Consider the following 57671-nt stretch of genomic DNA (forward strand, 5'->3'; position numbering starts at 1 on the left):
GTGGTTCCGTCTATCTTCGGTTGACGACCCGTCCGCTCGAACAGATGCAGCGCCGCGAGGATGCGGCCTTCCGCCAGGGCGTGATCGACGGTGCCTACTGGCTGCGCGAACCGCGACCGAACACCCAGCTGGTGCTGGCCTATCAAGGTTGCGTCGCCCCCGAGGTGCTGATGGCGGCGGGGCGACTTGCGGAACGTCACCGCGATGTCGCGGTGCTGGCGGTGACGTCCGCCGACCGGCTCAACGCCGGCTGGACTGCGGCACAGCGTGCCCGTCGTCATGGCCACCACAGCGCCGAAAGCCACATCGAGGCGCTGCTGGCGCCGCTATCCGATACCTGCGAAATCATTACCGTGACGGATGGTCATCCCGCCACGCTCGGCTGGTTTGGATCGGTGCATGGCCACCGGTCCGTCTCACTCGGCGTCGAGCATTTCGGGCAGACGGGCACGATCGCCGACCTCTATGCGCATTTCGGCATCGATACGGACTCGATCATCGAGGCGGCGGAGTCGATCGCTCTCGGTCGCAATCGACGCAAGTTCAGGCAGGCGGGATAGGCTCGTGACGCGCTGAGTGGACGTGCGACATGCCCCTTTTTGCCACGTTGTCGCGTTGTTTAACTGGGCCTAATATTCATATCCGGGTTGGGGGGGCGCGGCGTTTGTGCGGTTCCGTCTAAATCGGAAACGCTCTAGGCCCCAAGGTTCGTCGGGCGCGCTTAGTGCGCTGCCGTAAATTCCCGGGTAATCTGCGCCAAAGTCAGCTTGCCAAACTCGTCGTTGAGCACCGTTTCCGCCGCCAAGAACGCTTTTGACAGATGCGCGTTGACGGCCCGCTCAACGGGGCATCCTGCATGATCGGCGGCCAGCCCCAGCGAAAAGACGGATTTGTCGTTGAGCGCCTTGTGGACATCGAGAACGGATATTTCTTCCGCGCCGCGGGTCAGCAGCCAGCCGCCACCAGGCCCGCCTTCCGAGCCGACGATACCATGCCGTTTGAGTGCCGCCATCGTGCGACGGACCACCACCGGGTTGGTGGAGAGCATCAAGCCGATCGTCTGCGACGTTTCGGTGCCGCCGAGCAGATGCATGTGAACGAGCACATGCAGCATTCTTGAAAGGCGGTTGTCCTGTGGCATCGACCACTCCTATGTGTAACTTAATTTGTTATGAATTATTGACCTGTCGATGTTCGTAACATATTGTGTTGCGCATAGGAATGAAGCGGACAAGGGCACGGGTTGTGATTTCTGTAGCGATATCGTTTCGTTCGAAGCCCGATCGCGGAACTGTTTGGAGAAGAGATGCAGGAGCGCCTCGTAGACGCGAATGGAATTCGTTTGAACTTCCTGGAGGCGGGCGAAGGGCCGACGGTCTTGTTGTGCCATGGCTTTCCGGAAACCGCTTATGCGTGGCGACAGCAGGTTGCCGCCCTCGCCGCCGCCGGATTTCATGCCATCGCGCCGGATATGCGCGGCTATGGCAAGAGCAGCCGCCCTGACGAGGTCGATCAATACACGCTCTTCCATCTCGTCGGCGACATGGTCGGGCTGCTCGATACGCTCGGCGTCGAGAACGCGATCATTGTCGGCAATGACTGGGGCGCGAGCGTCGCATGGCAGGCGGCGCTGCTGCGACCTGACCGCTTCACTGGCGTCGTGGCCATCGGCGTGCCGATGATGTCGCAACCGCCGGTCCCACCGACGCAGATTTTCCCGAAAACCGCGGATGCACTGCTCTATGCGCTCTATTTTCAAGAGCCAGGTGTCGCCGAAGCCGAGTTCGAACGGGATGTGGCGTTGACGCTGCGCAAACTGATGTTTGCCGCGTCCGGCGAGGCCGGACCGCGCGACGACGAGAAGACGCCAAATCCCTTCGGCATGGTGTCGAAACGCGACGGTTTGCTGGCCAGCCTTCCTGTCCCCGCAAAGCTTCCGGACTGGATCGGCGATTCAGAGTTCGAGAATTTCGTGCACGCTTTCCGGCAAAGCGGCTTTTCCGGAGGGCTGAACTACTACCGCAATCTTGATCGGAATTGGGCACTGCAATCCTGCCTGAAGGGAAAGCTCGTCGACGTTCCGGCAGTATATCTGATGGGGGAACGCGATACCGGATTGGCCATTCCCGGCATGCGCGCGATCATCGCCGAGATGCCGCGACTGGTGCCAAAGCTGGTGGATACCATCTTCCTACCCGACTGTGGGCACTGGGTGCCGCAGGAGCGGCCCGATGATGTCAGCACTGCCATCATACGGTTCGTTCAGGGATTGTAACGGAACCAAGAGCCAGCCGTTACCCTCGTCTGCCAGTGCGGCGTCGCCGACAAAACCTAAGCCGGTAGAAGCGCGCCGAAAAAGCCACGGCATCGAAGCTGCCTTGGTCGGCAATCTGGGCGGGGAAACACAGGGGAACCGCATCAGCGCCCGTACTTCCGCATGACCTCGAGAAGCGGTTCATGTCTGATGGCTTCGATCTTGAACCGGTCATGGACGGTGCCGCCTGAATCTTCCGCTGCGATCATGGCGTTGACCACCGCCTCTTCGACGGTGTCGACCGTTGCCAGATAGACCGGATCGAGCATTTCGTCATTGACGATCTCAAGCGCGAGGCGCGGCGGAGCGCGGTGCGCCATCGGCTGCGGGTTGGCGGTCGAAAACGCCAGGAAGATGTCGCCGGAATTGTTGCCGCCGGGCGTGCCGTTGCGGCCGATGCCGATCGAGGCGCGACGGGCGAGGCGTTGCAACTGATGCGGGGCCATCGGCAGATCGGTGGCGATCACGACGATGATCGACCCGCGCTCCTGCATCTGGCTCTGCGGCGTGCAGTCGCGCATGTGTTCGCCGACCGGTACGCCGCAGATTGTCAGCCAGTCCCGCTGGCCATGGTTTGCCTGCACCAGCGTGCCGATCGTGTAATCACACCCGCCAAACTCGACGATCCGCGATGCGGTGCCGGTGCCGCCCTTGAACCCATAGGCGATCATGCCGGTTCCGCCGCCGCAATTCCCCTCCTCAACAGGTCCGCCGCCGGCGGCGTCGAGCGCTGCCCGGACCTCGGCTTCGCCGATGGGCTGGCCGTTGATGTCGTTCAACACACCGTCATAGGTCTCTGCGACCACCGGCATGATCCAGAGAAAATCGTCGCTGTCATAGGTGGAGGCATAGCGCTCCAGCATCCACTTGATCGTGGCGTGATGGGTCATGCCGACCGCATGGGTGTTGGTGATCATCACCGGGCCGAGGAAAAAGCCGCCATCCTCGATCCAATGAGTGCCGGTCATTTCGCCGTTGCCGTTGAAGCGATGCACGCCCGCATAAACCGGGACGGGCACGGCCGAGCCCGCATGCGGCAGGATGGCGGTGACCCCGGTTCTGACCGGGCGCTTGCGGCCCGGTCGCGGCACGTCTTCTGAGATAGTGTGGAAGCCGACGGCAATCCCCGCGACGTCAGTGATGGCGTTGAAGGGGCCGGTCCGGCCCGTGAATGGCAAGCCGAGGTCCCGGGCGCGCGTTTGAGAGACGGTTTTGCGTTTGTTGTCCATGATCATTTCTGCCGGGAGCGGAGGTAGAGGCCGAGAGAGGCGACGACGAAGGAGAAGGTCAGCATCATCACCGCGATCGCATTGATCTCCGGTTTGATGCCGCGTCGAAGCATGGCGAAGATGAACATCGGCAGCGTGGTCACATCGACGCCGGCGATGAAATAGGTGATCACCAGATCGTCCATCGAGATGATGAAGGCGAGCAGCGCGCCGCCGACGATGCCGGGCAGGAGCTGTGGCAGCACCACCCGTCGAAAGGTCGTCCATTCGTCGGCGCCGAGGTCGGCCGAGGCGTTTTCGAGTGTTCTGTCCATGCCGGCCAGCCGCGCTGAGACAACGATGAAGACATAGGAAATCAGGAAAGTGCACTGGCCGATGACGATCGTCGTCAGGCCGAGGCTGATCCCCGAATTGACGAAGAAGATCAAAAGCGCGATGCCGAGCACGATGTCGGGCATCAGCATCGGCATGAACATGATCACCCGGTAGAAGCGCTGGCCGAGAAAGTCGAAACGGTAGAGGCCGATTGCGATTGCCGTGCCGAAGACGGTGGCGATCAGTGTCGTGGAGGTGGCGATGACGAGGCTGTTCCACACCGCCTGAATAAGCTGGCCGGTCGATTCGATATAGAGCGCGTTCTCGGAGATCGTCGTCTTGAAGCCGAGCACCTGGGCGTACCATTCGGTGGTGAAGCCGGTCCAGGTCATCATGTTGACCGGGTTGGCGTTGAACGAATAGACGGCGATCACCACCAGCGGGATGTAGATGAAGGCGAAGAAGAGGGCGGTGTAGGCGAGCAGGCTTCCGCGGAAGAGGGATTGAGCGATCTTCATGGGGGACCTCAGCGAGCAAGTGCTGCGTCGGTGCCGCGGCGGCTAGACGCGAGCACATAGACGAGCAGCAGCACCAGCATCACGCTCATGACCATCATCGCCAGCGCCGAGCCGAACGGCCAGTTGCGGGCGGCCAGGAACTGCTGCTCGATGAGATTGCCGAGCATCATCACCTTGGCGCCGCCGAGAATGGCCGGGACGACGAAATTGCCGAGCGCCGGAATGAAGACGATGATCGCGCCGCCGGCAATGCCGGGAGCCGTCAGCGGTAGGATAATGCGCCAGAATGTGCGGATAGGCCCGGCGCCGAGATCGAGCGAGGCACGCACCAGCGTCCAGTCCAGCTTCTCGACGCTGGCATAAACAGGCATGAACATGAACGGGATGAAGACATAGACCATGCCGAGGATGATCGCGCCGTCCGTATAGATCAGGTCCAGCGGCCGGGCGATCAGTCCCGTCGACAGCAGCATCTCGTTGACGAGGCCGGTCTGGCGCAGGATCAGCACCCAGACAAACAGCCGCACGATCAGGCTGGTGAAGAAGGGCAAGGTGATGAGGAACAGGCAGAAGTTCTTCCATCGCTCTGACAGGCGGGCGATGCAGAAGGCTGCGGGATAGCAGACCAGCAAAGCGGCAATGACGGTGAGTGCGGCGATCTTCACCGAGCGGATGAAGATGGCGATATAAACAGGATCGAAATCCTCGAACATCGGATCTGCAAAGCCGAGGATGCGGCCGAAATTGTGCGGGTAGAAGGTCCATTCCACGCCACCGTAGAGGCCTGGCGCCAGAAAGCTCGTGACCATCATGATGGCGAGCGGACCGAGAAAGAAGACGGCGAGGAACAGGGAAACGGGACCGAGCAGGACGGCGAGCTGGACGCGGCGGCGAATGGCGATCGACATGTCACGCCTCCGCGCAAGGGTGAATGAGGTGTACGGCTGCCGGGTCATAGGCGAGCCGGGCGCGGCGCGTCCGCTCGATGTCGCCGATCAGGCTGCGACGGCCGGCGGGGATCTCGGCGACGATCTTTCTGCCCGCCTGTGTGCGGCCGAACAGCTCGAACGTCGAGCCGACGAAGACGATGGCTTCCAGGTCGATGTCGAGACAGGGAAAGGGCTCGGCTTCATCGGCGAGGAAGAACTGCTCGGGCCGGATCAGCGCCGTCGCTGCACCCGATGCCGCTGACGGCGTTCGCCGATGGCGGATTTCCGTGCCGTCGCTGGTCATCAACCGATCGCCATCGATCCGGCCGTCGAAGAGATTGCTTGCACCGATGAAGGTGGCGACGAAACTGTTGACCGGATGGTCGTAGATCGCGCGTGGCGTATCGAGTTGCTGGATGCGCCCACCGGAAAGAACCGCAACGCGGTCCGACATGGTGAGAGCCTCCTGCTGATCGTGCGTTACGAAGATGAAGGAGATGCCGAGCTCGTGCTGCAGTGTCTTCAGCTCGATCTGCATGGCCTGGCGCAGGTTCTTGTCGAGGGCCGACAGCGGCTCGTCGAGCAAAAGCAACTTCGGACGCGCGATGATGGCGCGGGCAAGAGCCACGCGTTGCTGCTGGCCGCCGGAAAGCTGGCGCGGGCGCCGGCCCTCCATGCCCTCAAGGCCCACCATCTTCAGCGCGGCTGCCACCTGGTCGCGGCGCTTGGCCCTTGCGACGCCGGCGACCTCCAGCGCATAGGCTGTGTTTTCGCCGACGGTCATATGCGGGAAGAGCGCGTAGTTCTGGAAGACGGTGTTGACGGGGCGGCGATAGGGTGGCCTGTCGGTCATGTCCTCCGCGTCGATCAGGATGCGTCCGCCGTCGAGCTCGACGAAGCCGCTGATCGCCTGCAGCAACGTGGTCTTGCCGCATCCGGATGGTCCGAGAAGCGTGAGGAACTCGTTGCGCCGCACCTGAAGATCGATGGCATCAAGCGCTGTCACGCTCCCGCCTTCCGGAGTGGCGAAGGCTTTACTCGCCCCCTCCAGCCGGACAATGGAATCCTGCATCTGTCATTCCCCAAAATGTTATTTAAATAACGCTTGTGCGTTTTGGATATATGGATACCATTTACTCATCGGTGTCAACGGCCGCAGAAGCCGGAGCCGGCAAGGACCAGGGAACGGTCCGATCCTGGGGGCGCAAGTCCCCACGAACCATCAGAGGAGACTATCTATGACGAAAGCAAGCCGCGTCGTCCGGGCGACCAGGGCCAAACTCTTCGGCCCCGCACGGGCCGCCGCATTCTCGCTGTCCGCCTTGATCGCCATGACCGGCCTCGGCCATGCCGCCGAGCTCAACATCTACAACTGGGGCGAATACATCAATCCGGCGGTCCTGAAGAAGTTCGAGGAGGAGACCCAGATCAAGGTCAACCTCTCCACCTATTCCTCCAACGAGGAGATGCTGGCGAAGATCCAGGGCGGCGCGACCGGCTATGACGTCGTCTTTCCGTCGGTGCACATGCAGGACATCATGTCCAAGCTCGACCTTCTGGAGAAGACCGACATCAATGCCTATGAAGGTTTCAAGAACATCGACCCGGCGTTCCTGAGGGCAAAGAGCGACCCCAAGGGCGAGTTTTGCCTGCCCTACGCCTTCGGAACCGTCGGCATCGTCTACAACCGCAAGGTCCTGGGCAAGGACGTCGTCGGCTGGAAGGACCTGATTGCGACCGTCAAGGAAAAGGGGCTGAAGTTCACCCTGCTCGACGACATGCGCGAGGTTCTGGCCGTGGGCTTGATCCTCAACGGCCACAAGGTCAACTCGACCGACCCCGCCGAGCTGCAGCAGGCGGCCGATACGATCATCGCGATGAAACCTGACGTCGCTGCCTTCACCTACGATACCCGGCCGATGGTGCAGTCCGGCGACGTCGCCGCCGGTCATTTCTTCGTCGGCGCGATGGTCGACGTCTTTGCCAACCAGAAGGACCTTGGCTACGTGATCCCCGAGGAAGGCGCGACCATGTACCAGGAGGATATCTGCGTCCTGAAGACCGCGCCGAACAAGGATAACGCCATTAAGTTCCTGCAGTTCTACACCCGTCCGGAAGTGGCAGCACTCAACGTCTCCCAGCAGACCAACGGCACCGCCAACGTGCCGGCGCGGCAATTGACCCCCGACCAGATCAAGAATAGCAAGGAGATCAATCCGACGCCCGAAACGATGCAAAGGCTCCAGATCTTCGAGGACCTGGGCTCCGGCGTGCGCCAGCTCGATCGTGTCTGGACCAAGGTGAAGACGGCGCAGTAAAGGCGGCAAAGATCGGCAATTCCGCCCGCCTGCAGCAAGTTGAAAGCGTTACAGCGCGCGCGGCGCTGTCAGCGGGCGGAAGTATCTCCGGGGAGGGGACGTGGCACAACGAATCCTGAAGCTCGTGCAGAGCGAGGAACTCAGGCGGTCGAAATCCGACAAGCTGATTGCCCATTACATCGAGCGCAATCTGGCGGAAATCCCGTTCGAAACGGCAAAGTCGATCGCCAGTCGTCTCGAACTGTCGCCGATGACCGTCGGGCGCTACCTCCGGCGCATGGGCTTCGACGGCCTCGACCAGTTGAAGCACGAACTGCGGCGCGGCAGCTCCAATCCGGCCTGGCAGGTGAAAGGACCGGTCGACCGGCTGCGCGAAGACATTCGCGAGGGCAAGCTGCTTGCAGGCTTGATCCAGGAGCAGATCAACAATCTCGGAATGGTCTACGAGCTGACCACCTCGCCGGAATGGCAGCAGGCGATCGATGCGCTGATTGGCGCCAGCGAAGTCTATGTCGCCGCCTATCAGAACGTGCGCGGCATCGCCCAGTATTTTGCCAGCCAGCTCTCCTATACCCGCCCGCGGGTGCAGTTCGTCGACGGTCTGAACGGCACCTATTCGGAACTGCTCGACGGTTCGGTGGAAGGCCGCGTGCTTTTCCTGCACGATGTGCGCCGCTTTGCGGCCAAGGCGAAGCCGCTCGCAATGGAAGCGCGCCGGGCCGGCGTCAAGGTCATCCTCTATACCGACGAATATTGCCCCTGGGCAGCAGAGGTGTCGGATATCTGCCTTGTGGTCCCGGGCTCGCATGGCCCCCTGTGGGATGGTGCTGCCACGACTATTGCCGTCATGGACCTGATGCTCAGCAACATCATCGTCGTCCTGGGTGACGAGGTCAGCGAACGGGTCGGCATGCTGACGCGGCTGCAGGATGTGTTCGGCGATTTCGAGGCCTGAACGGTGCGAAGGGGTGGCTTGTTGACGCCGTCGTCAGTGATGTTCCTGCTTCCCGCGAGGTTTTCAGTGCTGGCCGCCATCGCGTGTTGAAGCGACCAGCAGGTGACCGTTTTTAGGCATCTCGGGCGCTGGCGGCATGTGCCAGCGCCCGAGACCTTGAACGCCTTCCCGCGACAAGCGGCAGCACGGCCATCGCGATCGCGAGAACCCAGAGGATGAGCGAGATCTTGCTCTGGAACAGGATGGCGATATCGCCGCCGCTGAAATGGCAAGCGCATTGCGCAGGTTCACTTCCATGACCTACCTACCAAGAACGGCGCCCGGAGCATTTTCACTGAAGGCATGACGGTGCCAATGCCTTTGCGGACCTTTGCAAAGATTTTTCGGGATTGCGTCCGGCCCTGTCGGAAGCGGCAGTCCGGTGTCATTTTTGGTCCGAAATTCGCCTTATATTGTCGGGAAACCCCCGAAAATCGACTGTTTCTCAAGTGCCGCTCCTTGCTTTGCAGGCTCTTGCAAAGATTCTTGCGGGCGTTGCCTTGACTGCAAGTTGATTTGCTTGAACGATGCGTCATGCAAAGAAACTTGTAGAGCGCCATGACACTCATTGATCGCATAAAGGCACAATCGAAAAGGCTGACCGAGGCCGATCAAAAGCTGATCGCCACGATGCTCGACAACCGGGCGGAGGCTGCCTTTCTGTCCGGCCCGCAGCTGTCGCAGCGGGCCAGTGTTCATGAGGCGACGGTCACCCGTCTGGCGCAGAAATTGGGTTACCGCGGCTTTCCGGATCTGCGCGCACAGCTGCAGCGCGAGGTGCTTGATGATCAGGATGCCGCGACCCGCATGCGCCGCTCGGTCGCCAAGGTCGAGCACGGCGATTATCTGACCGATCTGATTGCCGCAGAGATTTCAGCCCTGGAAACGCTCGCGCGCTCGGTGCCGCAAAGTGATGTGGACCTGGCTGCCGACATGATCTTCGAAGGGCGCCGGGTGTTCGTATTCGGCCAGGGGCATGCGCAGTCCGTCGCCGGCTTCCTGCAGCGCCGCCTCGACCGGTTCGGCATGACGACGATCGCGCTCACCGGCCGCGGCCGGGACATCGCCGAGCGCATGGTCAGCATGGACAAGAGCGACGTCGTCATTGCGCTCGCCTTTCGCAAGCAGCCGCAAAGCTATGCGCCGCTGGTGCAGCATGCCCGGCGCGTCGGCGCGCGAACGATTTTGATTTCGGACCTTGCCGGCCCGCTGATGGAGCCGGTTGCGGATCTGATGCTGGCGGCGCCGCGGGGGCGTTCGGGAAGCGAGTTTCAGACTCCGACCATCCCGTTTGCCATCGTCAACGGCATCGTCCTGACGATCGCCGGCAGGCATGAGCGTGAGGTGATCGGCAGGCTGGAGAAACTGTCGGAGCTGTTCAACGACTTCGATTGACTGGGGAAAATGGAGGAGGAAACCATGTTGAAGCGACTGATGAAGTCCGCACTTGCGGCCTGTGTCGTGCTGCCCACGGCAGCAATGGCGACAGATCTGGATAGCATGACGCCCGAACAACTGCTGCCGCTTGCGCAGAAGGAAGGCAGCGTCACCGTCTTTTCGTTGTCGAGCCGGATCGCCAAGATCGAGAAAGCCTTCGAGGAGGCCTATCCGGGCGTCGACCTGATCGGCCTCGACATGAGCTCGACAAAGCAGATCGCGCGTCTGGAGGCAGAGCAGCAGGCAGGCGTTCATGCGGTCGACGTGCTCTATATCGCCGACACGCCCGTCGTCTTCAGCAAGCTTCTCGAAGCCAAGCGCATCGTCAACTATGTGCCGCCGCGCGTCGCCGCCCAGATCGACGATCGCTACAAGGGGCCGCTGCTCACCCAGCGTCTTTCGACCAAGGTGCTGATGTACAACGAGAAAGCCTTTCCCGGGGGTTCACCGGTTACCAACCTGTGGCAGCTGACCCAGCCGGAGTGGCAGGGCAAGGTGCTGATGGTCGATCCGAGCCAGCGCGGCGAACTGCTCGACCTCCTGACGGAGATTGCGCTCCATCCGGATGAGATGGCCGCGGCCTACAAGGCGCAGTTCGGCAAGGACATTGCCGTTGATGCCGATCTTCAGGGCGCCGGCGAGCAGTTCATCAAGGACCTCTTTGCCAACGACCTGATCCTCGTCCCCAATAGCGACGTGCTCAACAAGTCCGTCGGCGATGCCACTGCCAAGAACCCTCCCGTCGGCTTCGGCACCTATTCGGACCGGCGTGACAATGAGAAGGAAGGCTGGGCACTGCAAGTCGCCAACAATGTCGAGCCCGCCAACGGCATCCTGTTTCCGGCCGTTCTGACGATTGCCGAAAAGGCGCCGCATCCGGCCGCCGCCCGGTTGCTGATCGACTTCATGTTCGGCGACGACACGCCGACGGGAGGTGCCGGCTTCGAGCCGTTCAACGTTCCCGGCGACTATGCCACGCGCACGACCATCGCCCACCATCCGGACTCCGTCAAACTCGGCGAGCTGAAGGCCTGGACCATCGACCCGGCAAAGACCGCCGCTGCCCGTGGGCGCGTCTCCGATCTCATCATCACGCTTCAGTAACGGGCTTATTGCCGGCGCAACTTAGGCTGCGCCGGCAAATGCCGAGGTTCGCAAATGACATTCATATCGACCTTCGCGCCATCGGGCGGTCGCCGGCTGCTCCGATCAGGCTTCGTCATGCCGGCAATCCTCGTTGCCATCGTCGCCATCCTGGTGGTGGCGCCGCTTGTGCGCATCCTTCTGTCGACGCTCACCCCTGCAGGCATCGGGGCCTGGCAGGCGGTGCTCTTCAGCCCGCTGTCCTTCAATCTTTGGTGGCGCCCCCTGGTCAACACCATGGTCCTCGGCTTCGGGGTCGCCAGCGGCTGTCTTATCCTCGGCGGGTTTCTGGCCTGGCTGGTGGTCCTGACCGACGTGCCGGGACGTCGCCTGCTCGGACTGATGGGGACCTTGCCCTACATGATCCCGAGCTTCGCCGCGGCGCTTGCCTGGGGGACGCTGTTTCGAAACTCACGGCTCGGCGGCTCCGCCGGCTTCTTCGAAACCAATGGCCTTGCCATTCCCGACTGGCTCGCCTGGGGGCTGGTGCCGACCGCGATCGTGCTGATCGCCCACTATTATTCGCTGGCCTATACGATTATCGCAGCGGCCCTGAGTTCGGTCGGCGCCGATCTCGTTGAAGCCGGTCAGATGGCTGGTGCGAAGCGTCCGCGTATCTTCTTCGGCATCATCCTGCCCGTCGTCACGCCGGCGCTGATCGCTGCCGCTTCGCTTACCTTCGCCGGCGCCGTTGCCAATTTCGCCGCACCTGCGCTCCTGGGATTGCCGGTGCGCATGCAGACGCTTTCGACCCGCCTCTTCGGCATGATCGAAACCGGCCAGAACGAGCGCGGCTTCGTGCTTGCGCTGTTGCTGATCGCCGTTTCCGCACTGTTCCTGTGGATATCGGACCGCATCGTCTCCGGCCGCAAGGCCTTCATCACGGTCACCGGCAAGGGCGGACGCACGAAACGGTTTCCCCTTGGCGCCTGGCGCTGGCCGCTCTTTGCCGTCGCCGTGCTCGTCGGTCTTCTGACCACGGTGACGCCGGTCCTGGTGCTTGCGGCCTCAAGCCTTGCGCCTCAAAGCGGGGCCCTGTTTTCGAACTGGACGCTGCATTTCTGGATCGGCGAAGGTGGCGGCGAAATTGCCCAGGGGCAGGCGGGCATCTTCCGCAATCCCGTGCTGATCGACGCGATCTGGAATACCATCCGCCTCGGCCTTGTCGTCGCGCTGACGACGATGCTGCTTGGCCTCGCGCTCGCCTATACCATCGTCCAGCGCCGCGGCAGTCTGCTCGCCACGATCCTCAGCCAGCTTGCCTTCATTCCGCTTCTGGTGCCGAGCATTGCCTTTGCGGCCGCCTATATCGCCCTCTTCGGTGCGCCGATTGGTCCGCTGCCTTCGCTTTACGGCACCTTCGCGTTGCTGGTGATCGCGGCCTCTGCCCACAATCTGCCCTTTGCCGTGCAGTCCGGCCGCTCGGTTCTCGGTCAGATCTCCGCCGATATCGAGGAAAGCGCGCGGCTGACCGGGGCCGGCCTGCTCCGGCGGCTGTTTGCGATCATCTTCCCGCTGGCGATCCGCGGCCTGTTTGCCGGTGCGATCCTCGTCTTCGTCAAGATGGTGCGCGATCTCTCGCTGGTCGTGCTGCTATTTACCGCGACGTCGCCCGTACTCAGCATGGTCGCCTATCGTTATGCCGCCGAGGGCTTCATGCAGTTCGCCAACGCCATCACCCTCGTCATCCTTATTGTCTGCCTTGCGGCCTCGTTTCTGGCCCACGCCCTCCAGAACCGCGTCCAGAAATGGAAAGAGTCATGAACGCCTTAGCAACCGGCGCTGCGGACGCCATAGAGATCCGCAACCTCGTCAAACGATTTGGCGCCTTCACGGCGGTCAAGGATGTCAACATCTCGGTCCCGGCCGGCTCGTTCCTGGTACTCGTCGGCCCCTCCGGCTGCGGCAAGTCGACATTGCTGCGCATGCTGGCGGGCCTGGAAGGCCCGAGCGAAGGCGAGATCGCCTTTGTCGGCCAGACGGTCTCCAGTGGTGCGGGAGGCGTCATCGCCGACGCCGGCCGCCGCAACGCCGGCCTCGTCTTCCAGAGCTACGCCCTTTGGCCGCATATGACCGTCGCCGGCAACATTGCCTGGCCGTTGAAGGTCGCGCGATGGCCGCGCGAAAGACGCGACCGCCGCGTCAAGGAGGTGCTTGCCCTACTTGGCATTGGTGCCCTTGCCGAACGTTATCCAGCGGAAATCTCCGGCGGCCAGCAGCAGCGAGTGGCAATCGCCCGCACGATCGCGCCCGAACCCAGCATCCTGCTGTTCGACGAGCCGCTGTCGAACCTCGATGCCAAGCTGCGCATCGAGATGCGCAGCGAATTGATGCGCATCCACCGGGCAACGGGCGCCACGTCTGTTTATGTCACCCACGATCAGGTGGAGGCGATGACCATGGCTACGCATGTGGCCGTGCTCAACAATGGTCGTGTCGAGCAGTTCGGCAAGCCGATCGAGTTGCTGCGCAACCCGGCAACGACCTTCGTCGCCACCTTTCTCGGCACGCCGCCGGCCAACCTCTTACCGGCGCGCCGGGTGGGAGAGACTTTCGTGTTCAATGAAACGCCACTGGTGTCGGGCTCGATCGCCGCTGGCCATCCAGAGGTGCAGCTTCTCTATCGGGCCGAGGACGTCTGCGTCGGCGCGGTGCCGGACAAACCGTCGGTCACCGCGCGGTTTGCCGAGGCAGCACCGATCGCCGGACGCACGATGGTCACCGCCATGCTCGGCGATCTGCGCATCACCGGCATGGCGGAGGGTTACTTCAGCGGAATGCCCGGGGACGCCGTCACACTGTCATTCATCAGGACCCCTGACGCTGTCTTTGCCGTCAGCGGAGAAAGGATAAATCAATGAGGCTGATCCTCATGCGCCATGGCGAAACCGAGTGGAACGCCGAACAACGGCTGCAGGGCCAGGACAACTCGCTGCTGTCTGAACGCGGCGTTGCCCAGGTCCGGCGTTTCCGCCCCTATGCCAAGGCGCTGCAGCCCGCCCGTATCATCGCATCGGATCTCGGCCGGACGCGGCAGACCGTTGCGCTGATCGGACATCCGGACGCGCCGTCCGACGAGCGGTTTCGCGAGCTCGACATGGGCGAATGGACGGGGCGTCGCAAGCCGGAGCTGATCGCCGAACGTCCGGGGGACTACACCGCCTGGCGCGCCGGCACCTTCACGCCCGCCAATGCCGAAACCTGGATCGCCTTTCGCAATCGCGTTGCTGACGGGGTTCGTGACTGGATGTCGCGCACGGATGGCGACCTGCTGGTGGTCGCCCATGGCGGGGTCATTCGCGCAGCCTGCCACGAGTTTCTGGACCTGCCGCCCTCGCGCGTCGTTCCGGTTACCCCCGGCACGGCAACCATCCTGAATTTTCCCATGCCGGACCGATCTGCAGCCCAGCTCGAAGGCTACAACATCGGATCTGTCGCTCCCGACATTTCCGTCGCCGATTGATCGCTTCGAGCGGAAGGACCTTGCTGGACATGAATTCCGGAACGTTTGTCATTGTGGAGCTGCTCGGCGGCGTCGCGCTCCTGCTCTGGGGTGTGCGGATGGTTAGAACCGGCGTCATGCGGGGATGGGGCGATCGGCTGCAGCGGTTCGTCGAACAGCGCCTGTCCAACCGGCTGACAGCATTCGGTGGCGGCATCGCCGCCACCGCTGTTCTCGGCAGCGCCACGGCCATGGCCCTCATTATCGCTGGCCTGGCTGGTGCCGGTGCGATCGGGGCGACGACGGGCCTTGCGGTTCTCCTCGGTGCCGATATCGGCTCGGCGCTCGTATCCGGCCTTTTCGCATCGGGCTCATCGCTGGCAACGACGCTGGCGCCGCTTTTCCTGTTTGCCGGCTATCTCACCTTCGGAGCGTCGAACGAGTTTCGCCCGCGAAACGCCGGCCGCATCATGATGGGGCTCGGCCTCATGTTGCTGGCACTGAAGGTCATCGTTTCGGCGACCGCTCCGCTGCGCGAGGCGACGCTGTTTCACGACGTTCTCGCCGCGATCGCCAACGAGCCGGTGCTCGGTTTCCTCGTCGGCGCCGGTCTCGCCTGGTTCTGCCATTCGACGCTCGCGGTCATCTTGTTAATCGCTTCGCTGCTGACCAATGGCAGTCTGGAAGTGGCCGGCGCCGTGCCCCTGATCCTCGGCGTCAATTTCGGCGGCGGCCTGCCGGCCGTCAGCGCGACCCTCGACCAGCCATCTGTCGCCCGAAGGCTCCCAGTCGCCAATCTGCTTTGCCGCGGCCTTCTGGCAATCGCGCTGCTGCCGTTGGCGCGACAGATCGTCGATGCTGCCGCCGGTGTGCCGCTGGACCCCTTGCATGTCGCGGTCGGACTCCATGCGGCGTTCAACTTGACGGTCGCCGCCGTGTTCCTGCCGATCTCCCCTGTCGTCGTGCGCTTCGTCGACCGGTTGATCCCCAATGCTTCGGCCGCCGATGATCCCTTGGCCACACCGCGCTATCTCGACAGCGCTTCGTTGACGACGCCGGCCGTCGCGCTTTCCAATGCCACGATCGAGACGATCCGGATGAGCGAACTGCTGGAGCGCATGTTCAAGATGTCGCTCACGGCGTTGTCGTCCAGTCGGTTGGAGACATTGAAGGAGGTCAACGCCATCGATTTCAAGCTCGGCACCTACATGGGGTCGGTCCATGCCTATCTCGGCCGGCTGGCCCAGGGCGAACTGTCGGGTGGCGATACGCGCCGCGCTTTTGAGATCATGCTTTTTGCCAGCAATCTCGAACATGCGGGTGATGTGATCAAGCTCAACCTCGCCGACCGCATCCGGGCAAAGATCAAGCAGGACATCCAGTTGGCGCCGAGCCAGCGCGAGGCCCTCGATATGCTCTGCGACGAGGTCGCGGTGTCATTACGCCTTGTGCCGGTGGTTCTTTCGTCGCGCGACGTCGGCGCTGCCGCCCGCCTGGCATCCCAGAAAGATCGCTTCCGCGCGCTCGAGGAGCGCGCGATCAATGAGCATCTCGGCCGGGAAGGCATGGAAAAGGGCGTCAGTCTTAGAAGCAATGCTCTGTTCATCGATCTTATTGGTGACCTGCACCGGATCAATTCGCACATAGCGGCCGCGGCTTACCCGCTGATCCAGGCGGCCGGCCTGTTGAACACCACCCGTCTTCGCACGTCTGCCCTCAGCGAGCGGCTGGCGTGAAAGTCGCCCCGGGCGCTTTCAATGGCGGGAGGTTCGACCCGGGAGCGGCGCCGGTCACTTTATCGGTCGTGGCGCCGTTCGGCCCGGAGCCGGAAAATATGGTAGCTCGTCAGTGCAGCGCCGAAGGCATCACGAACACGGACATGCCATCCTGCTCGACGGCGCTGAGAAATTCGGCGAGCGCTGCGGCATCCGTTGCGAAGAGATCCTCCCAGCGTGTCGACATGCCCTGGGTATCGATGACTTCCAGCGCCCACTCGTTGCCGTCCTCGATCCGGGAGATTTCGACGGTCACAGTGATGCTGTCGCGGGAGAACTCCTGCGAGAGCGGGGACAGGACGATTTTCGGTTCTTCGTTCATGGGGCACCTTTCGCTGTGATGCGGAGACGGTTGGACCGATTTGTCGAACCGACTGCCTAGCTACGCCATTGCTGTTAAAGCAATCAAGGCCGTCGTCGGGTTGGGCAAGAAGCTACCCGATCTGCCCTGTTCGAACGCAAGCAGTTCAATCATCGCGTCGTGCGGGATCCGGCACCCGTGACCGCCTGTGTCTAAATGCGAACGCTCGCAGCCTAAAAAGAAATCCACTCGCCCGCGTCACGGGAAGCATTGCTGGATCGTCAAAACGATATGGAGCCTGAACGCGCTGTCCGGCACGCCGACCCACAACGTCGGCGATCCTCCATACGGCGTTTCCACGGCTTCGTCGTGCAACAACGGAAAGCAAAAAATGTCGTCTACAACTACAAAATCGCCTATTCGCCTTTTCAATCCTCCTGGGCTTTATGATGCATCGGTCAATGGTTACTCCCATGTCGGCCTGGTCCCGGCGGGCGTGCGGCTGGTCTTTGTCGCCGGCCAGGGAGGCGAGGACGTGCAAGGGGCTCTCGATCCGGATTTCCGACTGCAGGTCCGCCAGGCGCTCGCCAATCTGCGCACCGCGCTTGGTGCCGCGGGCGCTGATACAAGCGACATCGTCAAGCTGACGGTGCTGATCGTCGACCACTCCGAAGAACGGTTGCATATCTTCGGCGCTGAAATGGAAGCGGCGCTGGGTGAGGGCGCAAAACCCACATGCACACTGATCCCGGTGCCGCGGTTGGCGCTTGACGGGATGCTGTTCGAGATCGAGGCTGTTGCCGCGCTCGGCTAACCGGAACCATCGCGGGCGCCGTGAGTGGCGCCCGTTCGACCCTTCCGGGCCGAGATCTTGCCGCTTGGCGGTCCGCTCACAGGTTTTCCCGGGTTAAATCCGGCCCGCTCGCCACAGGTTGTTGACAGTGGGGGAAAGTGATGGCGCGATAGGCGCTCGGTCTTCCCTTTCGCCAAAAGTTCCGGGAGAAGGGCTGATGGCATTGCAATACGACATGTTTGTTTCGTCCGATCCGGACGAGAAGGGCGCACGCTCCAAGCGCGCGTCCTCACGCGCGGCTGCCGGCATGAGCGCCGGCGCCATGGTCGATCATCTGGAGGCGACGGGTCGCTACCGCGTTCTGCAAAAGCTGGAGCCGCGCCCCGTCGTGGCCGCGCCGCGCGCCGAGTTTCCGCTCGTCGGCGTCATCCTCGACACCGAGACCACCGGCCTCAACCATCGCAAGGACGAGATCATCGAGATCGGCGTCATTGCGTTCACCTTTGACGCTCACGGGGCCATCGGCGACGTGATCGACGTCTATGGCGGTCTGCGGCAGCCGAGCGGCTCCATTCCAGCCGAGATCACGCGCATCACCGGCATTACCGACGAAATGGTCGCCGGCGAAACCATCGATGTTGCCCGGCTTCAGGCGATCATTGAGCGCGCCGATCTGATCATCGCCCACAATGCCGGGTTCGACCGGCCGTTTTGCGAAGCTTTTTCGCCGATCTTCGAGAAGAAGGCCTGGGCCTGCTCGGTCTCCGAGATCGGCTGGAGCGACCGCGGCTTCGAGGGCACGAAGCTCGGCTACCTCATCGGCCAGGCGGGATATTTCCACGACGGCCACCGCGCCGTCGACGATTGTTTTGCCCTGCTCGAGGTGATTGCGGGCCCAGCCCATGATACGCAAGAGACACCTTTTGCCGAGCTCTACGCGGCAAGCCAGCGATCACGCGTTCGCCTCTATGCGGAAAACAGCCCCTTCGAAATGAAGGACCACCTGAAGGGCCGCGGCTATCGCTGGTCCGACGGCAGCGATGGGCGCCCAAAATCCTGGTGGATCGAGATCGGCGAAGAGGGGCTGGACGAGGAGCTGCGCTACCTCAGAACCGAAATCTATCGCTGGAACGAGGCCGATCCGCCGACGGTGCGGCTGACAGCCTTCGACCGCTTCAAGGCGCGCTGAGCCGCTTGACCGGCGCTCCACGCATGGCTGGTCTGCGAAGTCAGATCTACGAAATCGGTAGGTTTCTTCTATAGTCAACTCATCGAAGCGATGCATCTCCTCCCGCAGGACTTCGAGTGTGCAAGCGCTTTCTCCTCCTCCCAACGAGCGCTTGCCGGAATGGCGACACTCCTCCTCCCGGTTGCCATTCAATCCCTTTAAAAGCCTGCCGCACCTCCTCCCGCGGCAGGCTTTTTCTTTTGGCATGGCCTGATCGTCAGAAAGAAAGCTCCAGCTGCGGGCGGGCTTCTTCCTCATTGCCGTTGAGCGACGACAGCGTGACCCCAAGCAGGCGCACGCCGCGCTTGAACGGGTGGACCGATGCCAGCAGCGAAACGGCCACCTCAAGCATCTCGGACGCTCCTGCAACTGGTGCGCCGAGCGTCTTGCTGCGTGTCGCCTGGGTAAAGTCCGAGTACTTCACCTTGACGGTCACCGTCTTGCCGCTCATGCCCTGCGCCTCGCAGTATCGCCAGACCTTGTCGGCCAATGGCAGCAACTCGGCACATGCCGGTTCGAACTCGAAAATATCCTCGACGAATGTGTCTTCCGCACCAACCGATTTGCGCACCCGGTCGGGCTGCACCCGTCGCTCGTCAATGCCGCGGGCGATGCCGTAGAAGTACGGGCCGGATTTGCCGAAATGCTCCTGCAGGAAGGCCAGGGTCTGTTGCCGCAGGTCGAAGCCGGTTTCGATGCCCAGCCGCTTCATCCGCTCGGCCGTCGCCGGCCCGACGCCATGGAACTTTTTCACCGGAAGCGCCTCGACGAATGCCGGTCCGTTCTTGGGCGTGATGACGAACAGCCCGTCCGGCTTTCGCTGGTCGCTCGCCATCTTGGCGAGGAACTTGTTGTAGCTGACGCCGGCCGAGGCCGTCAGGTTCGTCGTTGCCTTGATCTTCGCGCGGATCTCCTCGGCGATCTCGGTCGCGATCTCCATGCCCTTCAGATTGTCGGTCACGTCGAGATAGGCCTCATCGAGCGACAGGGGTTCGATGACAGGCGTATATTCGGCAAAAATCTCGCGGATCTGCTGCGACACGGCGCGATAGACGTCGAAGCGCGGCTTGACGAAGATGAGATCGGGGCATTTTCGCTTCGCAGTGACGGATGGCATGGCGGAATGGACGCCGAACTTGCGTGCCTCGTAACTTGCGGCGGCAACGACACCTCGCGCAGCCGCGCCGCCGACAGCCACCGGCTTGCCGCGCAGCTCCGGATTGTCGCGCTGTTCGACCGAAGCATAGAAGGCGTCCATATCGATATGGATGATCTTGCGCTGCCGCTGCGTTCCCGACGCATCGGCTGTAGTCTGTCTTCCGATCACGGTGTCGCTAGGCTCGGCCACGTGCCGCTCCTTACTTCCACATGGTCCGCATGCGCGCGCCGACATCGATGCGGATCTGCCTGGCGCTGCGCTCGGACGCTGAGGCGCTGACCACCGGCCAGGATGCCGTCTCGAAGAACTGCAGGAGCGTTGCCGGAATGAACCGCGTGCGCGAGGCGTAGACGTGGCGATCGCCCTGCGCATGCTGGCCGCTCGTGAAGAACCGCTGTGGGGTGATCAGCGTCAGGCTGTCCTTTGCCCGTGTCATGCCGACGTAGAGCAGCCGCCGTTCCTCTTCGATCTCGTGCGTGGTGCCGACGCCAAGATCGGAGGGGATGCAGCCGTCGACGACATTGAGCATGAAGACCGAGCGCCATTCCTGCCCCTTGGCCGAATGGATCGTCGAAAGGATCAGATAGTCCTCATCAAGCAGCGGCACGCCGGCCTGGTCGCTGGTCGCATCAGGCGGATCGAGCGTCAGTTCGGTGAGGAAGCGTTCGCGGCTCGGATAGCCGCCGGCGATCTGCTCCAGTTGCAGGAGGTCGGCCTTTCTGGTGTCGGCATCCTCGTGGATGCGGTCGAGATGCGGCTCGTACCATTCGCGTGCCTGGGCAATTTCATCCGGCCAGCCGCCTGCCTGTTTGCGTAGCCCCTCGATCAGGGTGACGAAATCCCGCCAGTTGTCGCCGGAACGCGGCGGGGCGGGGATCTCCCCGAGGGCTGCCAGAGGTTCCGGGGCGGCGGCGATCGCGTCAAGGATCTTGCCGGCCGTCTGCGGGCCGACACCGGGGATCATGTGCAGCAGGCGAAAGCCGGCGACCCGGTCCCGCGGGTTTTGCGCAAACCTGAGTACCGCCAGCATGTCCTTGACATGGGCGCTGTCGAGAAACTTCAGCCCGCCGAATTTCACGAAGGGGATATTGCGCCGGGTCAGCTCCACCTCGAGCGGCCCGCTGTGGTTCGATGAGCGAAACAGCACCGCCTGCTGCTTCAGCGTCATGCCTATTTCCCGGTTCTCCAGAACCTTCTCGACGATATAGCGTGCCTGGTCGGCCTCATCGGCGACCGCCAGCAGCTTGGGCCTTTCCGCAGACTGCCGCTCGGTCCAGAGGTTCTTGGTGAAGCGTTCCCGGGCGAGATCGATGACGCCGTTGGCGGCGGCAAGGATCGTCTGGGTGGAGCGATAGTTTCGATCAAGCGTGATGACGTCGGCCGGAGGGGTGAACTCGCCCGGAAAATCCAGGATGTTGCGCACTGTCGCTGCCCGGAACGAATAGATCGACTGGGCATCGTCGCCCACGACCGTCAGGCCCCTGCCGCCTGGCTTCAACGCCATCAGCACGGATGATTGAAAACGGTTGGTATCCTGATATTCGTCGACCAGCACATGGTCGAAACGGTTGCCGATGTCCTCGGCCAGTTCCGGCTCGCTGACGGTCTGCGCCCAGTAGAGCAGCAGGTCGTCGTAATCGAGCACGTTCTGCGTCTGCTTTGCCTCGACATAACAGGAAAACAGCTGCTTCAACTGCTCCTCCCAACCTCCGACCCAGGGATAATGCGCGCGCAAGACCTCGCTCAGCGGCGTCTCGGAGTTGACGGCACGAGAATAGATCGACAGGCAGGTGCCCTTGGTCGGGAACCGGGTCTCGGTCTTCGAGAGGCCGAGCTCATGCCGGACAAGGTTCATCAGGTCGGCACTGTCTTCCCGGTCATGGATCGTGAAATCGACATTCAATCCGATCTGCTCGGCATAGATGCGCAGCAGGCGCGCTCCGATGCCGTGGAATGTTCCGGCCCAGGTGAGCGCGTCGGTGGCAACAGTGGCGTTTGCCCCAAGTACCTGGGCGCAGATGCGCTCGACCCGTCGCGCCATTTCGTTGGCGGCGCGGCGTGAAAACGTCATCAGCAGGATGCGGCGGGGGTCGGCGCCGTTGACGATGAGGTGGGCAACACGATGGGCGAGCGTATTCGTTTTGCCCGACCCGGCGCCGGCGATGATCAGGAGTGGCCCTGCAATCGTTTCGCCCGGTGCGGTTACGCCAAATTCGACGGCATCGCGCTGTCGATCATTCAATTTTTCCAGATAGGCCGCCGCCACGCCGAAGTCCCCGGTAAGTTCCTGCCGATTCTACCCCTTGCGCCCAGCGCCGGCACCGATTGCCCGGCCCTGCGGGCGACGCCGAGGCATCCCCGCGCTCGATATGAGAGATTCACGACGGGGAACGAATTAGGAACATATCAGCCGGGGATCACATTGCAAAGGCCCGGTTGGCAATGGCTGAAATGCCCATCGGTTTCCGGTCGCAAAATGCCGGGCTAGCGTTACCGCAATCAATCCCGCCGGTGGCGACTACCGAAGCGTCACGTTTGCGGCTATCTCTGTGGGCGAAATATCGCCCATCAAGCGCATCCCAAACGAGCCCGCCCACCCCGTGACATCAAACGATCTACAAGCCGACGATCCGTCTTCTGACACGCCGCCCTCCGACGCGCCGACCGCGCGCATGCTGTCTTGGGCGCGCAATTCGGCGGTCTATCGCCTCGAACGACAGATGATGACGGAGAAACAGTTGTTCGACGCCATCACCCGGAAGGCACGACAGAAGTTCGAGGATATCAGCCAGCAGCAGCTCAAGGCCGTTGCCGAGTTCGCGGTCAAGTTCGCCTATGATCTGAATGCCCTGAACGACGCGGATTATGCGCAGCTCAGCACGCAGTCGGCGGTGCGCAGCGGGAAGTCGAAACGGGCGATTGCGCAGAAGCTTTCGGCGAAGGGCATCGACAGGGAAACCGCCGCCGTGGCGCTGGAGGAGACCGACGATCTGTTTGCTGCCGTGGTCTTTGCTCGCAAGCGCGCTTTCGGCCCCTTCCGCCGCGGCGAGCTCGACGACAAGCGCAAGGCCAAGGAGCTGTCCGCATTCGCTCGCAACGGTTTCGGGTTCGAGATAGGCAGAAAAGTGTTCGAGATGAGCTCGGAGCAGGCCGAGAGTGTGCTGCGGAAGGACGCTTTCACCTAAAGCGCGTCGCGATTTCCAGGGTTCGCTTGCTGCGCTTTAAGCTCTTGTTTTTGTGCATGTCGTCATCGCAAAACCGCTGCGCACTTTTGCGCGGTTCGCCTTTTCAAGTCGCAGGAATAGAAATTCTCCCGCCCGATTTTCTCGGACGTCGTGTTTCGTATGAGTGCGTCCTGGGGAAAGCAGGAGGCACGGTCAATGAACGACGGTTGATCATGCTCTGATGCGCGGGTTGGTTACCGCCGGACCTGATGCGTCGCGGAGCGTCCTCAGTCTAGTTGGCAGCGTCGGAATTAAACCGGCTGATAGTCGAAACGAGGGTTCTCCTGCCGTGACCGTGCCCCCAGCCTTGCCCAGGTGCACATGGCTTTCTGATCGGCTCTTCTCCTCCTCGCTAATCTACACTTTGGCGGCGTTCAACGCGGTGAGACCTGGCAGGCAATCGCCCAGACGAAGCCCGATAGTTCGCGCGCGATCGCCGTGGTTACGGTCGTGGCCGGCTTTCCGGCCCTGGTGAGCTTGCGGTAGCGGCCGCAGAGCCGCTCCTGCGCTTTCCACGCCGTGTCGCGGATCGTTTTTGGGAGCTGCTCCTGGCGCAGCAATTGTTCGCGGCTCACCCTTGCGGGAAACCGGTAGCTCCAGGCCGCCTCGATCAACATGCGACGTGCAGTTCCGTTCCCCGCTTTTGTAATTCCGCCCTGGCGTCGAGTGCCGCCGCTCGAATGCTCCGATGGTACGAGCCCCAGATAGGCCATCAGCTGACGCGGATTGGCAAAGCGACTGATATCACCCAATTCGGCAATCATCGTTGCTGCGGTCACCAGAGCCATGCCGCGCAGTGATTGCAGTGCATGGACGACCGGGGCCAATGACCAATCGCTCAACATCATCTCGATTTGCTTCGTCAGCCGATCGCGCCGGTCCGTCCGTAGCAGCCTCGACCGTCGCGATATGATCCTCAAGCACAATGTGGTGGGCCGGTTGCGCGAAGCGAAGACCGGCCAGCCAGCGGCGGTGCATCTGCGTCCAGGCTGGACGGCCATAATGGCAGCCATGGCGCAGGAGGAATCCGCTGAGCTGCTGGCGCGCCTGTCGCAGGCTGCGCACGGCAGCCAGGCGTGCCCGCACCAGATCGCGCATCGCCTCATGGGCGGGATCGGGGATCCAGACGGCGCTCAGTTCACCAGCGCGATGAAGCCTTGCCAAATTGTTGGCATCCCGGCGGTCCGTCTTGATGCGATCGCCTGGCTTTCGAGGGATCAAAGACGGGGCCACGACTACGCAGTGATGGCCAGCGGCAGACAGTTGCCGCTGAATGCCGTAGCCGCAAGGTCCGGCTTCGTAGCAAAACTTCAGCGTCCGGCCCGACTGCGAAAGCTTGGCCAGCATGCGGGCCAAGGCCGTTGGTGTGTTGACGATCTGGCCAAACGCGCGCACGTCACCGCGCTTACCGCCTTCAGCAAGCGCGACCGAAATCGTTTCCTTGTGAACATCCAATCCGACATATGTGGTAGTCTCTTCCATGGCCCGTCTCCTATGCATGAGGCTCTGTGCGAGGATAACTCACGCAACCCTCGATACCTGCATATTGTGAGACGGGTCACCCAGTCCCCAGGCGAACATTTAGTCTAGGCTGAACGCGACTTGCCGCTTCCGTCTGCCGTCAAGTTGACTCCCCGCTCGCGCCCGACCGGGTGAATTTTGCAACACTCAGTTGGCGGCGAGCGACTGGCGAGGATCATCCACCAAAGAGATTGGCTTTGACCACATTTCGGTCACGAATGGGACCAACAGCCACAACTCTCTCCTCGCATACATCCAACCCGGAATAAAAAAGTGTCTTTTCAATTGTCCCGCCGATCACTGCTTGCAGTGGTCGCAAGCTCTATTTTGAGCGCCTGCACACAGGTCCCCAAGCCCGGTCTCGAGCCAAATGCCGCCGACAAGACCAGCAAGGGCGTCATCACCCCGCCAGAGAAGGCCCCGATCGAGCTTGAGCGCAAGGATGAGCCGGCGCCGAAGCTCGATTACGCCCAGATCTACGGTCCGGTAAAGGACGAGGGCTATGATGTTCCGGGGGTGCAGTTCGATGCGATAAAGCCGGAATTCCTGCGGCAGGAGGTCGCCTATGCGACCAACGAGCCGGCCTATTCGATCGTCGTCGATACGCAGAAGATGTTCCTCTACTGGGTGCTGCCCGGCGGCAAGGCGATCCGCTATGGCGTCGGTCTTGGCGCACAGGGACGCGCCTGGAAGGGCAGGGCGGTCGTGCACTGGAAGCGCAAGTGGCCGCGTTGGACGGTGCCGGACGACATGGTCGCGCGCCAGCCGCACCTGAAGAAATATGGCATCGAGGCGGGCGGCATGGATCCGGGCCTCAGCAATCCGCTCGGCGCGCGGGCGATGTATATCTTCCAGGATGGCCAGGATACGCTCTACCGGATCCATGGGTCGCCGCAGTGGCGCTCGATCGGCAAGAACGCTTCGGCCGGCTGCGTGCGGATGCTGCAACAGGACGCGATCGATCTCTATAATCGCGTCCGGGGAAAGACGCCGCTGCTCGTCATCTGAGGCCAGCCGTCGACTGTGGGAGCGCTCCCACAGTCGACATCGCCGGTCCTAATAAATCGGCGGGGGTGCGCCGGGGATGCCGCCTTCGCCGGGCAGGAGATTGTCCTGCGGCTGGGCCGGTGTTTGCGCCGCCATTCCGCCGCCCGACAGATCCGTCACCACGACCGGCGTGCCGTTCGGCACGCGGTCATAGAGATCGACGACGTCCTGGTTGATCATGCGCACGCACCCCGACGACACCGACTGGCCGATGGTCCACCATTCCGGGGAGCCATGGATGCGGTAAAGCGTATCTTCCCCGTTCTGGAAGATATACATCGCGCGGGCGCCAAGCGGGTTCTTCAACCCCGGCTCCATGCCGCCGGCCTCGATGCTGTACTGCTGCAGTTCCGGCTGGCGTGCGACCATTTCGTTCGGCGGTTTCCAGCGCGGCCAAGGCCGCTTGTACTGGATGACGCCGCGACCGGCCCAGGCGAAGCCGGCCCGGCCGAGGCCGACGCCGTAGCGCATCGCCTGGCCGTTCTCATAGACGCGATAGAGGAAATGGTTGCCGACATCGACAACCAAAGTGCCGGGCCGCTCGCCCGTCGGATCGGGCACCATCTGCCTGTAATATCGCGGGTCGATCTTTTCGTAAGGGATCGCCGGCAGAGGATAGGTTTCTCCCGGCCGTTCGCCATACATCTCGGAGAGCACGGTGTTGGCGGCCGGCACTGGTTCCGGCGCCGGGGCGTATTGCTGCGAAACCCGCTCGCGCGTCGAGCCGCACCCCGCCAAACCGAGCACCGCCATGCCGGCGGAAAGCTTGAGGAAGGATCGGCGACAGACGTCACGTTGCGGCATGGGGAACCTCGATTACCTGTGTTCGGTGACCACCGGGGGAATGACGCATCTAGCGCTGCTCATCTCCCGCCGCCACCGATCACAGGCCGGCATAGGGATCTGCCAGCGCCGCGTCCGGTCGGCTAATGGGGTATTTAGTTCCCGAGATCTTGGCGGCCAGCTTTTCAGCGCCGTTTTTCTCAAGCAGCGTCCGGAAGCTTGGATGCATGCCGCCATCGACATAGGAATTCACCGGAGCGGGCGTCTGATTGGCGACCATGCCCGCGACCTTGGCGTCTTCCGTTTGCAGCCTTGCCATCAGCCCGGCGTCCGATGTTGCCGTGGTCGCAGGGCAGGCGCCAAGCGGGTCGGTCGGCTCGCCGTTGGCAAAGTCGGTGTTGAAGACGTAACGACCGCCACAGACCGAAACCTTCGGCTGGCGCTTCGTCGCTTCAAAAATGTCGTAGCCTTGTTTGATGTTCTTCCAGAAATTGAAGTTCGGGTCACCGCTGTTCCGCGCCATATTCGTTGCCGTCATGCGGAACGGATAGGCCTGCACCTGGAATTGCCCCTGACCGCCGGCAAGCGCGCGCTGGACGACGGGATAGATTTCTCCGACCCCCTGGTCCGTCAGCGCGTAGCAACCGGATGACGAACAGGCACCATGCACCATCAGCGCCTCACCGGTGTAGCCGAGAGCCTGCTCGAGCCGGTTGGGGTAGCCGAGATTGAACGACAGATAGAATTGCGACTTCGGATTCAGCATGCGGGCGGACACGTGGTAAAACCCTTCCGGCGCCTGGCGGTCGCCCGCCTTGGTCTTCGGCCCGAGCTTTCCAGACCAACGGCACATCGGATAGGTTTTGAGGAGCGCATACTGCCCGGATTTGTTCTGTTTCCAGATCTCGAGTTCGCTTTCCTGCTTGAAGATGCGAACGAGCACCGGGCTTTCCGGCTTGGAGCCGTTCTTGGCCATGGCGCCGATCAGCTTCGCCGGGATCGGCGGGGGCGCACGAACTTCGTCAAAGGCCGACATGCAGCCGGAAAGGGCGATGGCGATCGTCGCGGCCATGGCGGCGCGCAGGGCGGGCTTCGTCTTGCCCAGGAATTCGCCGGCGTTTGCGGGCGAAAGGGAAAGAAGGTGTCTCGTTATGCGCCGCATGCGGGCTCCTTGAAATGGCGACCGGACCATAAAACCTCTAGCGGCTTTAGCTGCAAGCGCTTGCCGCTGGCTTTCGTCTGTCGGCAGTTCAATAAAACTTGAACGCCGGACATCCCCACTGCTCACCAGCCTTGGCATGTGATGGTAAATTTTGTCCAAACAGCGGCATCACGTGCGCGTTACTCGCGAACGCAGGTTCGCGCTACTCCCGAACCTGGTTTCGCGGCTGTTGGTCGGCGCCCGCGCGCTAGGCCGCTCTGTTGAGCGAAGATGCCATGGCGCGCAGGATCACGACGGACGAGGCGGCTCCGGGATCGACATGGCCAAGCGAGCGCTCGCGCACCCTTGCGGCGCGTCCCTTTGTAGCGATCATCGAGCGCGTCGCATTGGCGCCGGCCTCGGCCGAGGCGACAACGTCTCGCCAGAAACCGTCAGCTCCCTTGTTGTCTGCAAGCGCTGCTGCGGCGGCATCGGCTGCCGGCAGCCAGGCGTCGAGCATCGTCTTGTCGCCGCGTTGCCCCTTGCCGCGCTCGCGCATCCCCGAACCCATGGCATCGATGATGGCGGCGCAGGTGGCGAGATCGAGCTCCGTCTTGCCGGCGACGGCTTGTGCGGCGCGGCGAAAGGCCGTGGCATAGAGCGGTCCGGTCGAGGCGCCGACGGCATTGAGGAAAGCGCCCGCCGCCGTCGCCATGACGTCGGAGATCTGGGCATGGTCGAGGTCGAGCTTGGCCAGTTCGGCCTTCACCGCCAGGAAGCCGAGTGACATCGTCGTGCCGTGATCGGCATCGCCGATGGCGCCGTCGAGTTCCGACAGATGATCCTTTTCGGCTTCGACAGCCTCGGAGATCGCCTGAAACATGCTGACCAAGCGGCGCGCCGCACTTTCCGACATCACTGTCCTCCCAGAACGCCCGGTACCCATGCTTGACCATGGGTCCCTGACGGGATGCTAATTGATACGCAGGAAAGCCGTTTCGCAAGGGTGATGCAGCAGATCGGTCAGTTCCTGGTCGAGATGGAGGATCGAGATCGATGCACCGACCATATCGAGAGACGTGCAATAATGGCCGATCCAGTTGGCTTCAATCTCTATGTTCTTGGCGGCAAGGCGCTGCGCAACCCGCCGGTAAAGGATGTAGAGTTCCATCAGCGGCGTCGCGCCGAACGAATTGATGAGCACGGCGACACGATCTCCGGCCGAAGCTTTCATCTCCTTGAAGATGTTGTCCATGATCGCATCGGTGATGTCGTCGGCCGGCTTGATGTGCTCGCGGGTCACGCCGGGCTCGCCGTGGATGCCCATGCCGATTTCCATGTCGTCGGGGCCGATCTCGAAATTGTGGCGTCGGGTCTGCGGCATCGAGCAGGGCTCGAGCGCAACGCCGACCGTATAGGTGCGAAGGTTGGCCTTCCTGGTCACGGCCTCGCAGGCGTCGAGCGAAAGTCCCCGATCGCAGGCCGCACCGGCGATCTTGAAGATGAAGAAATTGCCGGCAACGCCGCGCCGACCCTCGCGATCCTCGATCGGCGAGGAGGCGATATCGTCCGTGGTCAGGACGGTACGGACCTTGATGCCCTTTTCCTCGGCGATCTCGGCTGCCATCTCGAAGTTCATCACGTCACCGGCGTAGTTGCCATAGACGAAAAGCACGCCCTCGCCGCCCGATGCGGCAACCGCACATTGGACGATCGGATCAGGCGGCGGCGAGGAGAAGATGTTGCCGACCGCCACGGCGTCGGCGAGGCCCTTGCCGACATAACCGAGGAAACAGGGTTCATGGCCGGTGCCGCCGCCGATGACGAGGCCGACCTTGCCCGGCCGCGGTCCGGTCTTGGCAACGAGCGCGCGATGCGAACCGTTGATCGGCTCGATATAGTCCCGGTGTGCCCTGACGACGCCGTCGAGCATCTCCTCGACAACCTCATTGGGGTTGTTGAGGAACTTCTTGACGTGGGTGCGGTAGGAGCTGGGCGTCTGGGCAAGCTTCGGCCGCTGCGAGATCCTCGTGTCGAGGCCGGTGACGCCGTCTGCCCTGAGGATGCCGTGACCGGTCGCCGCGTCGGTAATCAGCACGTTGGCGTAACCACCGCGCAGCGCCGCAAGCAGCGCCGGAACCTTGTCGAAGCCGCCGGCAACGGCAATGCGCGTGCCGATCCGGCGTAGCATGTCGAGCGAAATCCCAACTGTCCTGTCGTCGAGTGGTCCCGCGACGGGCCGTCCGCGCTCGTCGATGAACCGTCCGGCGACGACGCCGACGGCGCCGGCTGCGAGATAGTGTTGCAGCGAGACCGATTCGAAGAAACCGCTGGTATGGATGGTCGAGTTAGGGCGCAGCGACGAGATGCCGAAGAGGATGCGGTTCGCCTGTGCCAGCGTGGCGAATTGTTCCTGCAGCAGCGGCTCGTCGAGCAGCATCTGCCGCAATTCCGGCGACTTGACGATCGCCGGCGCGGTTATGCCGACGCAGCGCGCAGAGATCGCACGGGCGATCGAAGCGGCGCAGAGCTCCGGCGTATAGGAGAACGCCGCCGTCGTGCCGCCGGTCGCCTGCACCACGGTCGCGTCCTGGAGCGCATGCACATCGGCATGCTCGCCCACCGACATCACCGTGCGTCCCCAGGAGACCGCCAGCGTGTCGCCGGATTTCACCAGCTTCTGCAACGCCATTGCGCCGGCCACGCCGAGCCGGTCGATCAGCGGCCGGGCGTTGTCGTCGCTTGGAACGACGAGACAGTCGGCGAGGCCGAAATGGCGCTTGAGTTCCTGGGCGATCGTGAGCGACGCAAGACGCGCCGGCTCGAGCGAGATGTTGACGATGCCCTTTTCCCGGGCTTCGGCGAGGTAGCTGTTGACGGTCGCACGCGAGACGCCCATCGCATCGGCGATCTCGCCCTGGGTCATTCCGTCTTCGTAGTAGAGCCAGCAGGCCCAGACATAGGGATCGTCACCATAGCGCAGGGGGATGGCGTCCGACGTATCGGTCGCGCCGCTCCTGCTCGCACCGCCCTTGCGTGGTGAGGATGTCTTCGATGTCATCTGGTTGCGTTCGTTCCCTGTTTTGGTTGGTGAACATGGAAGCAACGTCGTGCTTTTGCAACCTTACTGCACCGTTCCTTAGGTCGGGTCTGATCGAAGTGCAGGTTTATACAGTAGATTTGGAATGTCGCGCATTCAGCCATCTGTGCCGGCCGGCACCAGCAGCTGGTATGACTGTCGTCGCGGTGTGCGATCCCGCTGTTTTTGAGCGGGATCGCACCGGCCTTGGGAGGCGAAGGTGTCTGGCGAAGGCACGGAACCGTGCCGTCGCCTTCGGCAGGGGTTACGTCAGGCGTGCGCGTGCGCCCAGCGAAAGTTCCTTCAGGATGATCGCGCAGGAGGTCGCACCGGCGTCGAGCACGCCGAGCGAGCGCTCGCCGAGCCGGCTGGCGCGGCCGATCTTGGCGACGAGGTCGCGGGTCGATTCGCGGCCAGCTTCGGCTGCGGAAACAAGCGCATTGAGCGCCTCGTCGAACGGTTTGCCGCTCGCGGTCGCACCGTCAAAGGCTTCCACGGCCGGAACGAGCGTGTCGATCAGCGTCTTGTCTCCGACCTTGGCCGAGCCGATCGACTGGATGCCCTCGAGGCCGGCATGCAGCATGAGGCTATAGGTTGCCGCATCGATGGCAGGCACACCGTCGAGCTTTTCGGCGAACTCGGTGAACATCACCCCGTAGAGCGGGCCCATGGATCCGCCGATCTCGGTCATCAGCACGGTTCCGAGCGTATCCAGCGCCTCGGACAAGGTTGCCTCCTTGCCCTTCAGCCGATCGGCGGCCATGCCGAAGCCCTTGGCCATGTTGACGCCGTGGTCGCCGTCGCCAATCTTGCCGTCGATCTCGCTCAGATAGGCGCGGTTCTCGATGATGCGCTCTGCGAGCGACAGCACGATCGCGCCTGAGTTGGCGTTGCTAAACGTCTGCATGATGCGCCTCTTTCGTCACAGGATGGTGGTGCAGCGAACCTCGACGTCGAGGAGCGCCTTGAGTTCGTCGTCGAGCGCCAGCACGGTCAGCGTGGCGCCGACCATTTCCAGCGAGGTGAAGTAGTTGCCGATATAGGTCCGGTAGATGCGAAGACCGCGACCGGTGATTTCCTTCTCGATCGTGTCATTCAGGATATAGAGTTCGTTGAGCGGCGTTGCGCCGAGACCAGAGACCAGCACCGCGACCTCGGTACCTGACGCCAGGTTGTGATCGTCGAGCACGATCTGGCACATGTCCTTGGCGACGTCGTCGGCGGTCTTCAGCGCTTCGACGCGTACGCCCGGTTCGCCGTGATGACCGATACCGACTTCCATCGTGCCGGGCTCGATCTGAAAGTTCGGATGGCCGACCGCCGGAAGCGTGCATGGCCCGAGACCGACGCCGATCGAACGGCAATTGTCGATGGCCTTCTGCGCGGTTACACGCACCTCCTCGAGGCTTGCGCCTTCAGCCGCCTTGGCACCGCCGATCTTCCACATGAAGATTTCGCCGGCCACGCCGCGGCGCTTCTCGCGCTCCTCCGGCGGTGCCGAGCAGACGTCGTCATTGGCAACGACGGTCAGGACGTCGATGCCGTCCTTGGCGGCGAGCTTCATCGCCATCTTCACGTTCATGTTGTCGCCGGCGTAGTTGCCATAGAGGCAGACGACGCCCTTGCCGCCATTCGCTTCACGGATGGCATCATGGAAGCTCTTGGCGGTCGGCGACGAAAAGAGTTCGCCGACGGCGACCGCGTCCAGCATGTTGCGGCCGGTGTAGCCGATGAAGGCAGGTTCGTGGCCGGAACCGCCGCCGGTGACGACGCCGACCTTGCCGGCAACCGGTGCGCCCTTGGCGACGACCACGCGCGGGTTGTCAGCCAGGCGCACGATGTCGGAGTGCGCCTTGACGAAGCCCTTGACGGTGTCCTCGACCACCTCGTCGGGATTGTTGATGAACCTTTGCATGGTGTCTCCTGTAGATGGGGTCGTGCGTCGTCAGAGAATGGTGTAGCCGCCGTCGATCAAGAGATCGGCGCCGTTGATCATGTCGGCTCCCGCCGACGACAGGAACACGGCAGCGGCCGCGATTTCCTCGGGATAGGCGAAACGGCCGGCCGGAATGCGCTTCTTGGCGGCTTCGCCCTTTTCGCCGCTCCAGGCCTTCTTGCCGAGTTCGGTCAGGACGATGGTCGGCGAGATGGTGTTGACGGAGATGCCGTGTTTGCCCCATTCGGCCGCAAAGGTCTTCGACATGCCGATGACGCCGAACTTCGAGGCGCAATAGGCGACATGGTCTTCGATCGCGACGGTACCGGCCTGCGAGGCGAGGTTGATGATCTTGCCGCCCTTGCCGGCGGCGATCATCGCCCGGCCGACGGCCTGGGTGACGAGGAAGCTGCCCTTGAGGTTGATGGCGATGGTCTTGTCCCAGTAGTCGAGCGACAGCTCTTCGGCAGGCGCCAGAAGCGCTACGCCGGCGCTGTTGACGGCGATGTCGATGCCGCCGAAAGCGGCGACCACGCCCGACACGGCCGCATTGACCGAGGCTGGGTCCGAGACGTCGCAGACGAAGGGTCTTGCATCAGCCCCGAGAGCCTCGGCTTTTGTGCGCGCGGCATCCTCGTTGATGTCGAGCACCGCCACTTTCGCGCCCTTGGCGGCAAAGGCGCTGGCAATCGCCGCGCCGATGCCGGAGGCACCGCCGGTGACGAGGGCAACCTTGCCCGTCAGCGGGAAATTGAGGTCGATCTGCGGTGTGGTCTCGGTCATGTCGTTTTCCCTAGGCGGTTGGAAAGCGGGGCGGGCAGGCCGCCCCGCTTGAGTTGGCGATTACTTGCGGGCTTCGAGCAGCTTGTCGACGTTTTCGGTCGTGACCGGCGTCCACGGAACGTTGTATTCCTTGTCCTTGCCGTCGTTGAACGGCATGTCCGGATACTGCGCCCAGATGTCCGACTGTGGCTTGTAGTCACCCTTTTTCGCCTGGAAGATCGCGAGGTCGAGCGCGCCCTGTGCCTGCGCGCGGGCATCCTGCAGGATCGAGGTCATCGTGCCTTCCTTGACGGCCGTCAGGGCATCGGTCACGCCGTCGATGCCGGCAATGGCGAAGTCGTCGACCTTGAGGCCGGCCGACTTGATCGCTTCGATCGCGCCGAGCGCCATCTCGTCGTTCTGGCCGATGACGCCGTTGATCTGGCCTGAATGGGCCGTCAGCCAGTTTTCCATCAGGGTCTGGGCTTCGGCGCGCGACCAGTTGGCCGTCTGCTGCTCGAGAACTTTGACGTCAGGGCACTCGGCAAGCGCCTTCTTGTTGCCCTCGAGGCGGGAGATCTGCGCCGACTGGCCGATCGGGCCTTCGATAATGACGACGTTGCCCTTGCAGCCGATCTTGTCGAGCACGGTCTTGGCTTCCATGTAGCCGGAGACGGTGTCGTCGGAGCCGACATAGGCGGTCAAGAGGTCGGAGTTGACGCGGGTGTTGGATCCGACGACCGGGATCCCGGCATCACGCGCCGCCTGAACGGCGGTTGCGCCGGCCTCGATGTCGATCGGCACGAAGATGATCGCGTTGAACTTCTGCGTGATCATCGTGTTGAACTGTTCCTGCTGGACCAGCGCGTCGTAGCGACCGTCAAACACGGTCAGTTCGACTTCGCCACTCTTGACGGCGGGGTGCTCTTCAAGCGCCGCCGACCAGATCTGCATGAATTCGGCATTGAGTCCGTAGGGCGCTGCACCGATCTTGAGCTTTTCCTGCGCGACGGCTGATGACGCGAAGAGGGCCGTGGCGGAAGCCAGGGCGATCACGAGTTTCTTCATGCTACTCCTCCATATTGTGGTTTCCGCGACCTTCATGGCGCACGGATTGGTTCATGGCAGCCGCTCGGCGGCCAATCTCTTAGGGGTCAAAGACCCTGATTGCGTTTCTGGTCGAGCATCACGGCGCCGACGATCAGCGCGCCCTTGAGGACCTGCTGGTAGTAGGATTGGATGCCCATCAGATCGAGGCCGTTGTTCATTACGCCGATGATCAGCGCGCCGATCAGCGTTCCCGTCACCCGGCCGACGCCGCCCGAAAGGCTGGTGCCGCCGATCACGACCGCGGCGATTGCGTCGAGTTCATAGGCGATGCCGGCCTGCGGCAGGGCCGAGCCCGTCCTGGCAGAGAGCATCATGCCTGCAAGGCCCGAAAGACCGCCGGAAATGACGTAGACGAGGAAGCGAATGCGAGTGACATTGATGCCCGAGGTTTTGGCCGCATGCGGGTTGCCGCCGACGGCGTAGATGTAGCGGCCGAAGCGCGTGCGGGTCAGGATCCACCAGGAGGCCAGGAAGACGATCGCCAGCAGGATGACCGGCATCGGGATGCCGAGGATGTTGCCCGTTCCGATCCAACGGAATTCCGGCGTCAGCGCCGGCACCGGCTTGCCGCCGCCATAGATCAGCGTCGTGCCGCGCGCCGCAGACAGCATGCCGAGCGTGGCGACGAAGGCCGGAACAGAGAAGCGCGAGACGATGAAGCCGACGATGATACCGCAGGCGACGCCGACGAGAATGCCGATCGCCAATGCGATGAAGAAAGGGTAGGGCGCGCCGGCGATGCCTGCCGTCGCCGAGGTCGTCGCGAAGCTGGCGCTCACCATGCCGGCAAGGGCCACGACCGAGCCGACGGAAAGATCGATGCCGCGCGTCAGGATGACGAAGGTCATGCCGATGGCGAGCACGCCGTTGATCGACGTCTGCAGCAGCACGTTCGAAATGTTGCCCGGCGTCAGGAAATATTCGTTGGAGAGCGAAAGGATGAACGCCAACAGCAGGAAGGCGAGAAAGATGCCGTATTCCTGGATCATCGTGCCGCGGTTTTCGGCATTGAACCAGCTGCTGGACGATTTGTTTTCGATATTGGACACGGTTCTCAGGCCCCTTTGATGTCGGACAAGCGCTTCTGGCGTCGATCTCGCGGGTGGTTCAGGTCGACAGGTGGACGAGCGAACGGGCGTCGGTCGCCCGGCGGTCATAGATGCCGGCGGATTTTCCCTGGCGCATGACCAGGATGCGATCGGACATGCCGAGCACCTCGTCGATCTCCGAGGAAATCATGACAACGGTGCCACCGGCCGCGGTGAAGTCGCAGATGATGCGGTAGATTTCGCGCTTGGCACCGACGTCGACGCCGCGGGTCGGCTCATCGAGCAAGAGCAATCTCGGCTGGCGCAGGAACCATTTGCCGAGCACCACCTTCTGCTGGTTTCCGCCCGAAAGGCCCGAGACCGGCATCGTGTCGCGGGCGGCCTTGATGCCGAACCGGGCGATCATCTGGGCGCTTGCCGCGGCCTCGTCCCGGCGCTTCATGACGAAGCTCGGGCTCATCTCCGGGAGGCTTGCAAGGCAGATGTTGCCGCGAACGCTGTCTGCAAGGTTGAGGCCGCTCACTTTCCTGTCTTCGGTGACGAAGGCGATGCCGCTGGCCATCGCGTCGGCTGGCTTGGTGACGTTGACCGGTTCACCTTCGAGCCTGACGTCGCCTTGCGACGGGCGATCGAGGCCGAACAGGCAGTTGAAGATTTCCGTGCGGCCGGAGCCCATCAGCCCGTAGATGCCGAAGATTTCGCCCCTGCGCACCGAAAACGAGATGTCCTCGATTTTGCCCGGCAGCGTCAGGCCCGAAACCTCCAGGCCGATCTCGTCGGTCGGGTCGTTGGTCTTGATATATTCTTCGCCAAGTTCGCGCCCGACAATCATCTTGATCAGGCCCGGGCGGTCGATATCGGCGAGCAGGCCGCTGCCGACATAGCCGCCATCGCGAAAGACAGTGTAGCTGTCGGCAATCTGGAAGATCTCCGACAGCCGGTGCGAGACGTAGACGACGCCCTTGCCTTCGGCCTTGAGGCGGGCAACCGCAGCGAAGAGGTGCTGAGCTTCCTTCTCGCCGATCGCCGATGTCGGCTCGTCCATGAAGATGACTTCGGCTTCATGGCTGAAAGCCTTGGCGATCTCGACCAGCTGCATCTGCGCAACCGAAAGGGTCATCATCGTCTGGGTTGCACGGATGCCGAATTCGAGCCGATCCAGCAGTTGCTGGGCATCCCGGTTCATCTTCTTGAAGTCGATGCCGCCGAAGCGCCCCGAGGGCTCGCGGCCGAGATAGATGTTTTCGGCGACCGTCATATGCGGGACGGGGCTCAGTTCCTGCTCGATGATGGCGATGCCGGAGGCGAGCGCTTCGGCGGGGTTGCCGTAGTGCACTTCCTTGCCGCGGCGCCAGATTGTGCCACCGTCGCGCTGCTGGATGCCCATCAGGATCGACAGAAACGTCGACTTTCCGGCGCCATTGCCGCCGCAAAGCGCATGAACGGAGCCGGCTTGAAGCTCCAGGCGGCCGTCGCGCAATGCAGCAACGCCCCCGAATGATTTCTTCAGCCCTTCAACCTTCAAAAGCGGTTGCATGGTGTCCTCCCACGCTGCGATGGCGATTTTGCCACCATCGAGTTCGACAAAAATCACACGATGATCGACATCTGTCAATATCAGCTTTTTACTTTTGATTTTTTCAATCGTCTTTTGTCAAATGGCAGTGCCTGTCTTGAGCCCAATTGACATGAGTCAATGCGATGACCTGCTCCTTCGCGTCTGCTTTAGCGATCCGTTTACGCCGCGGTGACGGTTCCCCGCGCCAGGCCTATTCCCGGTTGTGTTTGGGTGACCGCGGTCTATTGTCGTGGGATGCATTTGAAGGTGGGACGCTGATATGGAAAAAGCCCGGAAGAATTGGCTCGTGATCGGTCTGGTCGTTCTTGCGCTGGCGGGCGGCTACTACGCCTGGCAGAATCTGGATCGCAATGCGCTACCCGCCGGGATCGCCAGCGGCAACGGACGCATCGAGGCGGTCGAGATCGATATCTCGACGAAAACGCCGGGCAGAATCAAAGAGATCATGGTGGACGAGGGGGACTTCGTCACTGCCGGTCAGGTGCTTGCCCAGATGGATACGGTCCAACTGGAGGCCCATAAACGGCAGGCGGAAGCACAGGAGAGGCGCGCCGTCATCGGCGTCGAAGCGGCAAAGAACCTTGTGACCCAGCGCGAGGCGGAAAAGGCGGCAGCCGACGCCGTTCTGGCACAACGCCGGGCACAACTGGACGCTGCCGAGCGGCGGCTCGCCCGTTCCGAGCAGCTCGTCAAGACGAGCACGGTTTCACAGCAGGTGCTCGACGACGACCGGGCGACGGCAGAGGGGGCAAGAGCTGCCGCCAGTGCCGCGGAAGCCTCGCTCGCCGCGTCGAATGCGGCGATCAATTCGGCGAAATCCCAGGTCGTCGATGCCGAAGCCTCGGTCGAGGCAGCCAAGGCATCGGTCGAAAGCATCGTCGCAGACATCAACGACAGCACTCTGGTCTCGCCGCGTGATGGCCGCATCCAATATCGTGTCGTCCAGCCCGGCGAAGTGTTGGCGGCGGGCGGCCGTGTGCTCAATCTCGTCGATCTCGGCGATGTCTACATGACATTCTTCCTGCCGACGGATCAGGCGGGGCGTCTATCGATCGGCAGCGAGGTCCGTCTCGTGCTGGATGCAGCGCCGCAGTACATCATTCCCGCCAAGGTTTCCTATGTCGCCGATGTCGCGCAGTTCACGCCGAAGACGGTCGAGACGGCCGAGGAGCGGCAGAAGCTGACGTTCCGCATCAAGGCGCAGATCCCCAAGGAACTCCTGAAGAAGTATATCCGCATGGTGAAAACCGGTCTTCCGGGCGTTGCCTATGTGAAGGTCGACCCCAATGCTGAGTGGCCGGCGAGCCAGACCGGCACGCTGGTGCAGTGATGGCGGATCCCGACCGGGCCGGCCTGCCGCCGGCGGAGCCCGTGGTTCGCCTGAGCGCCGTCACGCTTTCCTATGGGAAGACGAAGGCGCTGGACGACGTGACGCTCGATATACCCTCGGGCTGCATGGCCGGCCTGATCGGGCCGGACGGGGTGGGAAAATCGAGCCTGCTCTCTCTCGTCGCCGGTGCACGCGCCGTGCAGGGCGAACGCGTCGACGTGCTCGGCGGCGACATCGCCGATGCCGGCCACCGGCGCCGCACCTGCCCGCGCATCGCCTATATGCCGCAGGGCCTCGGAAAAAACCTTTATCCGACGCTTTCTGTTTTCGAGAACGTCGATTTCTTCGGCCGTCTGTTCGGCCACGATCGCGAGGAGCGTAAAAAGCGGATCGCAAGCCTGCTCGAAAGCACGGGTCTGGCTCCCTTTGCGGAGCGTCCTGCGGGCAAGCTTTCCGGCGGCATGAAGCAGAAGCTTGGGCTCTGCTGCGCGCTGATCCACGATCCCGATCTCCTGATCCTCGACGAGCCGACCACCGGCGTCGACCCCTTGTCGCGCCGCCAGTTCTGGGAACTGATCGACGACATCCGCACTGAGCGGCCGGGTATGAGCGTCATCGTCGCAACCGCCTATATGGAAGAGGCGGCGCGCTTCGACTGGCTGGTGGCAATGGATGCCGGCCGGGTGCTGGCAACGGGCACGCCCGGTGAACTGCTTGAAAAGACTGGCGTCGACACGCTCGACGCCGCCTTCATCGCCCTGCTTCCCGAGGAGTTGCGGCGCGAGCATCATGACGTCGTCATTCCGCCGCGCCCGGAAGGTGTTGGCGAGGATATCGCCATCGAGGCGAACAACCTCACCATGCGCTTTGGCGATTTCGTCGCGGTCGACAATGTCAGCTTCCGCATCGGCCGCGGTGAGATCTTCGGCTTTCTCGGCTCCAACGGCTGCGGCAAGACGACGACGATGAAGATGCTGACGGGCTTGCTTGCCGCCAGCGAAGGCACGGCAAAGCTGTTCGGCCGCGAGGTTGACCCGCGCGACATGGAGGTCCGCCACCGTGTCGGCTACATGTCGCAGGCCTTCTCGCTCTATACCGAGCTTACGGTTCTGCAGAACCTCGAACTGCACGCCAAGCTTTTCGGCATGGCGGCCGATACCATTCCTGACCGAATCGAGGAACTTGCGGCACGCTTCGACCTCTCAGGCGTGATGGAGGCTTTGCCGGACGCGTTGCCGCTCGGCGTGCGCCAGCGGCTCTCGCTCGCGGTCGCCCTGATCCATTCGCCCGACATCCTCATCCTCGATGAACCGACATCGGGCGTCGATCCCGTGGCGCGTGACAGTTTCTGGCAGATCCTCGTCGACCTCTCCCGCAACGAGCAGGTGACGATCTTTATCTCCACCCATTTCATGAACGAGGCGATGCGCTGCGATCGCATGTCGCTGATGCATGCGGGCAAAGTGCTGGTGAGCGATACGCCCGCCGACATCATGAAGAGCCGCTTGGCAGCGACATTGGAGGAGGCCTTCATCACCTATCTGGAAGAGGCGATCGCCGGGGCGAAGCAGGCGGCTCCCGCGGTAGTTCGGGCAAAGGCCCCCTCGGAGCCGGTCGTCAAGCCTGAGGCCCCAAAGCGGCCCGCCTCGAAATCGGGGTTTTTCGATGTCGGGCGCATGTTCAGCTATACCCGCCGTGAGGCGCTGGAGCTGGTTCGCGATCCGATCCGGGCGACGCTTGCCACCATCGGCACCGTAATCCTGATGTTCGTCATCGGCTACGGCATCAACATGGATGTCGAGGACCTGACCTTCGCGGTGCTTGATCATGACCAGACGACCACCAGCCGCGAATACATTCTCGAGATCGCCGGTTCGCGTTACTTCATCGAGAAGGACCCGATCACCGACTACGCCGACCTCGACCGGCGCATGCGCAACGGCGAACTCAGCCTGGCGATCGAGATCCCGCCGGGTTTTGCCCGCGATGCGGCCCGTGGCGATAAGGTCGAAATCGCCGCCTGGATCGATGGCGCCATGGCCAGCCGGGCCGAAACGGTCAAGGGCTATGTCCAGGGGCTGCATGCCCATTGGCTGACCGGCAAGATCCGCGAACGCTACGGCAATGCGGCAACCACCGGCACCTTCAAGATCGAGACGCGCTTCCGCTACAATCCTGACGTCAAGAGCATCGTCGCCATGGTTCCCGTAGTCATTCCGCTTTTGCTGATGTTGATACCGGCCATGCTGTCGGCGCTCAGTGTCGTGCGCGAGAAGGAACTGGGGTCGATCGTCAATCTCTATGTCTCGCCGGTGACGCGGCTGGAATTCCTGGTCGGCAAACAGATCCCCTATATCGCGCTCGCAATGCTCAACTTTGTTCTGTTGACGGCGTTCGCGATCTTCGTCTTCCGGGTGCCGTTTACCGGCAGCCTCCTGACCTGGACGGTCGCGGGACTGATCTATGTCTCGGCGGCGACGGCGATGGGGCTTGTCATCTCCACCTTCATGTCGAGCCAGATCGCGGCGATCTTCGGCACGGCGATCCTGACGCTCATTCCGGCGATCCAGTATTCCGGCATGATCGATCCGGTCTCGTCGCTTGAAGGGGCAGGCGCATTCATCGGCCAGATCTACCCGACCACGCATTTCATGACGATCGCCCGCGGCACCTTCTCCAAGGCGCTCGGCTTCAGCGATCTTGCCGGCGCCTTCGTGCCGATGCTGATCGCGGTGCCGGTGCTGCTCGCCATCGGCACCCTGTCCCTCAAGAAGCAGGCGAGGTGACGATGCGCCTGTCCCACATCTATCAACTCGGCATCAAGGAACTCTGGGGCCTCTGGCGCGATCCGATCCTGTTGATCCTGATCGTCTATTCCTTCACGCTGTCGGTCTATACCGGCTCGACAGCGATGCCGGAAACGCTCAATCGGGCGGCCGTCGCCATCGTCGACGAAGATCGCTCGCCGGTTTCGACGCGGATCGCCACAGCTTTCTATCCGCCCTATTTCGTGCCCCCACAGATGATCACGCCGGCGGAAATGGACCGGCGTATGGACCAGGGCCTCGACACCTTCGCCCTCGACATTCCACCGAATTTCCAGACGGATCTCTTGGCCGGGCGTTCGCCGACGATCCAGCTCAATGTTGATGCGACGCGCATGAGTCAGGCCTTTTCCGGCAATGGTTACATCCAGCAGATCGTCACCGGGGAGGTCTCAGGCTTCCTCGATCGCCATCGCAGCGAACAGTCACTACCGGTCGATCTTGTTCTTCGTGCGAGGTTCAATGCCGAGCTGAACAAGGGCTGGTTCGGCGCCGTGATGAACGTCATCACCAACATCACCATCCTGTCGATCGTGCTGACAGGTGCTGCCCTCATCCGCGAGCGCGAGCATGGGACGGTGGAGCACCTGCTGGTCATGCCCGTGACCCCGTTCGAAATCATGGTCAGCAAGGTGTGGTCGATGGGACTTGTGGTGCTGTTGGCCTCGGCGGTTTCGCTGGTCTTCATCGTCAAAGGGGTGCTCGCCGTTCCTGTGCAGGGCTCATTCATCCTGTTCCTGCTGGCAACGGCCCTGCAACTCTTCGCCACCACGTCGATGGGCATCCTGCTTGCGACCATCGCCGGCTCCATGCCGCAGTTCGGTCTGCTGCTGATGCTGGTGCTTCTGCCGCTGCAGGCTCTCTCCGGCGGCATGACGCCGCGCGAGAGCATGCCTGAAATCATCCAGACCATCATGCTTGCGGCGCCGAACACCCATTTCGTCATTCTGGCCCAGGCAGTTCTTTTCCGCGATGCAGGGCTGGACGTGGTCTGGCCGCAGCTCCTTGCTTTGCTGGTGATCGGCGCCATTCTCTTTGCCTTCGCCATGCGACGCTTCCGGGCATTCCTGAAATAGCTCATGCGCCACAAGCCTCCAGCCAAGCGACGGAGGATATGCGCGATCTCATCGACGAGATTCCAGCTCATTTCGACATGCATCGGGTGGAAAACTGCCGGCCATGGTGTTGTTCATGGCGGCGATCGCTTCCAAGGGGCGGTCCGGCTCGACGATGCAAACATCGCGGCGATCGAAAAACTCACCGATCTCGCGCCGCTGCATCAGCCGCAAGGCTGACCTATAGGCGCACCAATCACGAGAATTTCCACGTACGCGGCTTCATCGAGGAAGGCACGACCACGATGCCCTTTGACATGACGGTGCTCAACGAGCTCGACCGTTTTCATCTGGCGCTGGAGGCGATCGCCCGGGTTTCGGGGCTGGCGGAAAAGGTAGCGGGTGTCGTCGTCGAACTTCACGGCAAACTTGACGAGCACCATCGATATGTCCGCGAACATGGCGAGGACATACCGGAGATCCAGGGCTGGCGCTGGCCGGGCTGATCTTCTCCGGTGCGGTTTGTGCAGGCCGTTGAAGGCGCTGACGGAGTGCTCTACAGCAATAGACCGGCAACGGCAGTCAAGGCCGATGCAATGGCCGCCATCGTGCGCCAGACAATGCTTGAATTGGGGAAGGGCGGGGGAAAATGGCCGAACGCAAACACGGAGAAGCAGTCCCCGCAACGGAAACCACCCTTGCGGGCGTAGACTGGTACGGTCTGGATATCTCCGACCGTAACCATAGCCGAACGCTTTTCTCGGATCTTGATATGACCGAGGCAACGAGCGCCGGTGCCGTCTTCAAGGAATGCACCTTCCGTCGCGCCAAGTTCAATTGCTCGCGCCATGAGGGCAGCGCCTTCATCAACTGTACCTTTGTCGGCTGCAATTTCTACGACGTCATCTTCAACGACTGCAAATTCGTCGGCAGCATGTTTGACGGCTGCAAGTTCGACGCGATGAGGGTCAAGGGTGGGAACTGGTCCTTCGTCGGATTGCCGGGCGCGGACCTTCGCAGTGCCGTTTTCGCCGACACGGTCATGCGCGAGGCCGACCTCACTGGCGCGCGTTGCGACGGCGGAACGATGAATGGGCTCGACTTGTCGGGTGCCTGGCTTCACAGCGTCAATTTCAGCGGATGTGATCTGCGCGGTAGCGATATAAGTTCAATCGAGCCTGAAACGGTGACGCTGAAGCGCGCCGTCATCACGATCGAGCAGTCGGTGATGATCTGTGAGGCTTTGGGCCTGGTGGTCCGGGCGTCTTAGAGAGCATTTCCAGGAAAAGGGCGAAGCGGTTTTCCGTCAGGGAACGTGCAAGAACAAAGGGATAGAGCGTTTCCAGAATTCCGCCTAAACCGGAAGCGCTCTAAATCGCCTTCCAACGATTTGTGTGTCGATCGGCAGGCAGGCGGAACCTCGTTTAGTTTCGCGGTTCGCCACTCGGCGCATAGACCGTCTTCTGCTTGAAGGCGAAGATATGGCCGCAGCGGCACCGCATCATGTGTTTGGCAGGATCGCTCGACGGGCGCTCCGTCGAAAAGCCCGTTGGCATCTGGTCGATGAGAAAACCACGGGTCCTGCTTTTCGGATCGTCGTTCTCCGAGGCTTCTGCAAAGCCGGACGCCCCACATTTCGAGCATTCCAGTTTTCTCGAATAACGATCTCTCGACACGATTGTCCCAATCCAAAATCAACTCGGCACCCGGACTATAGGAGGCGAGAGGCGCGTTCAAGGCCGTCGACGGAAAACCGCGCTAGGCTGAGGCCGGGTTGACGGCGGCCTGTTGCCGATCAGACAGTATCCTGTCGGCGCCGTATCTCGGCTGCGATGGTCGCCTCGTCCTGCCGGAGCGACAGGCGCCTGGCTGCGGCAAGACCCTGAGTCCAGGTCGACAGCGCGCGCTCCTTGCTGTCGTCCAGCCAATGCGCCAACCCGCACCACAGCCCGTATTGCGCCGTACCCACCGGGAAGACCCGGCAATAGCGCGAAAGCTCATGCAGAACCTGGCGCTCCCAATGACCCCATTGCTCGTACTCGCGCGATAGCCCCTCCTCCCGGCCGCGAAACAGCACTTCGACGCCGGAGATGCCGATCAGCGCGCTGTGGGAGGAGGGCCGACGCATGGCGCGCAGCAGACGAAGCGTGTCGACGGCGGCCTCGACGCTTTCTGCGTGCCTGCCGATGCGGGCGAGCGCCAGCGCCAGCGCACCGCGCGCCGATATCTGTGCGGCAAGATCGACGGAGCCGAGCATGGCCGAGGTGATCAGCCTGAGCACCTCCACCGCCTCGCGCGGTCGATCCATGTGCAGCACGCAGAGCGCCTTGCAGCGCAGGGCCCATATTTCCTGCTGGATGTTCCGGCGTTCTGGGCCCGCGATAAAAGCGTCAGCGCCGCAGGCTCTAACGCGCTCCAATCTCCGCGATAATAGAGCGACCAGAAACGGATGCCCTGCGCATTGCACCAGCGCAGCTGGTCTCCGGCGCTGAGAACGAGCGTCCGAGAACCTCGCCGCCCCGGCTGCAGATCTGTTCGGCGCAGCGGGCGTAGGAGAGCGTGAGCAGTTTCGGGATCTGGTCCAGGCCGTCCTGTCCGCGCCGGGCCAATTGTTCGACGAGGGCCGTGTAGCGCGACACATCCACGAACAGCACCGCGGCCGGAAATGCGACGGCTGCCGGGCGGTCGCCATTGGCGCCGTGGATCCTGCCGAGCAGTTCCAGCGGCAGGAAGCCCTCCAGGAGCGGATCGTTTTTTCCCATGACTTCTTTCTCACGGCTGCAGAACGACGGAGGAAGCGCCGGGGCGCCCAATTCGCTCACACGATGGGGTGAGGAGCCTACTACTTCTGGATTAGTGGTTCCCCTCTCACGTATCTGCAGACTTTCGCATATAATTCACCCGGCGCTAAGAGGGGGCGTCAACCTCAGTCGAAATCAGGACATGGGTCGGAAGGGCCAATGCGGCGCTTTGTGCTCATGTACAACCCAAGGTTAAGTCGATATCTTCTGGCTTCGACGCATGAAATGGATGCGAGCATATTTTGCGGGCGTGGAAAGACCGGAAGAAAGGCGGCTGCGACCGAGGGTGGCGGCACATCTGGTGGAGAACTCTGTGCAGAGAAGCGACATTGGCAAAGGCAGATCGCAGACCGACAAAAGATCGGGGGCCGTCATCGACGAGGCGTTGCGATACCGCATCGCCGGGCGTCGCGGCAGCTTGCCGGAGAGGTCGGCATGAGCGACCTCGACACGGAATCGAAAACGGCCTGGATATCGCAGGGATTCGAACGGTTGGTCGATCGTGTTCGCAAGGCGCCCGCCAATGTGCACTTCGATGTCCTGATCATCGGCAGCGGGTATGGCGGTGCCGTTGCCGCATCGAGCTTCGCCGGTCGCATGCATGAGGGCAGGCCGATCTCCGTTGGCGTGCTCGAGCGCGGGCGTGAATATCTGCCAGGCTCGTTTCCGACAGGGCTTGGTGAATTGCCGCGCCATATTCGCAGCGACAACAACAAGGAGGGCCTGATCGACATAAGGATCGGTGCGGAGGTCGTTACCGTCGTCGCCAATGGCGTGGGCGGCGGCTCGCTGATCAATGCCGGGGTCATGGAAACGCCGCTGCCAAGCATTTTCCATAGGGGATGGCCAGCGGCCCTCAAGGACCTCTCGGTCTGGAAATCCTATTTCGATCGCGCCCGTGATCTGCTCGGCAGCACCATCATGGGCACCCCAAACACCATTGCAAACCATGTTGATGGCGTGCCGCAAAAGTTTCGCTCCGTTCGCTCCATCGCCCCGGACGGCAATTTCCGCCCCGCCTCGATCACGGTCGCGATGAGCGACACCGTCAGTTCGGGCAATGTACGCCTTAACAAATGCGTGCGCTGCGGCGATTGCGCCACCGGCTGCAATGGGGGTGCGAAGAACTCGCTCGACGTCAATTTGCTGGCGCGGGCACACGAGTACGGTGCGGAAATTTTCAGCGGTGCGACCGTGCTGACCATCGCCAGGGATGGCGAGGCGGGCTGGATCGTCAACAGCGTCTACACCGACGCAAAATTGCGAAAGCGCGACGGCGGGACGGTGCCGATCAGGGCGCGCAAGGTCGTGCTTGCCGCCGGTACTCTCGGCTCCAGCGAAATCCTGATGCGGTCACGCGGATTGGGCCTGCAACTGCCCGACAAGAACCTCGGAACGCGGTGCTCGACCAATGGTGACATGCTGGTTGCCGACTATGCCACTACAGCCACTGTCAACACTGTCGCGGATGAAACGGTCAAACCCTCGGCCCGGGCGATCGGGCCGATGATTACCGGCGTGATCGACCTGCGTGCCTCCGCCGGTGTCATGATCGAGGAAATGTCGGTGCCGGCCGCCCTGCGCATCGCCTTTGCCGAGGTTTTTGCCACGCTCAATACGCTGCACGGCCTCGCCAGGCATGACGGCAGCCGTCACCGGCCGGGGTTTCCGGAAGACGATATCTACGCGGTGCCGCCGGCACGCATCGGCCACTCGGCACTCTACGCCGTCATGGCCGATGATGGCGCGGCGGGCCGGATCGAGCTCGACGGCGATCTCATCGCGACCGATCGCGACGGCATCGCGCGGATCCGCTGGGACAAGCTGCAAGGCCTGCCGATCTTCGACAAGGAGATCGAGGCGCTCTCGGCGCTGACCAAGAACTCAGGTGGCCGCCTCATCCCCAATCCGGTCTGGAAACTGTTGCCGGCCGATCTGACCTGGCTGCTCAAAGACCAGCGCGGACCGTTGGCAACCGTCCACCCGCTTGGCGGATGCGTGATGGCCGATACCGGCGCGGACGGTGTGGTCGACCATCTGGGGCGCGTCTTCACATCGGCGGATTCCGATGCTGTGTATGACGATCTCGTCGTGCTCGACGGATCGATCATTCCAACGGCCCTTGCAACGAACCCTGCCTTGACGATTGCCGCGATCGCGCTGCGCGCGGCCGAAATGTTGGCGGACGAGTGGGGCTATGCGGCGGCCGAAGCCCGGCCCATGGGTCCACCACTGGTTCGTCCGGTCTTTCGCAGCACCGACGTTGCCGCACGGGCGCAGTCGAGCGAAGTGGAAATCACCGAACGGCTTGTCGGCCCCATTCGCCTGACGCCTACTGATGGGGTCGAGGAAACCCGGATCGTCGAGCTGACCATGCGGTTTACACCGACGAGACTTGGACAGTTGACGCCGAACAATGGCGGGCATCCGATCCTTCGTGTCGCGACCGAAGTGCCGGATCGCGCCATCAGAAGCCAGATCCGGATCTTCCCCCGGGAGGTCTGGGAAACGCTCGAGAAAACCTGGTTGCCTTTGCATGTGAAAGAGCAGCGACTCGACGCCGCGGTCGAGTTCAGCGCGCCGATTTCCGGCAGCCTCAGGATATTCGAGCGGCAGGAAAGCACGTTGCTTGGGCGGGTGTGGCGTGCCGGCAAGGCGTGGACGCTGAACCGGGGCCTTCGCGACGGCTACCAGGCTCTTGTCGATGGGGATGACGGCCCCGGTATCTGGTCGCGGCTTAAATCGGCTTTTGCGATCGCCAGCCGCTCCGGCGAGATCAGGGCGCTCAGCTATGATCTGACCATTGGGCCACGGGACGTCGGCGGCAAGATCGCCCTTGCTGGCAACCGTATCGTCGGCACCAAGACCTTCACCTATGAAAGGCGCTGCAACCCCTGGCGGCAGCTCATGGAGGTGAGGCTCGACAGGTTTCCAGGCCTCAGCGCCGACAGCGGCGAGCGCGTGCTGAAACTCGATGTCGGCTATCTCGCGCGGATCGGCCTGCCGTTATTCCGGATCGTCAATCAACGCGATGGCGCCAACACCATCGGCGAATTGCTGACATTCTTCGGCTTCGTCACGCGGCTTCTGCTTGGTCTGCACATCTGGAGCTTTCGTTCTCCCGACCAGGACAAGCGGTCAAGCGAGGCGATTGTCAACCGCCTGCCGCCGACCACCCTGAAGCTGCCTGGCGGCGCATCGATCACCGCCGAACTGCATCGCATCGCGCTTGCGCCCGAACGGCCGGATGGCGGAGGCAACGACATCCCCGGCGAAGTGCGGCTGACGCGCTATCGTCATCCCAACACCAAGAAACGGCCGCTGGTGATGTTCCACGGCTATAGCGCCAGCGGCACGACGTTTGCGCATCATGCGGTCAACCCCAATTTCGCCAGTCATTTCTGGTGCACCGGCCGTGACATCTGGATCGCCGATCTGAGAACCAGCGCCGGCCAGCCTACCGCGACGCAGGCCTGGAGTTTTGACCAGATCGGCAATGTCGACGTACCGGCAGCGCTGAAGACCGTGGCGGCGACGTCGCCTGACGGAACGGTCGACGTGATCGCCCATTGCATGGGAACCGTCGTCTTCAGCATTGCGGTTTTGAACGGCCATGCGACCGGGCTCGTCAATCGCGCCGCGTTCACGCAGGTCGGCCCGCTCGTGGTCTTCGCACCGGCCAACATCTTTCGGGCCTATGTCGTGCGCTATCTCATCGATTTCCTGCCGGACAGCTACAGCTTCAACCCGAAGGAGCCGACACTGGCCGACGATCTTCTCGATCGGCTGCTGTCGACACTGCCCTATCCCGTCGAGGAATTCGACGTCGAAAATCCGCTATGGCCGACGAAACGAACGCCCTGGACGCGGACGCGGCACCGCATGGACGCGCTTTACGGTCGCGATTTCAACGTGCGCAACATGGAGCCCGAGATGCTGCGCTATATTGACGAGCATTTCGGTCCGCTGAGCCTGTCGACGGTGTCGTCGACACTGCATTTCGTGCGCTATTCGACGATGACGGACTTTCATGGGCGCAATCGCCTGGTATCGCGCCAGAATCTGGAAAAGCACTGGTCGTTCCCGACCTTCAGCGTGCATGGGGCGGAAAACGGCCTGTCGCACGTCTCGACCGTTGATCGCATGCGGCAGATTTTTGGCGATGCCGGTCGGGTCTATAGGCCTCCCTTCGTCAACCCGGGCGCGGGGCATCAGGATGCTCTGGTCGGAACGACGCGTCATGCGACCTTGCAGCAGATCCAGCAGTTTCTCGACGCCGACATACCGACGGGTGCAATCAAGGCCGACAGCGAAAAAGTGGTCTATCCGCCCTGGATCGGTCCGATCCTCACCGAAGAGCGCCCGAAGACCCCGGCGCTGGTGATCCGCCTTGGTTCGGCGCCCTCGCACCGGGCGACGGAAGCCGCATTGTTGCTGCGCATCCGGCTGGTCAACGAACGTATCTGTCGACCGGATGATGCGGCGAAGCCCTGGGATGTCCAATATCTCATCGAACACCTTGTGGCCTATACTTCCAAGGCGCTTGAAGACGATGGTTGGGACGCATTCGAAGTCCCGCTGCCGGCCCGGATGCCGGGCAACGCTGGTGCGGATCGCGGCAATGCGCTTCTAGTCCTGTTGGTCTATGACGAGGATGCGGCGTTGGCGGCACCGGACTTCGAGCATGAGGAGCCACCGCCGCCGCTTGAACCCATTGCGGCACCACCGCCGATAATCGTGCTGCGCGAGACCGCCGCTCCGCGTGATCCGATTGCTGGTCCTGGCGGCGGGCTGTCGTTGCCGACCTTCGATTTCGACAGGCATCTGGCACAGCCCGGCCGTGCCGGGCAGGGGCCGGCCTACGGCTATTTCGTTGCCGATATCGCGAAGAAGCAGATGCGCCGGCTGGATCCGACAGGTGCGGGCAATGCCGCGAGCAAGCAGGCGATCGCCTTTGCCTTCAGTCGATTTGAAGAAATGGCCGTCGCCGTGGAGCGTGCGCTCGCCTTTCCTACTCCGAATACAAAGCGGCAGGGTTTCATGCAGGCAGCGCCTCTTCCCGTTGTCGAACAGGATTTCGACTTGAGTGACGGCGTCATTCCCTACGATCCGCCGATGCAGCCGCCCCTGGAACCGACGCCGAACGGCACCAGTTTTACGCTGTCGTCGTGCCAGTATCCGGCAGGATTTCTCGACGAGGCCGTCGCCTACCATTCCTATCGCCGCATCGGCGAGCGGCTCGAGGCCAATGTCGGCGTCAAGCCGCGCTTCGCGCTTTTCGTCGGCGACCAGGTCTATGTCGACCCGACAGCGGGCCTTTATGACCCGACCCGGCGGGACGATCGATATCGTCTGCCCTATGAAGCCTGGCTCAACCAGCAAAGCGTGCGCAACGTGCTGCGGAAGATCCCGTCCTTCATGCTGCTTGATGATCACGAGATCGACGACGATTGGGAGCCGATTTCCGATCCCGACGACGATGACAACGCCGAAAAGGTGACGCGGGGCATCGAAGCCTACAGGAAGTATCAGCGCGGCATGCATGCCAAGCTCGAGATGTTCGATTTCGACGGCTTTCATTTCTTCATGCTCGACACACGGACGCAGCGCACGCACCGCAAGGTCGGCGACGGTCTTAAGAAGGCGGCGATGATTGCGCCGGCGACGATGGACAGTTTGAAGCAATGGCTGTTGCTGGCGCCCGCACCGAAGTTCGTGGTGTCGCCGGCGATGTTCCTGCCGCGGCATCGGCGCGCCATACAGCGCGATCGCAGCCTGTCGTGGACGAACCTGAGTGCACTGCATTCCGACGGCTGGGACGGATATCCCAACACGCTTCGCGAGGTGCTTGCCTATATCGCCGAGAACCGGATCGAGCATGTGGTGTTTCTCTCGGGCGACGAACATCGAGGCTGCATTGCAACGGTCGATCTCTGCGATGAGGATGGCTCTCTCATCACTCGTCTACACTCGATCCACACGGCGGCGATGTTTGCGCCCTATCCCTTCGCCAACGGCATCGATGAGGAGATCGTCGACAGCGAGACGATCGAGATCCGAAATGGTGCGAAGACCTACCGCTGCGTCGTCAATGCAACGCGCCCGGCGGCTGGAGACGGGGCGACATTTCTGCGTGTGCGTGGCGCTGCCGCCGGTTGGGAACTCGATTGCGAGTTCGGTGACGGTGCGATCCAGACACTGACGATCTGATCGCTGAACGCCTTCGCGTGAGATGTTTCAGCGATAGCCCGTCGCGTCGGCGGGCTTGTTCTGCTCCATCACCTCGCGCATGTAACGCCAGCAATCGGGGCGCGAGCCGTCGAGGTCGGTTAAGCCGTATTCCTGGGCAAGGCTGCCGCTCGACAGCGATTGCCCGTTCCACCGGGCCTTCTGTGGATCCGCGGCCAGCGCCGCGATGGCGCGGCCGACGAAGCGTGGACTTTCGGAAATGACGAAATGCGGCTGGATCTTCGTTGCCTCTCGCCAGGTCTCTTCCGTCACTTGGAAATGCTCCAGCATCATTTCAGAGCGCATCCAGCCAGGGGTAATCGAGATGGCCGTGGCGCCGTGCGGTTCCAGATCTTTGGCATGCGCCCAGGCCATGCGGTTGGCCGCGACCTTGGCGAGGTCGTAGAACGGCGAGAGCCGATAATGCTCGGCATTATATTCGGCCGTGCCGTCCGTCACCTCGACAAGCAGCCCGCCGCGATTTTCGATCATCAGCGGCAGGGCATGGTGGGCGGTGATCAGATGCGTGTCGATCGCCAGGCGCAACAGCTTCAAGCCGTTGTCGAGATCATGTTCCCATACCGCCTTGTTCCATTCGAACAGGTTTTCTCCACCCCAGACGTCGTTGACGAGAATGTCGAGCCGACCGTGCTCGCGCCGGATGCGTTCGATGAGAGCCTTCACCTGCGTGGATTGCAGGTGGTCGACCTGCACCGCGACGCCTTCGCCGCCGAGTTCGCTGACGAGTTCCGCCGTCTCCTCGATCGTTTCGGGGCGCTTGTATTCCGACTGCTGGTTTCTCGTGGTGCGGCCGGTGACATAGACGGTTGCGCCCGCCGCACCGAGTTCGGCGGCAATGCCGCGTCCGCCGCCGCGAGTGGCGCCTGCGACCAATGCAATTTTTCCCTTGAGCGTCATATTTTCCTCCATCGGTGATCGAGGCCATCTGGTCGTGGCTATGAGAATAGGATATATAAACGATTATTCGGTTATTAATGAGAGTCAAGATGCCACGGCCCAAAACAATGCCTGATGAAGATGTGTTGGCAGCCGCGTTGGCGATCATGCATGCGAGCGGCCCGGAGGGCCTGACCTTCGCCGCTCTTGCCACAGGCACCGGGCTCTCCGCCTCCACCCTGGTCCAGCGGTTTGAGAACAAGCAGAACCTCGTTCGGCGCACGCTTTTGCAAGCCTGGGACGGGCTCGACCGATTGACTTCAGAGCTTTCCGCGACCTTGCCGAAGACACCGGAAGGCGCCGTCGACCTGCTCGTCGGACTGTCCGGCGGCTATGGCGGCATCGAAACCTATGCCGACGGGCTTCGGATCCTGCGCGAGGATTTGCGCGATCCGGCGCTTCGCGCCCGCGGCGCGCGATGGCGCGATGCGCTCTCACAGGCGCTGGATGAACGCCTCTCTGGTCCATCGGGGCCGGTGCCCGGCATTGGCCTCCTGATGGCGTCCCACTGGCAGGGGGCCCTGCTTTGGTGGAGTTTCGATCCGCAGATCCCGGTTGCGGATTTCGTGCGGCAGAGCCTGGGCCGTTTCGTGTCGGTCCTCGCCACAGGCGCATCCGCTCCACACGCTGCTTGAAGTGCTGCGCGACTGGGCCACGACAGGACCGATCGGTCACCCGGCTTCAAATCCGCGTGACATTGCACGCGGCCTGGTGACGCGGAGGCGTAGTCAGCCTAGATCGGAATGGATGATCAGGTTTGCTGCTGCATTTTTCTCGCTGCTTGTGATGTGCTCCCTGGCGGTCGCACAGGATCGGCCAATGCTTCCGACGCTGTTGGACGGCCTTGCAACGCGCGACGACTTGAAACCGTTGAAGACGGTGATTGTCGCCCGATCCGGCTCTGTCCTTGCCGAGCGCGGCTACCGGGGCACCCGCCCTATGGACACCACCAACATCAAATCGGCTTCCAAATCGATCGTATCGGCGCTGGTCGGCATTGCGATCGACAAGGGCTTGCTTGAGGGCCCGGACCAGAAGATCGCTCCGATCCTGAAGCCGGACCTGCCGGCTTCGCCCGATCCGCGGCTTGAGGACATCACCATCGGCAATCTGCTTTCGATGCAGGCCGGTCTCGGAAGGATGTCCGGTCCGAATTACGGCCGCTGGGTGTCCAGCCGGAACTGGGTCCGCTCCGCACTCGCGCAGCCGTTCGACGACGAACCGGGCGGGCAGATGCTTTATTCGACCGCGTCCACCCACCTTCTCTCTGCAATCCTGACCAAGGTCAGCGGCAAGTCGACGCTTGCTCTCGCCCGCGAATGGCTTGGTCCGATCAAGGGCTTTCGCATCGATGCCTGGGACCGCGACCCCCAGGGCATCTATCTCGGCGGCAACCAGATGGCCATGAATGCGCGATCTCTGCTTGCTTTCGGCGAGATTTACCGCAACGGCGGCAAAACGGCAGATGGAAGACAGGTGGTGCCGGCGCAATGGGTCGCACTTTCCTGGCAACCGCGAACCAATTCTCGGTTCTCCGGCGACATCTACGGCTACGGCTGGTTTCAGCGTCAGATCGCCGGCGAGACCGTGCATTTCGCCTGGGGCTATGGCGGCCAGATGCTCTATATCGTTCCAGCGTTGGATCTGACCGTGGTGATGACGTCTGAGGAGAGCGGCCCGTCGGCACGCAACGGGTACCGCGATGCGCTGCATCTGCTGCTCGGCGATATCATCGACACGGTCAGGGCGTCGCCGCGTCTCGGCGAATAGCTGCGTTTTCCGCCCCATCACCGGCGAAACCTGCGGTGCCGGGTGCAGCCGCCGTGTCGCGTGCGTGGCTTCGTGCGGAGCGAACCTGCTGTGGATGAACGGCGTCTCCTTTTCCTGATGGGCTCGTGGGCCGCCGGCCGGCAAACGCAGGCTTGCACGGCAATTCAGCCGGCGCCGGCACCGGCGATATCGTGCGCGCCGAGCGCGGGACGGACCGTCATTTGCCGGAGGCTGTAACGCTTCCCCCCGATCGTAGTCTAACGATCAAGAGAAATAGAGATCGCAGGAGAAACACCGGTTTCGCGCAGCCGGTTCATTGGATGCGCCGTATGTCTACAACCAGGAAGACGCAGCAATCTGTCAACGTGGAGAAGCACCATGACAATTCCCAGACCCCTCCTTGGAGCCGTTATCGTTGCTCAGTTGGCAACTGTCGCCGTGGCCGGAGAGACCAACGAGAAAAGCGGCGTGGCGATTTCGGGCTATGATCCGGTCGCATATTTCGTCCAGAGCAAGCCGGTTGAGGGCAAAGCGGACCTTGCCGTGACCTACCGTGATGCACGCTTCCTGTTCGCCTCGGAGGAAAACCGCAAAGCCTTCGAAGCAAACCCGGGAAAATATGCGCCGCAGTATGGCGGCTTTTGCGCCTACGGCATGTCCCGCGGCTACAAGGCCCCGATCGATCCGGCGGCGTTCACGATCGTCGATGACAAGCTCTACCTGAACTACGATCAATCGGTGCTGGAAACCTGGCGCAAGGATATCAAGGGTTATGTGACCAAGGCCGATCAGAACTGGCCGGCGGTGAAACTGCAGTAAGCCGGTGGACGCTCAGCTATCCTGTGTCTCATCAATGAGGCGCAGGATAGCCTCGCGATCTTCATCGAGATGCGGCGGGCGCTTGCGGTACTGCACCGGTGTTGCCGACATCTTCAGCGGATTGCCCAGAACGCGGATCGGGGTCTCACCTGCTTGGTCCTCCATGCCGACCACCATTCCGCGCGCGAGCGTATGCGGATCACGCAGGGCCTGATCGACACTAGCAACCCGACCGGCGGGAACACCCTCGGCGTTCAGCCGTATCTCCCAATTGCGAGCGGTGTCCTTGACGATTTCGCCGGCGATGATGGCCTGCAGGTCTGCCAGATTGGCAAGTCGATCGCGATTGCGGCGAAAGCGAACGTCTTCGGCCAGTTCCGGTTTGCCGATGACGGCAGTAAAGCGGGCGAACTGAGCATCGTTGCCGACGGCGACAGCCAGATGTTCGTCGGCCGCCTCGAAGGTCTGGTACGGCGCGATATTGGGATGGGCGTTGCCGATGCGGCCCGGCACACGCCCGGATACCAGATGATTGGTTGCCGCATTGATCAGCCAGGCGATCTGGCTGTCGTAGAGGGCGAGATCGATCTGCTGGCCTTGCCCTGTGCGGTCGCGATGGCGCAACGCCGCCAGAATGCCTACGGTCGCGTACATGCCGCACATCACGTCTGCTATCCCGACGCCGGTCTTGACCGGAGAGCCACCGGCCGTGTCCGGCCCGCCTGTAATGCTCATGATGCCGCCCATGGCCTGGATCAGGAAATCGTACCCGGTGCGGTGGCTGTAGGGGCCGGTCTGGCCAAATCCCGAGATCGAGCACCAGATCAGATCGGGCTTGATGGCTGCCAGATCCTCATAGGCAAGGCCGCGGCGCGCCAGATCGCCCGGCTTGTAATTTTCGACGACGATATCGGAAATCCGCGCCAGGCGACGCACGAGGTCGACGCCTTCCGGCGTGGCGATGTCGATTGCGATCGACTTCGTTAGTCATGGGGACTGAGTGTTAGACCGGAGCCGAGCGTCAAGTATTGACGTTTGTCTCGATTGTTCTCGGAGAGTTCAAAGATGGCTTCCGGCGTTGTTCTATCCAGACGAACACGTCTTGAAAGGGCACCGCTAGGCCGAGCCGCGCAGCATGATCTCGGCGCTGAGCAGAATGCGCTCGTCCGCGGGGAAGGCCTGGTCGTCGTTCTCAGTTTCGCCGAGCTTGAACAGTAGCAGCTCGATCGCCAGCCGGCCGATCTCGTTGTAGTTCTGCGCCACAGTCGTCAGCGGTGGACAGGTGTAGCGCGACAGCGGATGGTCGTCGTGGCCTGCCACCCGCAGGTCACTGTCCGGTTCGCGGCCGACCTTGACGCCGGACTGGAAGGCCGCCGCAATCACGCCGAAGGCAACGCGGTCGTTGGCGCACAGCACCGTCTTCGTCGGAAAACCGCCTTCTCCCAGAATGCGCAGCGTTTCGTCGTAGCCGAACTTTTCGAAATCCCACGAGGCGTTCGGCGCCGTCGGCACGATGACGGGATCCATCTTCAGCTGCTGCATCGCCTCCTCATAGGCGTGTTGGCGGGCCAGCGCGTTGTTGTTGACCGGCGGCATGCCGAAGTAGCAGGGCGGTGCGCCGGACCGGCAGAGATAATCGACCATCAGCTTGAAGCTCTGGCGGTTGTCCGTGCCGACGAAGGAGGAACTGCCGTCGAGCGGCGAGTCGACATAAACAAGCGGGATGCTCTCGCCGAGCGAGGTGAGTTTTTGGTGATGGGACTGGACGCCGAGCGGGGCGATGATCGCGCCGGCGACGTTCATCGACTTGAAGGTCTCGATGGCGCGCTCCTCCATCTCCGGCTTGCCGTCGGAGGAGAGAACGAAGGCGAGAAAGCCCGCCTGGTTGGCGATATGTTCGATCCGCCGCGTCAGCGCCATGTAGAACGGGTCGGTCGAATTGGGAACGATGACGCCAAGAATATTGGTTCGCCGCCGGTTGAGATTGACGGCGAAGATGTTGGGCCGGAAGCCGGATTGCTTGATCGCGGCCTCGATGGCGTCGCGGGTCTTCTTGCGAACCGAAGTCGGATCGTTGAAGTATTTGGAGACAGTGGGGCGCGACAAACCGACGAACTCCGAAAAATCCTCCATCGTCTTGATTTGTCTGTCCACGGTCGAAGCGCCCCCATTCTTCTTTTGGGTTTCGTTTATAGATTTATTTCCGAGGGATAGGCAGTGTCGACTGCGAAATATTCACGGAATGAACGGCCGGCCCTATCCTTTGCAGGCGGCGAAGTAATCCTCCAGAACCGCGTCGACGGCGGCAATCGCCAGGGCCTTTGCTTGCGGCGGCACCTGACCGTCTCGCACGCGCTCGTAACTGCCCGAAAGATACTGGCTGATCAGCGTCTCGGGGATGGTGACGCCATCGAGCAGGCGAAGAAGCTCTTCCACTGCAGTCGCGACCTTCGGGTGCGGCCAGTAATAGCGGATGCGGTCGCTGTAGGAGAAATGGCGCTGAACACGCAGCGCGTCGGGCGAGCCGTGATAATACTTGCCCCAGTTGCCCGGCTCCTCGCGCATGACCTCTTCGGTGACCTCGGCCAGCGTTTTGGATCGCGCATCGGGAAACAGGAACGCGGCGATCTGGTCGAGCCCGTAAAGCGCTTCACGCAATGCAAACGTGAGGCCGGGGCCGACCTTGAGGATGGCAAAACCATCCGTCACCAGATCACGAAGTGCTTCTTGCGTCTGGTAGTCGGTGGAATGCGCCTCGAA

General features: G+C 62.4%; 48 protein-coding genes and 2 pseudogenes (2 of these 50 running past the window's edge). 24 read left to right on the forward strand and 26 right to left on the reverse strand.

Going from position 1 to position 57671, the window contains the following annotated elements; all coding sequences use genetic code 11:
- A protein-coding gene (locus C6558_RS14040; RefSeq protein ID WP_057222799.1) for a transketolase crosses the window boundary here: on the forward strand, positions 1-560 show its 3' portion. The gene continues 1840 nt to the left of window position 1, outside the view; 560 of the gene's 2400 nt are visible here — the last part of the coding sequence; the start codon falls outside the window, past its left edge; its stop codon occupies positions 558-560.
- A gap of 161 nt (positions 561-721) precedes the next feature.
- Here C6558_RS14040 and C6558_RS14045 read toward each other — a convergent pair whose 3' ends face one another.
- Positions 722-1141 (reverse strand): Rrf2 family transcriptional regulator, encoded by a 420-nt coding sequence (locus C6558_RS14045; RefSeq protein WP_107027415.1) that lies wholly within the window; start codon positions 1139-1141, stop codon positions 722-724.
- A 165-nt stretch (positions 1142-1306) separates the two neighbouring features.
- Between C6558_RS14045 and C6558_RS14050 the strand changes: the two genes are divergently transcribed.
- Positions 1307-2275 carry an alpha/beta fold hydrolase gene (locus C6558_RS14050; protein ID WP_057222801.1) on the forward strand — a complete coding sequence of 323 codons (969 nt, stop codon included), beginning with the start codon at positions 1307-1309 and terminating at the stop codon, positions 2273-2275.
- Positions 2276-2418: 143 nt separating this feature from the next.
- Here C6558_RS14050 and C6558_RS14055 read toward each other — a convergent pair whose 3' ends face one another.
- The 4 genes from C6558_RS14055 to C6558_RS14070 are packed head-to-tail and all read right to left on the reverse strand — an operon-like array spanning position 2419 to position 6377.
- Positions 2419-3543, reverse strand: coding sequence for a P1 family peptidase (locus C6558_RS14055; protein WP_057222802.1), 1125 nt, complete (start codon positions 3541-3543; stop codon positions 2419-2421).
- A 2-nt stretch (positions 3544-3545) separates the two neighbouring features.
- On the reverse strand, positions 3546-4376 hold the full coding sequence (locus tag C6558_RS14060) for an ABC transporter permease (protein WP_057209943.1): 831 nt from the start codon (positions 4374-4376) through the stop codon (positions 3546-3548).
- Between the two features lie 8 nt (positions 4377-4384).
- On the reverse strand, positions 4385-5284 hold the full coding sequence (locus C6558_RS14065) for an ABC transporter permease (RefSeq protein WP_057209942.1): 900 nt from the start codon (positions 5282-5284) through the stop codon (positions 4385-4387).
- A 1-nt stretch (position 5285) separates the two neighbouring features.
- Entirely contained in the window at positions 5286-6377 is a 1092-nt protein-coding gene (locus C6558_RS14070; protein ID WP_057222803.1) for an ABC transporter ATP-binding protein, read from the reverse strand.
- A 166-nt stretch (positions 6378-6543) separates the two neighbouring features.
- On the opposite strand from C6558_RS14070, the gene C6558_RS14075 reads away from it, so the two are divergent.
- From C6558_RS14075 to C6558_RS14115, 8 genes are all read left to right on the forward strand, one after another.
- The gene (locus C6558_RS14075; RefSeq protein ID WP_025429373.1) at positions 6544-7623 is read left to right on the forward strand and encodes a spermidine/putrescine ABC transporter substrate-binding protein; all 1080 of its coding nucleotides are present in this window, start codon (positions 6544-6546) and stop codon (positions 7621-7623) included.
- Positions 7624-7723: 100 nt separating this feature from the next.
- On the forward strand, positions 7724-8578 hold the full coding sequence (locus C6558_RS14080) for a MurR/RpiR family transcriptional regulator (RefSeq protein ID WP_025429372.1): 855 nt from the start codon (positions 7724-7726) through the stop codon (positions 8576-8578).
- A gap of 597 nt (positions 8579-9175) precedes the next feature.
- Complete coding sequence (locus C6558_RS14090; RefSeq protein WP_082571696.1) at positions 9176-10012, forward strand: MurR/RpiR family transcriptional regulator; 837 nt, start codon at positions 9176-9178, stop codon at positions 10010-10012.
- A gap of 27 nt (positions 10013-10039) precedes the next feature.
- A complete protein-coding gene (locus tag C6558_RS14095) occupies positions 10040-11158 on the forward strand; it encodes an ABC transporter substrate-binding protein (protein ID WP_025429370.1) in 1119 nt (372 codons plus the stop codon).
- A gap of 54 nt (positions 11159-11212) precedes the next feature.
- Positions 11213-12961, forward strand: coding sequence for an iron ABC transporter permease (locus tag C6558_RS14100; protein WP_245449175.1), 1749 nt, complete (start codon positions 11213-11215; stop codon positions 12959-12961).
- A complete protein-coding gene (locus C6558_RS14105; protein WP_107027416.1) occupies positions 12958-14058 on the forward strand; it encodes an ABC transporter ATP-binding protein in 1101 nt (366 codons plus the stop codon). The genes C6558_RS14100 and C6558_RS14105 overlap by 4 nt, the downstream gene beginning before the upstream one ends.
- Positions 14055-14660 (forward strand): histidine phosphatase family protein, encoded by a 606-nt coding sequence (locus C6558_RS14110; protein ID WP_107027417.1) that lies wholly within the window; start codon positions 14055-14057, stop codon positions 14658-14660. The genes C6558_RS14105 and C6558_RS14110 overlap by 4 nt, the downstream gene beginning before the upstream one ends.
- A gap of 29 nt (positions 14661-14689) precedes the next feature.
- The gene (locus C6558_RS14115; RefSeq protein ID WP_107027418.1) at positions 14690-16375 is read left to right on the forward strand and encodes a Na/Pi cotransporter family protein; all 1686 of its coding nucleotides are present in this window, start codon (positions 14690-14692) and stop codon (positions 16373-16375) included.
- Positions 16376-16484: 109 nt separating this feature from the next.
- On the opposite strand, the gene C6558_RS14120 is transcribed toward C6558_RS14115, so the two are convergent.
- Entirely contained in the window at positions 16485-16736 is a 252-nt protein-coding gene (locus tag C6558_RS14120; RefSeq protein WP_107027419.1) for a hypothetical protein, read from the reverse strand.
- 370 nt (positions 16737-17106) lie between these two features.
- On the opposite strand from C6558_RS14120, the gene C6558_RS14125 reads away from it, so the two are divergent.
- Positions 17107-17529, forward strand: a complete 423-nt coding sequence (locus tag C6558_RS14125; protein WP_025429364.1) for a RidA family protein — start codon at positions 17107-17109, stop codon at positions 17527-17529.
- 286 nt (positions 17530-17815) lie between these two features.
- Positions 17816-18697: a 3'-5' exonuclease gene (locus tag C6558_RS14130; RefSeq protein WP_245449179.1), complete on the forward strand. Its 882-nt coding sequence runs from the start codon at positions 17816-17818 to the stop codon at positions 18695-18697.
- Between the two features lie 256 nt (positions 18698-18953).
- Here the strand turns inward: C6558_RS14130 and dinB are convergent, their stop codons facing one another.
- On the reverse strand, positions 18954-20060 hold the full coding sequence (gene dinB / locus C6558_RS14135) for a DNA polymerase IV (protein WP_371412271.1): 1107 nt from the start codon (positions 20058-20060) through the stop codon (positions 18954-18956).
- 34 nt (positions 20061-20094) lie between these two features.
- A complete protein-coding gene (locus C6558_RS14140; protein WP_107027422.1) occupies positions 20095-22161 on the reverse strand; it encodes an ATP-dependent helicase in 2067 nt (688 codons plus the stop codon).
- 406 nt (positions 22162-22567) lie between these two features.
- On the opposite strand from C6558_RS14140, the gene recX reads away from it, so the two are divergent.
- On the forward strand, positions 22568-23080 hold the full coding sequence (gene recX, locus C6558_RS14145) for a recombination regulator RecX (RefSeq protein ID WP_057212962.1): 513 nt from the start codon (positions 22568-22570) through the stop codon (positions 23078-23080).
- A gap of 413 nt (positions 23081-23493) precedes the next feature.
- Here the strand turns inward: recX and C6558_RS14155 are convergent.
- Positions 23494-24601: pseudogene (locus tag C6558_RS14155) on the reverse strand (IS110 family transposase).
- 312 nt (positions 24602-24913) lie between these two features.
- On the opposite strand from C6558_RS14155, the gene C6558_RS14160 reads away from it, so the two are divergent.
- On the forward strand, positions 24914-25648 hold the full coding sequence (locus C6558_RS14160) for a L,D-transpeptidase (RefSeq protein WP_107027423.1): 735 nt from the start codon (positions 24914-24916) through the stop codon (positions 25646-25648).
- A 48-nt stretch (positions 25649-25696) separates the two neighbouring features.
- Here the strand turns inward: C6558_RS14160 and C6558_RS14165 are convergent, their stop codons facing one another.
- The 10 genes from C6558_RS14165 to C6558_RS14210 all read right to left on the reverse strand — a co-directional run bounded on the left by C6558_RS14165 (position 25697) and on the right by C6558_RS14210 (position 37084).
- Positions 25697-26491 (reverse strand): L,D-transpeptidase, encoded by a 795-nt coding sequence (locus C6558_RS14165; protein ID WP_107027424.1) that lies wholly within the window; start codon positions 26489-26491, stop codon positions 25697-25699.
- Positions 26492-26570: 79 nt separating this feature from the next.
- Positions 26571-27542 carry a murein L,D-transpeptidase family protein gene (locus tag C6558_RS14170; protein WP_025429357.1) on the reverse strand — a complete coding sequence of 324 codons (972 nt, stop codon included), beginning with the start codon at positions 27540-27542 and terminating at the stop codon, positions 26571-26573.
- A 337-nt stretch (positions 27543-27879) separates the two neighbouring features.
- A complete protein-coding gene (gene dhaL / locus C6558_RS14175) occupies positions 27880-28527 on the reverse strand; it encodes a dihydroxyacetone kinase subunit DhaL (protein WP_107027425.1) in 648 nt (215 codons plus the stop codon).
- 57 nt (positions 28528-28584) lie between these two features.
- Complete coding sequence (locus C6558_RS14180) at positions 28585-30672, reverse strand: bifunctional sugar-binding transcriptional regulator/dihydroxyacetone kinase subunit DhaK (RefSeq protein ID WP_081788964.1); 2088 nt, start codon at positions 30670-30672, stop codon at positions 28585-28587.
- A 283-nt stretch (positions 30673-30955) separates the two neighbouring features.
- Complete coding sequence (gene dhaL, locus C6558_RS14185) at positions 30956-31597, reverse strand: dihydroxyacetone kinase subunit DhaL (RefSeq protein ID WP_057222808.1); 642 nt, start codon at positions 31595-31597, stop codon at positions 30956-30958.
- Positions 31598-31612: 15 nt separating this feature from the next.
- Positions 31613-32605 (reverse strand): dihydroxyacetone kinase subunit DhaK, encoded by a 993-nt coding sequence (locus tag C6558_RS14190; RefSeq protein ID WP_057222809.1) that lies wholly within the window; start codon positions 32603-32605, stop codon positions 31613-31615.
- Positions 32606-32635: 30 nt separating this feature from the next.
- A complete protein-coding gene (locus tag C6558_RS14195) occupies positions 32636-33409 on the reverse strand; it encodes an SDR family oxidoreductase (protein ID WP_057222810.1) in 774 nt (257 codons plus the stop codon).
- A 60-nt stretch (positions 33410-33469) separates the two neighbouring features.
- Entirely contained in the window at positions 33470-34456 is a 987-nt protein-coding gene (locus C6558_RS14200) for a substrate-binding domain-containing protein (protein WP_057222811.1), read from the reverse strand.
- 86 nt (positions 34457-34542) lie between these two features.
- Complete coding sequence (locus tag C6558_RS14205; protein WP_057222812.1) at positions 34543-35547, reverse strand: ABC transporter permease; 1005 nt, start codon at positions 35545-35547, stop codon at positions 34543-34545.
- 58 nt (positions 35548-35605) lie between these two features.
- Positions 35606-37084: a sugar ABC transporter ATP-binding protein gene (locus C6558_RS14210; protein ID WP_057210108.1), complete on the reverse strand. Its 1479-nt coding sequence runs from the start codon at positions 37082-37084 to the stop codon at positions 35606-35608.
- A 301-nt stretch (positions 37085-37385) separates the two neighbouring features.
- Between C6558_RS14210 and C6558_RS14215 the strand changes: the two genes are divergently transcribed.
- From C6558_RS14215 to C6558_RS14235, 6 genes and pseudogenes are all read left to right on the forward strand, one after another.
- Positions 37386-38456, forward strand: coding sequence for an HlyD family secretion protein (locus tag C6558_RS14215; protein WP_057222813.1), 1071 nt, complete (start codon positions 37386-37388; stop codon positions 38454-38456).
- A complete protein-coding gene (gene rbbA, locus C6558_RS14220) occupies positions 38456-41242 on the forward strand; it encodes a ribosome-associated ATPase/putative transporter RbbA (protein WP_107027426.1) in 2787 nt (928 codons plus the stop codon). The genes C6558_RS14215 and rbbA overlap by 1 nt, the downstream gene beginning before the upstream one ends.
- A gap of 2 nt (positions 41243-41244) precedes the next feature.
- Positions 41245-42357 (forward strand): ABC transporter permease, encoded by a 1113-nt coding sequence (locus tag C6558_RS14225; RefSeq protein ID WP_057209922.1) that lies wholly within the window; start codon positions 41245-41247, stop codon positions 42355-42357.
- Between the two features lie 3 nt (positions 42358-42360).
- Entirely contained in the window at positions 42361-42576 is a 216-nt protein-coding gene (locus C6558_RS40780) for a hypothetical protein (protein WP_057222815.1), read from the forward strand.
- Positions 42570-42842: pseudogene (locus tag C6558_RS40785) on the forward strand (phosphoketolase); the annotation flags it as partial. The gene C6558_RS40780 and the pseudogene C6558_RS40785, both read left to right, overlap by 7 nt.
- A gap of 143 nt (positions 42843-42985) precedes the next feature.
- Complete coding sequence (locus C6558_RS14235) at positions 42986-43606, forward strand: pentapeptide repeat-containing protein (protein ID WP_057222817.1); 621 nt, start codon at positions 42986-42988, stop codon at positions 43604-43606.
- Between the two features lie 154 nt (positions 43607-43760).
- Here C6558_RS14235 and C6558_RS40790 read toward each other — a convergent pair whose 3' ends face one another.
- The 3 genes from C6558_RS40790 to C6558_RS14250 form a co-directional block, all read right to left on the reverse strand.
- Positions 43761-44015, reverse strand: a complete 255-nt coding sequence (locus C6558_RS40790; protein WP_057222818.1) for a hypothetical protein — start codon at positions 44013-44015, stop codon at positions 43761-43763.
- Positions 44016-44131: 116 nt separating this feature from the next.
- A complete protein-coding gene (locus tag C6558_RS14245; protein WP_057212808.1) occupies positions 44132-44653 on the reverse strand; it encodes a hypothetical protein in 522 nt (173 codons plus the stop codon).
- Positions 44654-44741: 88 nt separating this feature from the next.
- The gene (locus C6558_RS14250; protein WP_057222819.1) at positions 44742-45098 is read right to left on the reverse strand and encodes a hypothetical protein; all 357 of its coding nucleotides are present in this window, start codon (positions 45096-45098) and stop codon (positions 44742-44744) included.
- A 474-nt stretch (positions 45099-45572) separates the two neighbouring features.
- Here C6558_RS14250 and C6558_RS14255 point away from each other — a divergent pair, with 474 nt between their 5' ends.
- Positions 45573-51347, forward strand: a complete 5775-nt coding sequence (locus C6558_RS14255) for an alkaline phosphatase D family protein (protein WP_158268937.1) — start codon at positions 45573-45575, stop codon at positions 51345-51347.
- Positions 51348-51374: 27 nt separating this feature from the next.
- Here C6558_RS14255 and C6558_RS14260 read toward each other — a convergent pair whose 3' ends face one another.
- Positions 51375-52283, reverse strand: a complete 909-nt coding sequence (locus C6558_RS14260; protein ID WP_107027429.1) for an SDR family oxidoreductase — start codon at positions 52281-52283, stop codon at positions 51375-51377.
- An 89-nt stretch (positions 52284-52372) separates the two neighbouring features.
- On the opposite strand from C6558_RS14260, the gene C6558_RS14265 reads away from it, so the two are divergent.
- The 3 genes from C6558_RS14265 (at position 52373) to C6558_RS14275 (ending at position 54911) form a co-directional block, all read left to right on the forward strand.
- On the forward strand, positions 52373-52957 hold the full coding sequence (locus C6558_RS14265) for a TetR/AcrR family transcriptional regulator (protein WP_107027546.1): 585 nt from the start codon (positions 52373-52375) through the stop codon (positions 52955-52957).
- 112 nt (positions 52958-53069) lie between these two features.
- Positions 53070-54092 (forward strand): serine hydrolase, encoded by a 1023-nt coding sequence (locus C6558_RS14270; RefSeq protein WP_107027430.1) that lies wholly within the window; start codon positions 53070-53072, stop codon positions 54090-54092.
- A 378-nt stretch (positions 54093-54470) separates the two neighbouring features.
- Positions 54471-54911 carry a YHS domain-containing (seleno)protein gene (locus C6558_RS14275; protein ID WP_107027431.1) on the forward strand — a complete coding sequence of 147 codons (441 nt, stop codon included), beginning with the start codon at positions 54471-54473 and terminating at the stop codon, positions 54909-54911.
- A gap of 12 nt (positions 54912-54923) precedes the next feature.
- On the opposite strand, the gene C6558_RS14280 is transcribed toward C6558_RS14275, so the two are convergent.
- The 3 genes from C6558_RS14280 to C6558_RS14290 all read right to left on the reverse strand — a co-directional run.
- On the reverse strand, positions 54924-55886 hold the full coding sequence (locus C6558_RS14280; RefSeq protein ID WP_107027432.1) for a CaiB/BaiF CoA-transferase family protein: 963 nt from the start codon (positions 55884-55886) through the stop codon (positions 54924-54926).
- Positions 55887-56027: 141 nt separating this feature from the next.
- Positions 56028-57044, reverse strand: coding sequence for a LacI family DNA-binding transcriptional regulator (locus tag C6558_RS14285; protein WP_057221912.1), 1017 nt, complete (start codon positions 57042-57044; stop codon positions 56028-56030).
- A 123-nt stretch (positions 57045-57167) separates the two neighbouring features.
- Positions 57168-57671 carry the end of a D-tagatose-bisphosphate aldolase, class II, non-catalytic subunit gene (locus C6558_RS14290; RefSeq protein ID WP_107027434.1) on the reverse strand. The gene runs 777 nt beyond the window's last position, so the window shows 504 of its 1281 coding nt (coding positions 778-1281); its start codon lies beyond the right edge, outside the window — the gene reads right to left on this strand; its stop codon occupies positions 57168-57170.

It is taken from the genome of Ensifer sp. NM-2 (assembly GCF_003024455.1).
Classification (GTDB): domain Bacteria; phylum Pseudomonadota; class Alphaproteobacteria; order Rhizobiales; family Rhizobiaceae; genus Ensifer; species Ensifer canadensis.

Excerpts from the sequence above, each read along its gene's own strand:
- C6558_RS14045 (WP_107027415.1), bottom strand. The coding sequence starts at position 1,141 with ATGCCACAGGACAACCGCCTTTCAAGAATGCTGCATGTGCTCGTTCAC.
- C6558_RS14050 (WP_057222801.1), top strand. The coding sequence starts at position 1,307 with ATGCAGGAGCGCCTCGTAGACGCGAATGGAATTCGTTTGAACTTCCTG.
- C6558_RS14055 (WP_057222802.1), bottom strand. The coding sequence starts at position 3,543 with ATGGACAACAAACGCAAAACCGTCTCTCAAACGCGCGCCCGGGACCTC.
- C6558_RS14060 (WP_057209943.1), bottom strand. The coding sequence starts at position 4,376 with ATGAAGATCGCTCAATCCCTCTTCCGCGGAAGCCTGCTCGCCTACACC.
- C6558_RS14065 (WP_057209942.1), bottom strand. The coding sequence starts at position 5,284 with ATGTCGATCGCCATTCGCCGCCGCGTCCAGCTCGCCGTCCTGCTCGGT.
- C6558_RS14070 (WP_057222803.1), bottom strand. The coding sequence starts at position 6,377 with ATGCAGGATTCCATTGTCCGGCTGGAGGGGGCGAGTAAAGCCTTCGCC.
- C6558_RS14075 (WP_025429373.1), top strand. The coding sequence starts at position 6,544 with ATGACGAAAGCAAGCCGCGTCGTCCGGGCGACCAGGGCCAAACTCTTC.
- C6558_RS14090 (WP_082571696.1), top strand. The coding sequence starts at position 9,176 with ATGACACTCATTGATCGCATAAAGGCACAATCGAAAAGGCTGACCGAG.
- C6558_RS14100 (WP_245449175.1), top strand. The coding sequence starts at position 11,213 with ATGACATTCATATCGACCTTCGCGCCATCGGGCGGTCGCCGGCTGCTC.
- C6558_RS14105 (WP_107027416.1), top strand. The coding sequence starts at position 12,958 with ATGAACGCCTTAGCAACCGGCGCTGCGGACGCCATAGAGATCCGCAAC.
- C6558_RS14110 (WP_107027417.1), top strand. The coding sequence starts at position 14,055 with ATGAGGCTGATCCTCATGCGCCATGGCGAAACCGAGTGGAACGCCGAA.
- C6558_RS14115 (WP_107027418.1), top strand. The coding sequence starts at position 14,690 with ATGAATTCCGGAACGTTTGTCATTGTGGAGCTGCTCGGCGGCGTCGCG.
- C6558_RS14120 (WP_107027419.1), bottom strand. The coding sequence starts at position 16,736 with ATGAACGAAGAACCGAAAATCGTCCTGTCCCCGCTCTCGCAGGAGTTC.
- C6558_RS14125 (WP_025429364.1), top strand. The coding sequence starts at position 17,107 with ATGTCGTCTACAACTACAAAATCGCCTATTCGCCTTTTCAATCCTCCT.
- C6558_RS14130 (WP_245449179.1), top strand. The coding sequence starts at position 17,816 with ATGAGCGCCGGCGCCATGGTCGATCATCTGGAGGCGACGGGTCGCTAC.
- recX (WP_057212962.1), top strand. The coding sequence starts at position 22,568 with ATGCTGTCTTGGGCGCGCAATTCGGCGGTCTATCGCCTCGAACGACAG.
- C6558_RS14165 (WP_107027424.1), bottom strand. The coding sequence starts at position 26,491 with ATGCCGCAACGTGACGTCTGTCGCCGATCCTTCCTCAAGCTTTCCGCC.
- C6558_RS14170 (WP_025429357.1), bottom strand. The coding sequence starts at position 27,542 with ATGGCCGCGACGATCGCCATCGCCCTTTCCGGCTGCATGTCGGCCTTT.
- dhaL (WP_107027425.1), bottom strand. The coding sequence starts at position 28,527 with ATGTCGGAAAGTGCGGCGCGCCGCTTGGTCAGCATGTTTCAGGCGATC.
- C6558_RS14180 (WP_081788964.1), bottom strand. The coding sequence starts at position 30,672 with ATGACATCGAAGACATCCTCACCACGCAAGGGCGGTGCGAGCAGGAGC.
- dhaL (WP_057222808.1), bottom strand. The coding sequence starts at position 31,597 with ATGCAGACGTTTAGCAACGCCAACTCAGGCGCGATCGTGCTGTCGCTC.
- C6558_RS14190 (WP_057222809.1), bottom strand. The coding sequence starts at position 32,605 with ATGCAAAGGTTCATCAACAATCCCGACGAGGTGGTCGAGGACACCGTC.
- C6558_RS14195 (WP_057222810.1), bottom strand. The coding sequence starts at position 33,409 with ATGACCGAGACCACACCGCAGATCGACCTCAATTTCCCGCTGACGGGC.
- C6558_RS14200 (WP_057222811.1), bottom strand. The coding sequence starts at position 34,456 with ATGAAGAAACTCGTGATCGCCCTGGCTTCCGCCACGGCCCTCTTCGCG.
- C6558_RS14210 (WP_057210108.1), bottom strand. The coding sequence starts at position 37,084 with ATGCAACCGCTTTTGAAGGTTGAAGGGCTGAAGAAATCATTCGGGGGC.
- C6558_RS14215 (WP_057222813.1), top strand. The coding sequence starts at position 37,386 with ATGGAAAAAGCCCGGAAGAATTGGCTCGTGATCGGTCTGGTCGTTCTT.
- rbbA (WP_107027426.1), top strand. The coding sequence starts at position 38,456 with ATGGCGGATCCCGACCGGGCCGGCCTGCCGCCGGCGGAGCCCGTGGTT.
- C6558_RS14225 (WP_057209922.1), top strand. The coding sequence starts at position 41,245 with ATGCGCCTGTCCCACATCTATCAACTCGGCATCAAGGAACTCTGGGGC.
- C6558_RS40780 (WP_057222815.1), top strand. The coding sequence starts at position 42,361 with ATGCGCCACAAGCCTCCAGCCAAGCGACGGAGGATATGCGCGATCTCA.
- C6558_RS14235 (WP_057222817.1), top strand. The coding sequence starts at position 42,986 with ATGGCCGAACGCAAACACGGAGAAGCAGTCCCCGCAACGGAAACCACC.
- C6558_RS14250 (WP_057222819.1), bottom strand. The coding sequence starts at position 45,098 with ATGGGAAAAAACGATCCGCTCCTGGAGGGCTTCCTGCCGCTGGAACTG.
- C6558_RS14255 (WP_158268937.1), top strand. The coding sequence starts at position 45,573 with ATGAGCGACCTCGACACGGAATCGAAAACGGCCTGGATATCGCAGGGA.
- C6558_RS14260 (WP_107027429.1), bottom strand. The coding sequence starts at position 52,283 with ATGACGCTCAAGGGAAAAATTGCATTGGTCGCAGGCGCCACTCGCGGC.
- C6558_RS14265 (WP_107027546.1), top strand. The coding sequence starts at position 52,373 with ATGCCACGGCCCAAAACAATGCCTGATGAAGATGTGTTGGCAGCCGCG.
- C6558_RS14270 (WP_107027430.1), top strand. The coding sequence starts at position 53,070 with ATGATCAGGTTTGCTGCTGCATTTTTCTCGCTGCTTGTGATGTGCTCC.
- C6558_RS14275 (WP_107027431.1), top strand. The coding sequence starts at position 54,471 with ATGACAATTCCCAGACCCCTCCTTGGAGCCGTTATCGTTGCTCAGTTG.
- C6558_RS14285 (WP_057221912.1), bottom strand. The coding sequence starts at position 57,044 with ATGGAGGATTTTTCGGAGTTCGTCGGTTTGTCGCGCCCCACTGTCTCC.